Genomic DNA, 53737 nt, shown 5'->3' with positions numbered 1-53737 from the left:
GCTCAAGGAGCAGCTGCTGTCGCTGCGCAAGGAAGCCTTCAACCTGCGCTTCCAGAAGGCCAGCGGCCAGCTTGAGAACACCGCGCGCGCTCGCCTGGTCCGGCGGGACATCGCGCGCATCAAGACCGTGCTGCGCCAGAAGACGCAGCCCGCCGTTCAGGAGTCGTGAGCCGATGCCGCGTCGTATTCTCCAAGGGGTCGTGGTCAGCAACAAGGCTGACAAGACCGTCAGCGTCCAGGTGACGCGGCGCGTCATGCACCCGCTGTACAAGAAGTTCATCCGCCGCTCGAAGAAGTACCACGCCCACGATGGCGAGAACGCCTGCAAGATCGGCGACGTGGTGCGGATTCGCGAGTGCCGGCCGATCTCCAAGACCAAGTGCTGGGAGGTGGTGACCGACGAGGCCGCCGCCGGCGCCCAGAACGCCGCCGGCTAAGGATAGCGCGTCATGATCCAGATGCAGTCCAATCTCGAGGTCGCCGACAACTCCGGCGCGCGGCGTGTCCAGTGCATCAAGGTGCTGGGCGGCTCGAAGCGCCGCTTTGCCGGCATCGGCGACGTCATCGTCGTCTCCGTGAAGGAGGCGATTCCGCGGGGCCGGGTGAAGAAGGGCGACGTGCTGCGCGCCGTGATCGTGCGCACCGCCAAGGACATCCGCCGCAACGACGGCACGTCGATCCGCTTCGACGGCAATGCCGCCGTCCTGATCAACAAGCAGGGCGAGCCGATCGGGACCCGTATCTTCGGCCCGGTGACCCGCGAGCTGCGCGCCAAGAAGTTCATGAAGATCATCTCCTTGGCGCCCGAGGTGCTGTGATGAAGAAGTTCAAGATCCGCAAGGGCGACCGCGTGGTCGTCACGACCGGCAAGGACCGGGGCAAGGCCGGCGACGTGCTGCGCGTGCTGCGCAAGGACGAGCGCGTGCTCGTCCAGGGCGTCAACCTGGTCAAGAAGCACCAGCGTCAGTCCGCCCGGCAGGAGGGCGGCATCGTCGAGATCGAGGCGCCGGTCCATATTTCCAACGTGGCCCACGTCGATCCGAACGACGGCAAGGCGACTCGCGTCGGCTGGAAGGTGCTGGAGGACGGCCGCAAGGTCCGCTTCTCGCGCCGGACCGGCGAGACGATCGACCGCTGAGGGTGAGGACGAGGACGAGAACGATGGCGGCCCGTTTGAAGGAACACTACGAGACGGTCGTGAAGCCGAAGCTCAAGAAGGAGCAGAGCTACGCGAACGATCTGCAGGTGCCGCGCCTGGAGAAGATCGTCATCAACATGGGCGTCGGCGAGGCAGTCGCCGACTCCAAGAAGCTGACGACCGCTGTGGGCGAGCTGACGCTGATCGCCGGCCAGAAGCCGGTGACCACGCGCGCCAAGAACTCGATCGCCGGCTTCAAGCTGCGCGAGGGCATGGCGATCGGCTGCAAGGTGACGCTGCGGCGCGAGCGCATGTACGAGTTCCTGGACCGGCTGGTGAACATCGCCCTGCCGCGCGTCCGAGACTTTCGGGGGCTCAACGGCAAGTCCTTCGACGGCCACGGCAACTATGCCATGGGCCTGAAGGAGCAGCTGGTGTTCCCCGAGATCGAGTACGACAAGATCGAGGACGTCCGCGGCATGGACATCATCATCTGCACCACGGCCAAGACCGACGCAGAAGCGAAGGCCTTGCTGACCGAGTTCGAGCTGCCGTTCCGGATCTGAGCGGCGAAGGGAAAGAGAGCCGATGGCGAAGAAGTCTTCAGTCGAGCGCAACAAGAAGCGCATCAGGATGGCCAAGCGCGATTCCGCCAAGCGGGCGCAGCTGAAGGAGACGGTGCGCGACCGCACGCTGTCTCCGGAGGAGCGCTTCCAGGCGGTGATCTCGCTGGCCGACCTGCCGCGCAACGGCGCGGCGAACCGCGTGCGCAACCGCTGCGAAGTCACCGGTCGCTCCCGGGGCTACTATCGGAAACTCAAGATGTCTCGCATCTCGCTGCGCGATCTGGCTTCCAAGGGCCAGATCCCCGGGATGACGAAGTCGAGCTGGTAAGAGGAGCGGCCCCATGGCGCTTACCGATCCCTTGGGCGATATGCTGACCCGCATCAGAAACGGACAGCAGGCGCGCAAGTCCAAGATCCAGGCCCCTTTCTCGAGGCTTCGCTGCAACGTGCTCGAGGTGCTTCAGCGTGAGGGCTACATCCGTGCCTGGCGCGAGTCCCTCAACGAGCGCGGGCATCCCGTAATCGAGATCGAGCTGAAGTATCACGAGGGCGAGCCCGTGATCCGCGAGATCGCGCGTGTGTCCAAACCGGGCCGCCGCGTCTACTCGCAGATCAAGGAGCTGCCGCGTGTCTACAACGGACTCGGCATCACGATTCTCTCGACCCCGCGTGGGGTGATGGCAGACCACGAGGCCCGCGCCGCCAACGTCGGCGGCGAGATCCTCTGCCAGGTGTTCTAGGGAGCTTCAGGTATGTCGCGCGTAGGTAAGAACCCGGTCGTGGTGCCGAGCGGCGTCGATGTCCAGATCGCCGCCAATCTGGTCACCGCCAAGGGCAAGCTCGGCGAGCTCAGGTTCCAGGCGACCGACGACGTCTCGGTCGAGATGAAGGAAGGCAAGGTCTGGGTGACGCCGAAGGACGACGGCAAGCGGGCCCGCTCGATGTGGGGCACGGCGCGCGCGCAGATCCAGAACCTGGTCAGCGGCGTCTCCGAGGGCTTCACCCGGCGGCTCGAGATCACCGGCGTCGGCTATCGAGCCGCGGTCCAGGGCCAGAACCTGAGCCTGCAGCTAGGCTTCAGCCACGACGTCAACTATCCGATCCCCGAGGGGATCAAGGTGGTCTGCGAGCGCCCGACCTCGATCTCCATCTCCGGCGCCGACAAGCAGGTCGTCGGGCAGATGGCTGCCGAGATCCGCGGCTATCGGCCGCCCGAGCCCTACAAGGGCAAGGGCATCCGCTATTCGGACGAGCAGATCCTGCGCAAGGAAGGTAAGAAGAAGTAATGGCGACGTCTCATCGCGAACTGCGGCTGAAGCGGGCCTACCGGACTCGCGCCAGCCTGCGCAAGAGGGCGGGCGGACGCCTGCGTCTCAGCGTCTTCCGCTCCTCGAAGCACATCTACGCCCAGGTCATCGACGACACCCGCGGCGTCACCCTGGTGACCGCCTCGACCGTCGACAAGGAGTTGAAGGGCAAGCTGAAATCGGGTGCCGACATCGGCGCGGCCGCCGAAGTCGGCAAGCTGGTCGCCGCGCGCGCCAAGCAGCAGGGCGTCGATACGGTGTTCTTCGACCGCGGCGGCTATCTCTATCACGGCCGGGTGCGCGCACTCGCCGACGCCGCCCGTGAGGGCGGCCTGCAGTTCTGATCGGAAGGTAGACAAAGATGGCACGAGGCCAGAGAGACGATCGCGGCGGTGGCCGGGATCGCGAAGACAGCGAGTTCGTCGACAAGCTCGTCGGCATCAACCGCGTCGCCAAGGTGGTGAAGGGCGGTCGGCGCTTCGGCTTCGCCGCTCTGGTCATCGTCGGCGACCAGCGCGGCCGGGTCGGCTTCGGACACGGCAAGGCGCGCGAGGTGCCGGAGGCGATCCGCAAGGCGACCGAGGAGGCCAAGAAGAAGATGGTCCGCGTGCCGCTGCGCGAGGGCCGGACGCTGCACCACGACGTGCGCGGCCACTTCGGCGCCGGCAAGGTCATCCTGCGCATGGCGCCGGTCGGCACCGGCATCATCGCCGGCGGCCCGATGCGGGCGATCTTCGAGTGCCTGGGCATCCACGACGTGGTCGCCAAGTCGCTCGGCACGCAGAATCCCTACAACATGATCCGCGCGACCTTCGACGCCCTGGTGTCGATGCAGAGCCCGCGCGTGGTCGCCCAGCGCCGCGGCAAGAAGGTCTCGGACATCATCGGCAAGCGCGAAGAAGCGCAGCCGGCGACGATGTGATCGGCTGAGGCGAGGAACAGCAGATGGCCGCCAAGAAGAAGGACGCCGGCAAGTCCGGCTCCCAGACCGTGACGGTGCGGCAGATCGCCAGCCCGATCGGTCGCCAGCAGGACCAGCACCAGACCCTCAAGGGCCTGGGCCTGGGCAAGATGAACCGGACCCGCACCCTGGAGGACACGCCTTCGGTGCGCGGCATGATCAACAAGATCCGACACCTGGTCACGGTCGTCGAGGCCTGAGGGCCGGACGATCGACGGGCCAGGGACCGGGCAACGGGGCCTTCGCGGCGCCGGCGGCCCGCACAGCAGCTTTCAAGGACGTGGGACGATGAAGCTCAACGAGATTCGCGACAACCCGGGGGCCCGCAAGGTCGGCAAGCGGCTCGGCCGCGGCATCGGCTCCGGGCTCGGCAAGACCTCGGGCAGCGGCCACAAGGGCCAGAAGGCCCGCTCCGGCGTTGCGGTCAAGGGCTTCGAGGGCGGCCAGATGCCGCTCCACCGTCGCCTGCCGAAGCGCGGCTTCACCAACATCTTCCGCCGCGACTACGTCGAGGTGAATCTCGGCCGTCTGCAGCAGGCCGTCGATGCCGGCAAGCTCGACGCCGGCAAGCCGGTCGATGCCGCCGCGCTGAGGGCCGCCGGCCTGTTCAAATCTTCGCGCGACGGCGTGCGCCTGCTTGCGCAGGGCGAGCTCAAGGCCAAGCTTGAGATCACAGTCTCCGGCGCTTCCAAGGCTGCCGTCGCGGCGGTCGAGAAGGCGGGCGGCAGCGTCACCCTGATCCAGCGGCCCGCCGGGAAGCAGGACAAGACCGAAACAGCCGCCGAAGCCTGATCGGGGCCGGCCGGGAAACGGAGAGCCATGGCCTCAGCCGCCGAGCAGCTAGCCGCAAACTTCAACTTCGGCGCCATCGCCAAGGCGACGGAGCTGAAGCAGCGAATCTGGTTCACCCTGGGTGCGCTCATCGTCTATCGCCTCGGGACCTACATTCCGGTCCCGGGGATCGACGCGCAGATTCTCCAGGACATCTTCCAAAGCCAGGCCGGCGGGATCCTGGGCGTGTTCGACATGTTCTCGGGCGGCAGTCTGGGGCGCATGACGATCTTCGCGCTCTCGATCATGCCGTACATCTCGGCGGCCATCATCATGCAGCTGATGACCGCGGTGTCGCCGACCCTCGCCCAGCTCAAGAAGGAAGGCGAGTCGGGCCGCAAGAAGATCAACCAGTACACCCGCTACGGCACGGTCGTCCTGGCCGCCTTCCAGGCCTACGGCATGGCGGTCGGCCTCGAGCGCATGAACACCTCCGCCGGCGTCTCGGCGGTCATCGATCCGGGCGTGTTCTTCCGGCTGGTCACCGTGATCACGCTGACCGGCGGCACGATGTTCCTGATGTGGCTGGGCGAGCAGATCACCCAGCGCGGCGTCGGCAACGGCATCTCGCTGATCATCTTCGCCGGCATCGTCGCGAACCTGCCGCTCGCCATGGCTCAGCTGTTCGAACTCAGCCGGGTCGGCGAGATCTCCTGGGCCGTGCTGCTGCTGTTCCTGGGCATGGCGATCGCCGTCATCGCCTTCATCGTCTTCATGGAGCGGGCGCAGCGCCGGCTGCTCGTGCAGTACCCCAAGCGCCAGGTCGGCAACCGCATGTTCGGTGGCGAGTCGACGCACCTGCCGCTGAAGCTGAACCCCGCCGGCGTGATCCCGCCGATCTTCGCCTCCTCGCTGCTGCTGATGCCGCTGACCGTGGCAGGCTTCGCCAATAGCGGCGCCGGGCAGCCGGGCTGGCTGTCCTGGGTCACGACCAATCTCGCGCACGGCCAGCCGCTCTACATGGTCGCCTACGTCGCGCTGATCATCTTCTTCGCCTTCTTCTATACCTCGATCGTGTTCAATCCGGTCGACACGGCCGACAACCTGAAGAAGCACGGCGGCTTCATCCCCGGCATCCGTCCGGGCAAGAACACCGCGGACTACATCAACTACGTGCTGATGCGCCTGGTGACGGTGGGCGCGCTCTACCTGGCGCTGGTGTGCCTGCTGCCGGAGTTCCTGATCGCCCAGTACGCGGTGCCCTTCTACTTCGGCGGCACCAGCCTGCTGATCGTGGTCAGCGTGACCATGGACACCGTGGCGCAGGTCCACAGCCACCTGCTGGCGCACCAGTACGAAGGCCTCATCAAGAAGGCCAAGCTGAAGGGGAGAAGGGGATGAACATGATCCTGCTGGGCCCGCCGGGGGCGGGGAAGGGGACGCAGGCCTCGATTCTCGAGGAGCGGCACGGCCTGAAACAGCTCTCGACCGGCGACATGCTGCGCAGCGCGGTCGCCTCGGGCAGCGAGCTGGGCCGCCAGGCCAAGCAGATCATGGAAGACGGGCAGCTGATGCCCGACGACCTGATGATCGAGATGATCTCGCGGCGCATCGACGAGCCCGACTGCCGCAAGGGCTTCATCCTCGACGGCTTTCCCCGCACCGTGCCGCAGGCCGAGTCGCTCGACGAGCTGCTCGAGCAGAAGGGCCTGGCGCTGGAGGCGGTGATCGAGATCAAGGTGCCGGACGAGGCGCTGGTTCGACGCATCGAGACGCGCCGCGCCGAGAGCGCGCGCAACGGCAGCGCGGCGCGCAGCGACGACACGGTCGAGACCCTGAACAAGCGGCTCGCCGTCTATCACGGGCAGACGGCGCCGATCCTGCCCTACTACGAGCGTACCGGCCGGCTGAAGCAGGTCGACGGGCTGGCGCCGATCGAGGAGGTCACCGCGCAGATCGAGGAGGTCCTCGGCGTTGCGGTGAAAGGCTGACGAGACACCGGCCGCGGGGCTTGACGCAGACTTGCGCAACCCTATAATCCGCGCTCCCTGGCGCGGAGGTTGCGGGCCGGGTGGATCGCTGTTGCCTCTATGCAAGATTTGGTAAGCGGATAGGAGACCACGGACGTGGCGCGTATCGCTGGTGTGAACATTCCGACGGGCAAGCGCGTGCCGATTGCGCTGACCTACATCCACGGCATCGGCCCGGCGAAAGCCAAGGAGATCTGCGGCAAGGTCGGGATTCCGGACGGCCGCCGCGTCCACGAGCTGACCGACGACGAGGTCGTGCGCATCCGCGAGACCATCGACCGCGACTACTCGGTCGAAGGCGACCTGCGTCGAGAGGTCGCGATGAACATCAAGCGCCTGATGGACCTCGGCTGCTACCGCGGCCTGCGGCACCGCAAGGGGCTGCCGGTGCGTGGGCAGCGCACCCATACGAACTCGCGGACTCGCAAGGGCAAGGCCGTGCCGATCGCCGGCAAGAAGAAGGCGACGCGCTAGTCGCCGACCGCTCAACCGTCAAAGAACGAGAACGCTAGGATCATGGCCAAGCCGCAGACGCGCATTCGCCGCCGCGAGCGCAAGAACATCACGAGCGCGATCGCGCACGTGAACTCCTCCTTCAACAACACGGTGATCACGATCACCGACGTGCAGGGCAATGCGATCTCCTGGTCGTCGGCTGGCAGCCAGGGCTTCAAGGGCTCGCGCAAGTCGACGCCCTATGCCGCCCAGCTCGCCGCCGAATCGGCGGGCCGCAAGGCCCAGGAGCACGGCGTGCGTACCCTCGAGGTCCAGGTCAAGGGGCCGGGCTCGGGCCGCGAGTCGGCGCTGCGCGCGCTGCAGTCAGTCGGCTTCCAGATCACCGCGATCAAGGACGTCACGCCGATCCCGCACAACGGCTGCCGTCCGCCGAAGCGCCGCCGGGTCTGATCCCAGGCGCCCGACCTTAAGTCACCGCGCCCCGACCGCTGCATGGGGACCGGCGCGTGAGCAACGCCGGTTCCGGGACAGGACGGGGCGCTTGAAGCCGACAGGGGCGGCGGCCGTGGTAGGCCGCCGGCCCATCGTCGTTTCATGAACCCGCTCGACAAGCGTGAGGCCACCCCCGTGCTACAGAAGAATTGGACCGACCTGATCAAGCCGAACAAGCTCGACATCCAGGAAGGTGACGATCCCAAGCGCTTCGCCAAGGTCGTCGCCGAGCCGCTCGAGCGCGGCTTCGGCCTGACCCTCGGCAACGCGCTGCGCCGCGTGCTGCTGTCGTCCCTGCAGGGTGCGGCGATCACCGCCATCCAGATCGACGGCGTGCTGCACGAGTTCTCCTCGATCCCCGGCGTGCGCGAGGACGTCACCGACGTCGTCCTCAACGTCAAGTCGATCGCTCTGCGCATGCACGGCGACGGTCCGAAGCGGATGCGCCTGCGCGCCTTCGGTCCGGGCGAGGTGACGGCGGCACAGATCGAGACCGGCCCGGACATCGAGGTCATGAACCAGGACCTGGTGATCTGCACCCTCGACGACGGCGCGCGCATCGACATGGAGCTGACCGTCGCCACCGGCAAGGGCTACGTGCCCGGCTCGCAGAACCGCCCGGAGGACGCGCCGATCGGCCTGATCCCGGTCGACTCCCTGTTCAGCCCGGTGCGCCGCGTCGCCTACAAGGTCGAGAACACCCGTGTCGGCCAGGTCACCGACTACGACAAGCTGACCATGGACATCGAGACCAACGGCGCGATCACCCCGGACGACTCGGTCGCGCTGGCCGCGCGCATCCTGCAGGACCAGCTGCAGCTCTTCATCAACTTCGAGGAGCCGACGGTCCGCGAGAGCGCCGAGGAACGCGCCGAGCCGCCGTTCAACAAGAACCTGCTGCGCAAGGTCGACGAGCTCGAGCTTTCCGTGCGCTCGGCCAACTGCCTGAAGAACGACAACATCGTCTACATCGGCGATCTCGTGCAGAAGACCGAGGCCGAGATGCTGCGGACCCCGAACTTCGGCCGCAAGTCCCTGAACGAGATCAAGGACGTGCTGCAGCAGATGGGCCTGCACCTGGGCATGGAGATCAGCAACTGGCCGCCCGAGAACATCGAGGAGCTGGCCAAGAAGCTGGAAGAGCCCTACTGAGGCTGAGTTGCGGGGGGCGCCGGCGGCGCCTCCCTTCCGATCTGGGCCATACGGGCCCGTCCCGGCCGTTCCGGACAAAGGGCGGCGGGCTGGACAATCGGTCTCGGGCTCCGAGGCCAGGATGAACAGGAGACAGGCGCCATGCGTCACGGCAACGGCCACCGCAAGCTCAACCGCACACCGGCTCACCGCAAGTCGTTGCTGGCCAACATGGCGACGTCGCTGATCGAGCACGAGCAGATCGTCACGACGCTGCCGAAGGCCAAGGAGCTGCGCCGCGTCGTCGATCGCCTGATCACCCTGGGCAAGAGCGGCTCGCTGCACAACCGGCGCCAGGCCGCCATCTCGGTGCGCAACAACGTGATGGTCCAGAAGCTGTTCGGCGAGCTGGCCGAGCGCTACAAGGAGCGCAACGGCGGCTACACGCGCGTGCTCAAGGCCGGCTTCCGCCACGGCGACATGGCGCCGCTCGCGGTCATCGAGCTGGTCGACCGCAACCCCGAGGCCAAGGGCGCCGCCGACAAGGCGCGCCACGAGGCCGAGCGGGCCGAGGTTGGCGAGACCGAGGAGTAGGCTCCCGCCGCTTCCCCAGGCGCGTCCGAAGGCCCCGCTCCGGCGGGGCCTTCCGCGTTTCGGGCCCGCGGTCGGCGGGGCCGGGCTTCCGGGTCGCCCGGTCGTCATCCCGGGCGCGAGAGAGCGCGGGCGTGGGCCCGCTGGCGTTGCCGCCACGGCGCTTGCGTGGTTCGACAGGCTCACCACGAAGCGAGGGCAAGGCCGGGTCGGTGTCGGGCCGCACCGGGCGCCGGGTCGCGCTTCATGGTGAGCCTGTCGAGCCATGGGGCGCGAGAGAGCGGGCGTGGACCCGCTGGCGTCGCCGCCACGGCGCTTGCGTGGTTCGACAGGCTCACCACGAAGCGACGGGGAAGGCCGGGACGGCGTCACGTCGCTCTAGGAAACCTTCACCGTGATCTCGCCGACGCCCTCGACGGTGGCGACCATGACGTCGCCCGGCACGACCGGGCCGACGCCCGCCGGCGTGCCGGTGAAGATCAGGTCGCCCGGCTTCAGCTCGAACAGCGCCGAGAGGTGCTCGATGGTCTCGGGAACCGACCAGATCAGCTCCGAGAGGTCGCCGGTCTGGCGGGCCTCGCCGTTGACCGTGAGCGAGATCCTGCCGCTCTTAGGGTGGCCGATCCGGGCCGCTGGCTGCAGCTCGCCGCAGGGCGCGGAGGCGTCGAAGGCCTTGCCGGCCTCCCAGGGGCGGCCCGCCTTCTTCATCGCGCCCTGCAGGTCCCGGCGGGTCATGTCGAGGCCGACGGCATAACCGTAGATCAGGTCCAGCGCCCGGTCCTTCGCGACCTCCTTGCCGCCCTTGCCGAGCGCCACCACCAGCTCGACCTCGTGATGCACGTTCTCCGACTGCGTCGGGTAGGGGAAGCCCTCGGCCTCGCTGCGCAGCGCGTCGGCGGGCTTCATGAAGAAGAAGGGCGGCTCGCGGTCGGGGTCGAAGCCCATCTCGCGGGCGTGCTCGGCGTAGTTCCGGCCGACGCAGAAGATCCGCCGGACGGGAAAGCGGTCGCCGCTGTCGGCGACGGCGAGCGACGGCTGTTCCCAGGTGGCGATGACGGTACCCATTGGCTGACTTCCTCCGCTTGATCCAGAGCCTCCGGCCGGTGGGGGCCGCGGGCCCCTCTGGTAGCCGCTGGCTCCGGCCGCGACAAGAGCCGCGTCCTGCAAGAGGGTGCGCGGCGGTGGACAGCACCCGCGATACGGATAAAGCAATATCAGTAATCGCGGCGATCTGTTGAATTTTACATTTATTGTTTATTGCAATTTCTGGACGCATGAGAATACAACGCAAAATATAATAAGGAACCATTGAAACGCGTTAACACTTTCACAAGTCGCGGATGATAGAACAGCTATGTGGCGAGCTCCGGAGTCCGGAGGCGCCGAACCAGACCAATGGGAGCGGGCATGGCGTCGGACAGCAGGAAGTCTTTCTCGAACATCAGGGTGACGCAGCCGATCCTCGACCGCCTGGCGGAGCTCCACAGCCGCTTCCTCAGGGGCCAGCGCAACGGCGTGCGCTGCATGCTCTACGACTGCGATCTCTCCGGGCTCAACTTCGCCGGCCTCAACCTCACCGACAGCGAGATGACCGGCTGCAACTTCACCGGCGCCCGCCTGGTCGACGCCAAGTTCGGCCAGGCCCGCCTGTTCGGCGCCCGCTTCGACGACGCCGACATGACCCGCACCGACTTCGAGCGCGCCGACCTGCGCGGCTCGACCTTCGAGCGGGCCGACCTGTCGGGCGCACTGCTGACCGGCGCCGACCTGCGGGACAACGCCGTCCTCGACGAGAATGGCGGGCGCGAGCAGTCCTCGACCTTCAAGCGCGCCGTGCTGCGCGGGACCAACATGAAGCAGGCGCGCCTGAAGAACGCCGACTTCTCCAGCGCCGTGCTCGACCGCGTCGACCTGACCGGCGCCGACCTGCGCGAGGCGGCCTTCAACGGAGCCGAGTTCCGCAACACCACGATGGAGGGCGCGCGCCTGGAGCAGACCGACCTGCGCGGCGCCTCCTTCGAGGGCATGGACAAGAGCCTGTTCGAGAACTCCCTGGCGATCACCGCGAACGCCACGCGAGCGACCCCAGAGTTCCTGGCCAAGGCGCTGGGCGAGCATAAGCAGTGGGTGCTGAGCGGCGGTCGGGAAGGGCGCAAGGCCGACTTCAAGGGGCTCGATCTGGCCGAGCGCGACCTTTCCGGCAGCTTCCTGGCGGCGGCCGACCTGTCGTTCTGCCTGCTGAGCGGGGCGAAGTTGCGCGGCGCCGTGCTGGCCGCCGCCGACCTGCGCAGCGCCAATCTGCTGCGCGCCGACCTCTCCGGCGCCGACCTGCGGGGCGCCGACCTGCGCGAGACCAACCTGCGCGATGCCGACCTCAGGGACACCAGGACCGGCCAGCTCGACAACGTCAACCTCTTCACCCGGCTCGCCGAGGCGGAAGCCGTCGACGCCTGAGGCACGCTGCGGGGCAGCGGCCTTTCGGCGCGCCGGCGCCAGGCGGCTTGATCCGCGGGGCGCCGAGGGTCATCTTGCCGGCATGTCCCGCCTCGCCGTCCGTCTCGCCTTCGGCTTCCTGCTCGCCGGCGCCATCCAGCCGGCTGCCGCGGTCGAGCGCGTGGTGCCGCAGAGCCAGGGCCAGCTCCAGCTGTCCTTCGCGCCGGTCGTGCGCCAGACGGCGCCGGCCGTGGTCAACATCTACGCCCAGCGGATGGTCCGCCAGCCGGTCTCGCCGCTGTTCAACGACCCCTTCTTCAAGCGCTTCTTCGGCGACACCTTCGGCGGCGGGCCGACCCGGCAGCGCCAGCAGCAGTCGCTGGGCTCGGGCGTGATCGTCGACCCCGACGGGCTGGTCGTGACCAATCACCACGTCGTCGCCGGCGCGGACGAGATCCGCGTCGTGCTGAACGACCGGCGCGAGCTCGACGCCACCGTGCTGCTCAGCGATGAGCGCACGGACCTGGCGGTGCTCAAGCTCGAGGGCCAGTACAGCGCCTTGCCCTTCCTCGAGACCAGCCCCTCGGAGCGCCTCGAGGTCGGCGACCTGGTGCTGGCGATCGGCAATCCCTTCGGCGTCGGCCAGACCGTGACCAGCGGCATCGTCTCGGCCCTGGCGCGCACCGGGATCGGGCCGACTGACTTCCGCTCCTTCATCCAGACCGACGCGGCGATCAACCCCGGCAACTCGGGCGGCGCCCTGGTCGGCCTCGACGGCAAGCTGGTCGGCATCAACTCCGCGATCTACACCCGCACCGGCGGCTCCGTCGGCATTGGCTTCGCGATTCCTTCGGAGATGGTCGAGACGGTGATCCACGCCGCTCTCAACGGCGGCACCATCGAGCGGCCCTGGATCGGCTTTCGGACCCAGGAGCTGACGCCTGATCTGGCGCGCGGCTTCGGCCTGGACTCGCCGCGCGGCGTGCTGGTCACCGACGTCTATCCGGGCAGCCCGCCGGCCAACGCCGGCCTCGAGCAGGGCGACCTCATCGTCGCCATGGACGGCCGCGAGATCGACGATCCCGAGGCGCTGACCTTCCGCATCGCGACGCGGCCGATCGGCAGCCCGGCCGAGTTCGAGATCCAGCGCGGCGGCCGGCCGCTGAACCTGCGTTGGCCGATGGAGGTGGCGCCCGAGAACCCGCCCCGCAACGAGACCGTGCTCGATGGACGCCATCCGCTGGCCGGTAGCAAGGTCGTCAACCTCTCGCCGGCGGTGTCCGAGGAGCTCGGCGTCAGTGCCTGGCGCGGCGTCGCGCTCTCGGCCGTGGCGCGCAACGGCGCGGCGCGACGCTACGGCCTGCAGACCGGCGACGTGCTGATCTCGGTCAACGGCCAGCGTGTCGAGAGCGTCGAGGGCCTCGACCGGCTGCTGGCCGGCCAGCAGCGCTGGTCGCTGCTGATCAGCCGGGGCGGCAAACAGCGCCGCCTGGAGATCCTCGGCTAGCATGCCGGACCCAGCGCCCGGCACCGCCCGCCGCCGGCCGAAGGTCACCGCCTGATGTCCAGCGGCGAGCTGTTCGAGGCCCAGGCGCCGCGGCCCCTGGCCGACCGCTTGCGGCCGCGGAGCCTCGAGGAGGTGCTCGGTCAGGACCACCTGATCGGCAAGGAGGGGCCGATCGGGCGCATGGCCGCCCAGCACCGGGTCAGCTCGAGCGTGCTTTGGGGGCCGCCGGGCACCGGCAAGACGACCGTCGCGCGGCTGCTCGCCGAGGTCAGCGACCTCGCCTTCGAGCCGTTGTCGGCGGTTTTCTCCGGCGTCGCCGACCTGCGCAAGGTCTTCGAGCGCGCCAAGGAGCGGCGCCGCACGGGGCGCGGCACCCTGCTGTTCGTCGACGAGATCCATCGCTTCAACCGCGCCCAGCAGGACGGCTTCCTACCCTACGTCGAGGACGGCACGGTCGTGCTGGTCGGGGCGACCACCGAGAATCCCTCCTTCGAGCTCAACGCGGCGCTGCTGTCGCGCTGCCAGGTCCTGGTCCTCAAGCGCCTGGACGAGGCGGCGCTCGAAAAGCTGCTGGAGCGCGCCGAGGCAGAGGTCGGGCGGCAGCTGCCGCTCGCCGGGGAGGCGCGCGCCTCGCTCTGCGCGCTGGCCGACGGCGACGGCCGCTACCTGCTGAACCTAGTCGAAGAGATCTTCAGCCTGCCCCGGGCGGCGGACGACCCGCCGCTCGACACCGCCGCCCTGGCCGAGGTCGTGCAGCGCCGCATGCCGCTCTACGACAAGAGCCAGGAGGGCCACTACAACCTCATCTCGGCGCTGCACAAGTCGCTGCGCGGCTCCGACACCGACGCCGCGCTCTACTGGTTCGCGCGCATGCTGGCCGGCGGCGAGGATCCCGAGTACATCGCGCGGCGCCTGCTGCGCTTCGTTGTCGAGGACATCGGCTTGGCCGACCCGCAGGCGCTGACCCAGGCGATCGCCGCCTGGAACGCCTACGAGCGCCTCGGAAGCCCGGAGGGCGAGCTGGCCCTGGCCCAGCTGGTCGTCTACCTGGGCACCGCGCCGAAGTCGAATGCCGCCTACAAGGCCTACGGGGCGGCGACTCGCTCGGCACGGGAGACCGGCTCGCTGATGCCGCCGATGCACATCCTCAACGCCCCGACCAAGCTGATGAAGCAGCTCGGCTACGGAACGGGCTATGCCTACGACCACGACGCGCCCGAAGCCTTCTCGGGGCAGAGCTACTTCCCCGAGACGATGGCGCGCCAGCGTTTCTACCGGCCGGTCGAGCGCGGCTTCGAGCGCGAGATCGCCAAGCGTCTGGACTACTGGGAACGGCTGCGCCGGGAGCGCGCCGAGGGGGGGAAGGATGAGAGCGATTGACGGGTGGGCAGCCTTGCGCGTCCCGCGACGCGGTCATGCAGGAGCGCCTGTTGTGCCGGCCGGAGTGCCTCGTATTGTCTTGATGACAATGTCCGGCGAAACCCGGGTCTGCCCTCTCCACAGAGCGAGATACTAGCCCCATGGTCGAGCTCAACGTCCCCAAGCGGGATTCCGTCGCGCTCATCACCGTGGACATGCAGAACGACTTCCTGCGCAGCGACTCGCCGGTCATGGCGAGCGGCGTGAAGACCGCGCTGCCCCAGATCGGGCGTCTGGTCCACGGCTTCAGAGAGCACCGCAAGCCGATCTTCCATTCGGTCCGGCTCTACCGGCCCGACGGCAGCAACGTCGACCTGTTCCGGCGCACCGCGGTCGAGGAGGGCATGCGCGTGCTGATGCCCGGCACGCGCGGCGCCGACCTCGCGGCCGAGGTCTCGCCCTGCAAGGCACGCCTGATGCCCGACGCCCTTCTCGAGGGCGAGTTCCAGGAGCTGGCGCGCAACGAGCACGCCTTCTACAAGCCGCGCTGGGGCGCCTTCTTCGGCACCGACCTGGATGCGCGGCTGCACCAGCTCGGCATCACGACGATCCTGGTCTGCGGCGTCAACTTCCCGACCGGCGGGCGGGCCACGGTCTACGAGGGCGCGGCGCGCGACTACCGGGTGATCGTCGCCAGCGACGCCTTCGGCGACGCCAGCGAGGACAGCCTGCGCGAGCTCGGGCGCCTGGGCGCCTATCAGAAGACGGCGGCCGCCTGCCTGGACTGGCTTGAGGGCGGCCAGCGCTCCAGCGCGGCCTGACGCCGCAAGCCTTACCTGCGGCGCCGCTTTCCGCTACAAGCCGCCTATGAAGATGACGATGCTCCTCGCGGTCGCCTCCGGCGGCGCCCTCGGCGCGCTCGGCCGCCACTACCTGGCCGGTCAGGCGATGCGCCTGCTCGGCCACGGCTTTCCCTGGGGCACGCTTCTGGTCAACGTGCTCGGCTGCTTCGCCATGGGCCTGCTGGTCGAGCTCTTCGCCCGCCATTTCAGCCCGACCCAGGAGCTGCGCGCCTTCCTGACCGTGGGCCTGCTCGGCGCCTTCACGACCTTCTCGGCCTTCTCGCTCGAGGTCGGGCTGCTGCAGGGCCGCGGCGAGCTCGGCCTGGCCGGGCTCTACGTCGCGCTCAGCGTCGGACTGTCGATCGGCGCGCTGTTCCTCGGCATGGGGCTGGTCCGGGGGCTGCCGTCATGAGCGGCGTCGAGCTGCGCACGGTCGGGGCCGGCGAGGGCGAGCAGCGCCTCGACCGCTGGTTCAGGAAGCACTATCCCGAGCTCAGCTTCGGGCGGCTCGCCAAGCTGCTGCGCACCGGCCAGGTCCGGGTCGACGGCAAGCGCGCCGAGACCTCGACCCGGCTGGTCGAGGGCCAGGCGATCCGCGTGCCGCCGCTCGAGGGGCACGGCAGGACCGGGTCGCAGCCGGCCGAGCGGCGCCCGGCGCCGCCGCTCTCGGAGGCCGAGGCCGAGGCGCTGCGCGCGCGCATCCTGTTCAAGGACGACTGGCTGATCGCGATCGACAAGCCGGCGGGGCTGGCCGTGCAGGGCGGCAGCGGCCAGACCCAGCATCTCGACGCCATGCTCGACGCCCTGATGTTCGAGGCCGTCGAGCGGCCGCGCCTGGTCCACCGGCTCGACCGCGACACCGCCGGCGTGCTGGTCCTGGCGCGCACCGCCGAGGCGGCACGGCAGCTCGGAGAGGCCTTCCAGCGCGAGGGCGGCGGCGACGGTGCGCGCAAGATCTACTGGGCGCTGGTCGCCGGCGTGCCGCCGAAGCGGCGCAGCGAGCTCGACCTGCCGCTCGGCAAGGCCGGCGCGCCGGGCCGCGAGAAGGTCCGCACCGACGTCGCCGACGCCAAGTCTGCGCGCACCCGCTACCACGTCATCGACAGCCACGCCCGCAAGGCCAGCTTCGTCATGCTGCGCCCGCTGACCGGCCGCACCCACCAGCTGCGCGTCCACATGGCGGCGCTCGGCTGCCCGATCCTCGGCGACGGCAAGTACGGCGGCCGGCAGTCCTTCCTGGAGCGGCCGGCCCTGCCCAAGCAGCTGATGCTGCTGGCCCGCGAGCTCGCGGTGCCGCACCCCGAGGACGGCACCACGGTGCGCTTCACGGCGCCCGTGCCGCCGCACTTCGCCGAGGCGATGGCGGCGCTGCGCTTCGACCCCAGCGGGCCGGCCCTGGAGCGCGCCGCGGAATGGCTGGAAGGGTGACCCCCCGCGCGCCCATGCCGCCCGCCACCCTGCCGCCCACCCTCATGCCGCCCGCCCACTCCTTCAAGCTGATCGTCTTCGACTTCGACGGCACCCTGGTCGACAGCCAGGCCGGCATCGTGCGCTGCATGGCCGCGGCCTTCGTCGCCCTCGGCCTGCCGGCGCCCGAGGCAGCCGCGGTGCGCCGTGTCGTCGGGCTGTCGCTGGAGCTGGCGATCGCGCGCCTGCTGCCCGACGAGGCCCAGGATGCCGTCGTCGAGGCCGCGGCCGCCTACCGCGGCGCCTTCCTGACCTGGCGCGCCGATCCGGCCTTCCACGAGCCGCTGTTCGAGGGCGTGAGCGAGACCCTGGCGCGGCTCGATGCGCCGGAGGTGCTGCTCGGTATCGCGACCGGCAAGAACCTGCGCGGCCTCTCCGCTGCCCTGGAGCGCCACGGCCTGGCCGGCCGCTTCGCCACCCTCCAGACTCCGGACCACTCGCCCTCCAAGCCGCATCCTGGCATGCTGAGGCGTGCCATGGACGAGGTCGGCTGCAACCCTTGCGAGACGGTATTGATCGGCGATACGACTTTCGACATTGAAATGGCACAGAACGCCGGCACGCTCTCGCTCGGCGTCTCCTGGGGCTACCACGCGCCCGAGGAGCTGCTGGCGGCCGGCGCGAGCGCGGTGCTCGGCTCGATGGCCGAGCTGCCGGACAACCTGACGAGTCTGGCGGGAGGGCAGCGATGAAAGTGGTCAAGTGGATCGCGATCGGCCTGGTCGTCCTGGTCGCGGCCGTCGCCGCCACCTTCTATGCGATCCTGAATACCCTCGACACCGAGGAGCTGCGCGGCTTGATCGAGGCCCAGGCCGAGAAGGCGACCGGCCGCAAGCTGCGCCTCGCCGGGCCGATCGACCTGTCGCTGTCCCTGACTCCGGCCGTCGTGCTGCAGAAGGTCACCTTCGACAACGCCGACTGGGGCAGCCGCCCGGCGCTGCTCGACGTCGGCCGGGTCGAGGCCCAGGTCGCGCTGCTGCCGCTGCTCGAGGGCCGCTACGTGATCCAGCGCGTCGTCGTGTCGGACGCCGACATCCTGCTCGAGACCGACCCCCAGGGCGAGGGCAACTGGGCTCTCCCGGCGATGGCCGACGGAACGGGGACCGAGGCTGCGGGCAGCGCGGGCGAGGGCCAGGAGCAGACCGTCTCCGGCAAGCCGGTGATTCCCGAGATCGGCTCGATCGTCGTGCGCAACAGTCGGCTGGTGTACCGCGACGGGGCGACCGGCAGGAGTTTGCTGCTGGGCATCGATTCCCTGGAGCTGACGCCCGAGGGCGACCTGATGGGCGTCGCCGCCGACGGCAGCTACCAGGAGGTGCCCTTCGAGATCGACGGCCGGATCGGCGGCCTGCCGGTGCTGACGGCGGGCGGCGACCTGCCGGTCGACCTCTCGGGCCGGATCGCCGGGGCCGCGGTCTCCGTGGAGGGTCGGATCGACGACCTGAAGGGCTCGGCGACCCCGGACCTGCGAGTCGCGCTGGAGGCCAAGAGCCTCTCGCAGTTCGACAAGCTGGCCGGACTCGCCCTGCCGGCCCTCGGACCGCTCGCCTTGGGCGCCAGGGTCGGCCTCGACGCCGGGCTGGTGACGCTCGACGACCTGGCCCTGACGCTCGGCGGCTCCGACCTCGCCGGCAGCCTCACGGCCAGCCTGGCGGGCGAGCGCCCCTCGATTCTGGCCGATCTCACCGGCGCCCGGGTCGATCTCTCCGACTTCGCGAGCGCCGCCGCCGAGCAGGAGGCCGTCTCGACCGCCCCCGGCGACCGGCCGGCCGACGGTTCCGCGGACCAGCCGGCCGGCCAGCCCGAGCCCGCCACCTCTGATCGCGAGGCCGCCGGCGCCTCGCCCTTCGTCATCCCCGACACGCCCTTGCCTCTGGCGGCGCTGCAGGCGGTCGACGCCGAGGTCGCCCTGACGCTCGGCGAGCTGGTCGTCGATCCCCAGACCACACTGTCGGACGTGGCGCTGGCTCTGCGCCTCGAGAACGGCCGACTCGAGGTCTCCCGGCTGCAGGCAGCCGCCTTCGAGGGGCGGCTCGACGCGACGCTCAGCCTGGACGCCGGCCAGATGCCGCCGGCGCTGGCCACCAGGATCGACGTCGAGGGCCTCTCGCTCGGCAAGGTGACGCGCGCCTATGCCGGCACGCGGGACCTGGAGAGCTCGCTCGACCTGGCGCTCGACCTCCAGGGGCGGGGCGACTCGCCGCGTGCCCTCGCCGCCAGCCTAAACGGCAGCAGCGAGATCGTCGGCGGCGAGGGCGTCGTCACCAACCGCATCCTGGCGATCTTCGCGAGCGGCCTCGACGAGATCCTGGGCCCGCTGTTCGGCGGCCGCCAGGAGACCCGGTTGAACTGCCTGGTGAGCCGCTTCCGCTTCGAGGACGGCCGGGCGATCAGCCAGGCCCAACTGGTCGACAGCAGCACCTTCTCCCTGGCCGGCACCGGCACCATCGACCTGCGCGACGAGCGGCTCGACCTGAAGTTCGACACCAGGACGCGCGAGGCGGCGCTGGTCAGCCTGGCCGTGCCCTTCGTCGTCACCGGCACGCTGGCGGATCCGCGGCCGGCACCCGACGTCCTGGGCAGCGCGATGCAGGTCGCCGACTTCATCAAGGGCGGCAGCAACCCGCTCGCAGCCCTCGAGCAGGTCGTCGCCGGCGCCGCCGGCGCGGCCCCGGCGGCGGGGGCCAACCGCTGCCTCGCCGCGCTCGAGCAGACCGCCGACGTTCCGGCAAGCGAGACGCCGCTGGGCACGCTCCGGCAAGGCCTCGACCGGGCGCTCCAGGGCGAGGACCCGAGAAAGGCGCTCGAGGATGCCGCCCGGGACGCGCTGGGCGAGGACGCGCTGGGCGAGGACTCGCCGGCCGGCGACGCCCTGAGGCAGGGCCTCGACAGCCTGTTCAAGCGCGATTGACGCCGGCGAGCCGGATGTCCTCCCAGGCCAGGAAGCGCTTCTACCAGACGGTCACGGTCGCCCGCGAGGCGGCCGGCCACCTCGTCCAGCTCGACGGGCGGCCGGTGCGCACGCCCCTGCGCGCGCCGCTGCTGCTTCCCCATCCCACGCTTGCCGAGGCGGTCGCCGAGGAGTGGCGCCGCCAGGGCGAGAGCATCGATCCCAACGGCATGCCGCTGACCGCCCTGGCCTGCAGCGCCCTCGACCTGATCCCGGCCCAGCGCCCGGCCGTGGTCGAGGAGCTGGCCGGCTTCGCCGAGCACGAGCTGCTGTGCTACCGCGCCGACCACCCGGCCGCCCTGGTCGAGCGCCAGAAGGCGACCTGGCAGCCGCTGCTCGACTGGGCCGCCTTGGCCCAGGACGCGCCCCTGGTCGTCACCGCGGGTCTGGCCAGCGTGCCGCAGCCGCCCGACTCCCTGGCCGCCCTGCGGCGCGCCCTGGAGCGGCGCGACGACTGGCGGCTGGCCGGCCTGGCCCTGGCCGTGCGGGTGGCGGGCTCGCTGGTCGTCGGCCTGGCGCTCGCCGAGGGCCGGCTCGACGCCGCCGGCGCCTTCGAGGCCGCCGAGCTCGACGAATCCTTCGGGCTGGAGCGCTGGGGCGCGGACGAGGAGGCCGCCAGGCGCCGCGCCGGCCTGCGGGCCGAGCTGGAGGCCGCCGAAGGCTTCCTGCGCCTGCTCGACGCGCCCTCCGTCTAGCGCCCGGCCGGCTGCCGCGCGCCCGCGCCCGCCCCTCGCCTTGCCGGAGGCGGCGCGCCCATGCTATCGGCGGAGCGGCCTGCCCCCCGGGGCGGGCCGGCCCAGGCGGCAGGACAGGGAACGACGCGCCGATGAAGGAGATCCTCGAGGAGCTGGAACGGCGGCGCGCCCAGGCCCGGCTCGGCGGCGGCGAGAAGCGCATCGCGGCCCAGCACGGCAAGGGCAAGCTGACCGCCCGCGAGCGCCTCGAGGTGCTGCTCGATCCCGGCTCCTTCGAGGAGTGGGACATGTTCGTCGAGCACCGCAGCGTCGACTTCGGCATGGCCGAGCAGCGCGTGCCCGGCGACGGCGTGATCACCGGCCACGGCCGGGTCGGCGGTCGCCCGGTCATGGTCTTCAGCCAGGACTTCACGGTCTTCGGCGGCTCGCTGTCCGAGACCCACGCCCAGAAGATCTGCAAGGTCATGGACCAGGCGATGCGCCTCGGCGTGCCGGTCGTCGGGATCAACGATTCCGGCGGCGCGCGTATCCAGGAGGGCGTCGACTCCCTGGCCGGCTACGCCGAGGTCTTCCTGCGCAACGCCGTCGCCTCGGGCGTCGTGCCGCAGATCTCGATGATCATGGGGCCCTGCGCCGGCGGCGCGGTCTACTCGCCGGCGATGACCGACTTCATCTTCATGGTCAAGGACAGCTCCTACATGTTCGTGACCGGTCCCGACGTGGTCAAGACCGTGACCCACGAGACCGTGACCCACGAGGAGCTGGGCGGCGCCATTACCCACACGACCCGGTCCGGGGTCGCGGACCTCGCCTACGAGAACGACGTCGAGGCGCTGCTCGAGCTGCGGCGCTTCCTGTCGTTCCTGCCGCTCAACAACCGCGAGGCGCCGCCCAGGCGCGCGACCCTGGACCCGGCCGAGCGCGACGACTTCTCTCTCGACACCCTGGTGCCGCCGAGCGCCAACAAGCCCTACGACATCAAGGAGCTGATCGGGAAGGTCGTCGACGAGGGCGAGTTCTTCGAGCTGCAGCCCGCCTATGCCGGCAACATCGTCATCGGCCTCGCCCGCATGGACGGCCGGCCGGTCGGCATCGTCGCCAACCAGCCGATGGTCCTGGCGGGCTGCCTGGACATCGCCAGCGCGATCAAGGGCGCGCGCTTCGTGCGCTTCTGCGACTGCTTCAACATCCCGCTCGTCACCTTCGTCGACGTGCCCGGCTTCCTGCCCGGCACCGCGCAGGAGTACAACGGCATCATCAAGCACGGCGCCAAGCTGCTCTTCGCCTACGCCCAGGCGACGGTGCCCAAGGTCACGGTGATCACCCGCAAGGCCTATGGCGGCGCTTACGACGTGATGAGCTCGAAGCACCTGCGCGGCGACGTCAACTACGCCTGGCCCTCGGCCGAGATCGCGGTGATGGGCCCGAAGGGCGCGGTCGAGATCATCTTCCGCGCAGACGCCGCCGACCAGGACAAGATCGAGCAGCGCACCGAGGAGTACCGGCGGCTCTTCGCCAACCCCTTCGTTGCCGCCAGCCGCGGCTTCATCGACGACGTCATCATGCCGCACGGCACCCGCCGGCGGATCTGCCACGCGCTCGGGCTGCTCGAGAAGAAGAAGCTCGAGGATCCCTGGCGCAAGCATGACAACCTGCCGCTGTGACCCACGCCATTTCGCCCCTTCGACAGGCTCAGGGTGAAGCGCGACCCTTCCGCCCGCGCCGGGCGTCGCCGTCGCTTCATGGTGAGCCTGTCGAACCATGCAAGCGCCGGGAGCCGCCGCGAGCGGGGGAGCTGAGATGTTCAAGAAGATCCTGATCGCCAATCGCGGCGAGATCGCCGTCCGGGTGATCCAGAGCTGCCGGCGGCTCGGCATCGCCACGGTCGCGGTCTATTCCGAGGCCGACCGGGATTCGCTGCACGTCGAGCTGGCCGACGAGGCGGTGGCGATCGGCCCGGCGGCCTCCTCCGAGAGCTATCTCTCGATCGAGAAGATCGTGGCGGCGGCCAAGGCGACCGGTGCCGAGGCGATCCATCCGGGCTTCGGCTTCCTGTCCGAGAAGGCCGCCTTCGTCGAGGCGCTCGAGAAGGCCGGCCTCGTCTTCATCGGGCCGCCGGCGGCCGCGATCGCGGCGATGGGCGACAAGATCGAGTCGAAGAAACTGGCGGCGGCGGCCGGCGTCAGCACCGTGCCCGGCTACATCGGCGAGATCGCCGACGCCGCCGAGGCCGTGAAGATCGCCGGCGAGATCGGCTACCCGGTGATGATCAAGGCCTCGGCCGGCGGCGGCGGCAAGGGCATGCGCATCGCGCGCAGCGAGGCCGAGGTCGCCGAGGGTTTCCGGGCGGCGCGCAGCGAGGCCAAGAGCTCCTTCGGCGACGAGCGCATCTTCATCGAGAAGTACGTCGAGGAGCCGCGCCACATCGAAATCCAGGTGCTGGCCGACGCTGAGCGCTGCCTCTACCTCTGGGAGCGCGAGTGCTCGATCCAGCGGCGCCACCAGAAGGTCGTCGAGGAGGCGCCCTCGCCCTTCCTCGACGAGGCGACCCGCAAGGCCATGGGCGAGCAGGCCGTGGCGCTGGCCCGGGCCGTCGACTACCGCTCGGCGGGCACCGTCGAGTTCATCGTCGACCGGGAGCGCAACTTCTACTTCCTGGAGATGAACACCCGCCTGCAGGTCGAGCACCCGGTGACCGAGATGATCACCGGCCTCGACCTGGTCGAATGGATGATCCGGATCGCCGCCGGCGAGACCCTGCCCTTCGGCCAGCACCAGGTGAAGCGCGACGGCTGGGCGATCGAGACTCGGGTCTACGCCGAGGACCCGGCGCGCGGCTTCCTGCCCTCGATCGGGCGGCTGGTCCAGTACGCCGAGCCCCGCCTCGTCGAGGGCGTGCGCGTCGATTCCGGGGTGCGCGCCGGCGCCGAGATCTCGATGTTCTACGACCCCATGATAGCCAAGCTGGTGACCCACGGCCCCGACCGCGAAACCGCGATTCAGCGCATGCGCACGGCGCTCGACGCCTTCCACATCCGCGGCATCCGGCACAACATCGGCTTCCTGTCGGCGGTCGTCGGACATCCGCGCTTCCGCGAAGGGCGCCTCTCGACCAACTTCATCGCCGAGGAGTTTCCCGACGGTTTCTCCGGCGTCGCGCCGGGCCCTGACGACCTGCACCGCCTGGTCGCCGTCGCCGCCTTCGTCGGCTGGCGCCGCGAGTTCCGCGCGTCGCCGCCGGCGGCGCCGGTCGAGCGGGTCGTCTTCCTGGACCGCGTGCCGCATCCGGTGACGATCGAGGGCACGACCGTGGACGTCGTGGTCCGTGGCCAGGGCTTCGAGCGCGAGCTGCGCGGCACCTGGGAGCCGGGCGCGCCGCTGTTCCGGGGCGCCGTCGGCAGCCGCTCGCTGGTCGTCCAGGTCGACGCCGAGGAGCCGGGCTTCCGCCTGTCCTTCGAGGGCGCCGAGCTGCTCGCCCTGGTCGTTGCGCCGCCGGTCGCCGCGCTGCTCGAGCTGATGCCGGTGAAGCAGCCGCCGGACCTCTCCAAGTTCCTGCTCTCGCCGATGCCGGGCCTGCTGGTCTCGCTGGCCGTCGAGCAGGGCCAGGAGGTCAAGGCGGGCGAGGAGCTGGCGGTGGTCGAGGCCATGAAGATGGAGAACGTGCTGCGCGCCACCGCAGACGGCAGGGTCTCGGCGATCAAGGCCAGCCCTGGGGATTCCCTGGCCGTCGACCAGGCGATCCTGGAGTTCGAGTAGCCGCCGGGCCGCCCGGCGCCGCAGAAAAAGCTTGTCGAGCCGGCCCGGTCCGTCGGATTATTGGACCGTCATTCTGTCCGGACGGCCGACTCTCGTGCCTTAGTGGCTACGGAAACGCTGCCAATCCATGCCACAGTTTGACGCGCCGGACCGACCCGTGGGAAGGGTCGGGGGCGCGACCGACGCACAGAGGAGATCTGCGATGCCCGTCGGCACAGTCAAATGGTTCAACGCCACCAAGGGTTACGGCTTCATCCAGCCGGATTCGGGCGGCCCGGACGTCTTCGTCCACGTCTCGGCCGTCGAGCGCGCCGGAATGGGCAGCCTGAACGAAGGCCAGAAGGTTTCCTACGAGGTCCAGGTCGACCCTCGTCGTGGCAAGAGTTCCGCGGAGAACCTGAAGGCGGTCTGACGCCGGGGTTTCATCCGAGTTCGCGAGGAGGGCACCGGTCTCCGGTGCCCTTTTCCTTTTTTGAAGTATCGCCCGAGCGGCGAGGAGAGGGGGGCATGGCCTTCAAGCCGAACTACAACCAGCAGCGCGCCGAGCGCAACCGGAACAAGCTGCAGAAGAAGCAGGAAAAGCTGCAGAAGAAGGAAGAGGAGGTCGCGCGCCGCAAGGCGGAGCGGGGCGAGGGCGATCCCGAGCCCGAGGGCGACCAGCCGGAAGCCGCCGAGGGCGAGCTGCCGCCGGCCTCCGAGACCGACCGGCCGCAGGGGTAGCCGGCGGAGAGCTAAGCGGCTCCGGGCGCCAGCCCGACGCCCTTAGCGCCTGGCACGGGCCAGCTTCTCGATCGTCTCGTGCAGCGCCTGCAGGAACTGCGAGCGGTCGCGCGCCGAGAAGGGGCGCGGGCCTCCGGTGACCGCGCCGGCCTCGCGCAGATCCTGCATCAGGTTGCGTGTCGCCAGTGCCATGCCGACGGAATCCTCGGTGAAGGCGCGGCCGTTTGGGCCGAGCACGGCGGCGCCGGCCTTGACGCAGCGCGAGGCCAGCGGCACGTCGCTGGTCACCACGATGTCCCCCGGGCCGACCCGCTCGGCGATCCAGTCGTCGGCGGCGTCGAAGGCGGGCCCGGCGACGACCGGCCTGATGCGCGGCTCGCGCGGTACGCCCATGACGTCGGCAGCGACGACGTAGACCGTCAGGCCGTGGCGCTGCGCGACCCTGTAGACCTCCGTCTTGACCGGGCAGGCGTCGGCGTCGATGTAGATGCTGCCCACGCTCAGCCGCGCATGCGCGCGCCGCTCGGGTCGTAGGGCGGCTCGGCCAGCACCGTCGCGGTCACGGCGCTGCCCAGGCTGTCGGTGACGAAGCGCCGGCCCGGCTCGGCCAGCGCGGCCGGCAGGTAGCCCAGCGCCAGGCTCTTGCCGACGCTGTGGCCGTAGGCGCCGGAGGTCACGAAGCCGACGCAGCGGCCCTCTTCGAGCAGCGGCTCGTCGCCCCAGAGGTCGGCGTCGGTCGCGGCGATCTCGAACAGCGAGAGCTTGCGCGCCGGCCCGGCCTGCCGCTCGGCGGCGGCCGCCGCGCGGCCGATGAACTCGCCCTTGTCGAGCTTGACGAAGCGGCCGAGGCCGGCCTCGAAAGGCAGGTGTGCCGGGCTGTACTCGCGGGTCCAGCCGCCGAAGCCCTTCTCGACGCGCAGCGACTGCAGGGCGCGGATGCCGATCGGGCGGGCATCGACCGCCTTGCCGGCCTCGAGCAGCATCTCGAGCAGGGTGTTCTGGTATTCGGGCGCCACGTAGATCTCGAAGCCGAGCTCGCCGGTGAAGGAGATCCGGCCGACCCGCGCCGGCACCAGGCCGAGCGCCATCTCGCGCACCGCCAGGAAGGGGAAGGCGTTGCCGCCGAGGTCCTCGTCGGTCAGGGACTGCAGCACCTGGCGGGCCTGCGGGCCGGCGAGGTTGAAGCCGACCCACTGGCGCGTGACCGCCCGGCAGGTCACGCCGGTCTCCGGCAGGTGCCGGTGGAACCAGCGCTGGTGATAGACCTCGGCGCCGCCCGAGCCGACCAGGAAGAAGCGGTCCTCGGCGAGACGGGCGACGGTCAGGTCGCCGACGAGCCGGCCCTTCTCGCTGAGCATCGGCGTCAGCGCGATGCGCCCGACCTCGGGCAGGCGGTTGGCGAACAGGCGGTCGAGGAAGGCGGCGGCGCCGGGCCCCGAAACCTCGTGCTTGCCGTAGGCCGAGATCTCCAGGATGCCGGCGCGCTCGCGCACCGCCCGGCACTCCTCGGCGACCGGCTGGAAGGCGTTGGAACGGCGGAAGGAGGGGGTCTCGACCGGGGCCGTGCCGGCCGGCGCGTACCACAGCGGGTACTCGGTGCCGAACTGCGCGCCCATGACCGCACCGAGCTGCTTCAGGCGCGGGTAGGCCGGCGTCGTGCGCAGCGGCCGCGCCGCCGGCAGCTCCTCGTTCGGGAAGGTGATCGAGAAGCGCCGCCCGTAGTTCTCCTTGACCTTCAGCATGGTGAAGCGGCGGTTGGCGAAGTCGCCGTAGCGCGCCACGTCCATGGCCAGGGTGTTGGTCTCGGCCTCGCCGTCGATCATCCACTGGGCCAGCGACAGGCCGACGCCGCCGCCCTGGCTGAAGCCGGCCATGACGCCGGCGGCGATCCAATAGTTGCGGTAGCCGGGCACCGGCCCGAGCAGCGGGTTGCCGTCGCCGGCGAAGGCGAAGGGGCCGTTGACGATCTTCTTGATGCCGGCCTCCGCCAGGCAGGGGTAGCGCCTGTAGGCGGTCTCCATGCGGTCGATGATCCGGTCGAGGTCGCTCGGCAGCAGCTCGTGGCCGAAGTCGCGCGGCGTGCCGTTCAGCGACCAGGGCGTGCCCTCGGCCTCGTAGGTGCCGAGCAGCAGGCCCTTGCCCTCCTGGCGCATGTAGCTCTCGCCCTTGAAGTCGACGGCGTGGATGATCTCGCTCGGCGAGCTCGCGACCTCCGGGATCTCGTCGGTCAGGATGTACTGGTGCTCCATCGGCAGGATCGGCACCGAGTGGCCGACCAGGGCGCCGACCTCGCGCGCCCACAGGCCGCCGCAGTTGACGACGTGCTCGGCGACCACCGTGCCGTTCGGCGTGACCACGTTCCAGGAGCCGTCGGCGTTCTGGGTCAGCTCCTCGACCGGCGTATGGCGGTAGACCTCGGCGCCGAAGGAGCGCGCCGCCTTGGCATAGGCGTTGGTCACGCCCGAGGGGTCGACGTGGCCGTCGAGCGGGTCGTAGAGCGCGCCCAGGATGTCGCCGACCTCGGCGATCGGCAGCCGGCGCTTGACCTCGGCGGCGTCGACCAGCTCCAGCTCCAGGCCCAGCACCTTGCCCTTGGCGTGGACCGCGCGGATGTAGTCGAGGCGGGCTGGATCGCTGGCCAGCAGCAGGCCGCCGGTCTGGTGGATGCCGCAGGACTGGCCGCTCTCCTGCTCCAGGGTGCGATAGAGGTTGATCGTGTAGCCCTGCAGCTTGGCGACGTAGGGGTCGGCGTTCATGGTGTGCATGCCGCCGGCGGCGTGCCAAGTCGAGCCGGCGGTCAGCTCCGAGCGCTCGAACAGCCCGACCTCGCGCCAGCCCAGCTTGGCGAGGTGGTAGAGCACGCTGGCGCCGACCACGCCGCCGCCGATCACGGCGGCCTGCAGATGCGACTTCATCGGGACGAATCCTCCGGGGCTTTCGAGCGAGTGTCGTGCGCGACGACAGCATGGCCGCCGGCCGGAATCTAGCGCAAAGCCGACAGGCCGTGACGCGAACGTTGCGCCGCTGCGGGCGGGCTGGCGCGAATGTCTCAGAGTGCTGCCGGGGCTCGGGACCTTGCTCGAAACCTGGCTCGGAACCTCACGGAGAGATCCAGGGAGAACGCCCTGGACCCGGGGTACGGCTGCCGTGCCTGCGTCGTTGGAGACCCGGCCGAAAGAGAGGAGGGCGCTTGTCCCGGGTTCCGACCTGTTCCGCGCGAGCATCTCCTGCGACCGGTGAGTGAGCGTATGGCCAGCGCCTGGGCAACTAAAAATTGTAGTAATCGTTAAGAATCTTCAGAAAATATTAAATCGAATTACGCAGGATGAGAAGAAGTGCTCCTGGTGGAATGCATTCAGAAGTTCAGGAGCCGGCAATAACCTTGGAAGGAGACCCCTCATGAACAGATCTACTTTTCTCGCCCTCGTCGGTGTTGCGGTCCTGGCAGCGGCTCCCGGCGCGACGACGGCCTCCGAGCCGCACGTCGAGCCGATCACCGCCTTCGCGGACTCCGTCGTGAGGGGCTGGATCGCCGAGCCGGTGCTGGTCGAGGCGGTGAAGGCGCAGAACGCGGAGACCGGCGGCTACGATCAGGCCAAGATCGACGCGCTGGACCAGCAGTGGCGTGCCGAGACCGCCGCTGCGGCTTCGCCCATGATCGACGACGTCCTCGCCAACGCGCTGTCGCAGTGGCTGGACAGCGCCAAGGAGCAGCAGGGCGGCCTGGTCACCGAGATCTTCGTAATGGATGCCAAGGGCCTGAATGTCGGCCAGTCCGACGTCACTTCCGACTACTGGCAGGGCGACGAGGCGAAGTTCCAGAAGACCTTCGACGTCGGTCCCGATGCGGTCTTCGTCGACGGAGTCGAGCGCGACGAGTCGACCCAGATGTTCCAGTCCCAGGTCAGCGTGACCGTCGTCGATCCGGCGAGCGGCGCTTCGATCGGCGCGATCACCGTCGGCATCAACGTCGACGCCCTCTAGGGTCGTTACGCTCCAGGGATTCCGATCGAGACGCCGACGACCCGCGCGGCGCGCCGTCTTTGAGACGAGGAGGAAGGTCATGAGCAGTACAGAAACGCCCGGTCCGGCGACCGGCGCGACGCATCGCCGGCCCCGACTGACTGTCGCCCGCAAGCTGACCCTCGCCGTCGCGCTTGCTGTGGTGCTCGGCTTCGCGGCGGTCGCCGCGGTCGGCCTGCTGCGCACCCAGCAGACGCTCTTTCAGCTGGGTGAGGAGAAGTTCCTGACGGTGACCCAGCTGGTCGCCGGCAACGTCGCCGGCGGCATCCGCTGGAACAAGCCGGAGGCCATCGAGGAGGTCTACCGCCCCTTGACCGGGCAGCCTGAGTCGGCGATCGCCTCGCTCTGGACCTTCGACGCCGCCGGTGCGCTGGTCTCCCGCTACGATTCCGACCGCCTGCCGTCCTTCGACTTGGCCGAGGCCGCCAAGCGGTCCGCCGAGGCCGACGGCGGCGTCTGGCTCGCCGAGACGGGCTCGCACATCGCCATCGCCGTGCCGGCCGGCGCCGACAAGGACGGCGGCCGGATGGGCACCCTGGCCATCGCCTGGAGCACCGACGCGCTAGACGGGGCGGTCGCCGCCGCGGCCTGGCAGAGCGTGCTCGTCTCGCTGGCTGGGGTCGGCCTGCTGCTCGCCCTGCTTACGGTGATGGCGGGACGCCTGATCGGCCGACCGCTGAACCGCATCACCGGCGCCATGTCGGGCCTCGCCGACGGCAGGCTCGACATCGAGGTGCCGGAGCGCAGGCGCGGCGACGACGTCGGCGAGATGGCCCGCGCGGTCCAGGTCTTCAAGGACAACGCCCTCGAGATGCAGGCGCTCCGGCGGCGCCAGGAGGAGGAGGAGGCGCGCAGCGCCGAGACGCAGCGTGCCGGCCTGCTGGCCATGGCCGAGGAGCTGGAAGGCAGCGTCAAGGCGGTGCTCGACGGCCTGACCGGCGCAACCGAGACCATGCAGAGTCATGCCCATCAGATCACCGAGGCGATCGAGGGCAGCGCGCGCCAGATCGCGGCGGCCGGATCGGCTTCCGAGGAGGCCTCCGCCAACGTCCAGGCGGTTGCCGGTGCCGCCGAGGAGCTCACCGCCTCGATCGCCGAGATCGGCAGGCAGACCCAGGATTCCCTGCGCATGACCGAAGAGGCGGTGACCACGACCAAGGGCACCAACGACCAGATTCAATCCCTGGCACGCGCGGCCGAGCGGATCGGCGAGGTGGTCAGCCTGATCTCGGACATCGCGGAGCAGACCAACCTGCTGGCGCTCAATGCGACGATCGAGGCGGCGCGCGCCGGCGAGGCCGGCAAGGGCTTCGCGGTCGTCGCCTCCGAGGTCAAGAACCTGGCGACCCAGACCGCCAAGGCGACCGACGAGATCGGCCAGCAGATCGCCTCGATCCAGTCGGAGACCAGCCAGTCGGTCACGGCCATCGCCACGGTTACCGGAATCGTCGGGAAGGTCAGCGAGATCGCGGGCCACATCTCGGGCTCCGTCGACGAGCAGAACTCGGCGACACAGGAGATCGTGCGCAACATCGGCGAGGCCGCGATCGGCACCGCCGAAGTGTCGCGCAATGTCGTGGGGGCCGGGCAGGTCGCGACGGAAACCGGCACCGCGGCTCAGGAGATGCGCGTGGCATCGGAGCGCGTCGCCGAGCAGTCGCTGGCTCTCGACCAGGCGCTGGGGCGCTTTCTGTCCAAGCTGCGGGCCGCCTGAGGGGCGGCAGCGCGGGGAGCGGATCGCGAGGAGCAGTGGCGGGCGGCACCGGCTCGAGGAACCGAGGGCGGGGCGCGTTGGGGGCCGCGCCCCGCCGTTCCGGTTCGTCCTCCGGCCGGCTTCGCCGGCACGCAGGACATCGCCGTAACCCATGACTCGCACAGGAGTTCCTGCCCGGCGGCGCTATTCTGCACGGCCCGGTAGGTCCTGCAGGGTGCCGTGCTCCTCCGCTGGGCGATGGGCGGACCTCAGACCAGCGCGTCCGGCGGCTCCCGTCCGGCGAAGAGGGCGTCGAGGTTGTCCAGGCACTTGAAGCCCATGGCGTCGCGGGTCTCGACCGTGGCGCTGCCCATGTGGGGCAGCAGGAAGGCGTTGGGCAGCTCGCGGTAGCGCGGATCGAGCCTCGGCTCGCCGCGGTAGACGTCGAGCCCCGCGGCGGCCAGCTTCCCGGACTTGAGGGCCGCGATCAGCGCGTCGTCGTCGATCACGGTGCCGCGCGCCGAGTTCACCACGACGGCGCCGTCCGGCAGCTTGGCGATGCGCTCGGCATTGAGAAAGTTCTCGGTCTCGGGGCTGGCGGGGAAGTTGAGCGAGACGAAATCGCAGATGCCGAGCAGCGCGTCGGCGTCTGCCTGGTAGGTGGCACCCTCTTCCTGGTCGGCCGGCAGGCGCCGGCGGTTGTGGTAGTGCACCTCCATGTCGAAGCCGCGGGCGCGGCGGGCCACGGCGCGTCCGATCCTGCCCATGCCGAAGATGCCGAGGCGCTTGCCGGTGACGTGGACGCCGAGCAGCTGGGTCGTCGACCAGCCGACCCACTCGCCGGCACGCAGCATCGACTCGCCCTCCCAGGCGCGCCGCGCCGCGCCGAGCAGGCAGAGGAAGGCGATGTCGGCCGTCGAGTCCGTGAGCACGTCGGGGGTGTTGGTGACGCGGATTCCGCGCGCCTTCGCCGCCGTCGTGTCGATGTGCTCGTAGCCGACCGAGAAGGTCGCCAGCGCGCGCACCGACTCGGGCAGGCGGGCGATCACCTCGGCGGAGAACTTCTCCGAGCTGCAGCACAGGATCGCCTCGCAACCCTCGGCCTGAGCGACCAGACGATCGGAGTCGTAGACTTCGTCCGTCTCGTTGAGCCTCGCCCGGTAGTCGCGCTGCAGCCGCTCGGTCACGGCGGGCGGCATCCTGCGCGTCACGAGCAGGAGGGGACGGTCGGTCATGGCATTCTCCCTGTTGTTGCCGGTCGCCGCCGCGCCTTGTCACGGCGCTGCCGCAAGCCTAGTAGTTGTAGCGAGGGCTGTGGAGCTCAATGAAGGACGAATGCGATGCGAGGCCTCCTAGCCGCGAGTCTGACCGCGCTCGCCATGTTCGGCGCGCTGGCCGCGACGGGGGTTGCCGCTCCGGTCGGCCCCGGACCGGCCGATCCGGTGATCGCGGCGGTCATCGACCGTTTCGAGCCGCATCGCGCCTCCTACTCCCTTAGCCTCGACCGCGCGCGCAGCGGCGACGTCTCCTCGGCGAGCGGCCGCCTCAGCTTCGAGTGGCGCGATGTCTGCGACGGCTGGAGCGTGCGCCAGCTGACCCGCGTCGAGGTCTCGCGGGGCGAGGGACCGGGTCTCGACTTCGGCTGGAGCTTCGATTCCTGGGAGGCCAAGGACGGGCGCGCCTACCGCTTCTTCATCGACCGCTACGACCACGGAAGCAAGAGCGAGACGATCTCGGGCCGGGCCAACCTGGAGGCGGTCGGCGCCGGCGGTACCGCGCAGTTCGCCCGGCCGGTCGAGCGCGAGGTGACGCTGCCCGCCGGCACCGTGTTCCCGACCTGGCACTCCTACGAGATGATCGCCATGGCCGAGCGCAAGCAGCCGCAGATGTGGCGGACGGTCTTCGACGGCTCCGCGGAGGACGACGGCCTGACCGGAGTCTCCGCGGTGATGGCGGACAGCGAGGCCCATCCGGTCCTGCCGAAGGTCGGGGTCGAGCTGCTCGCCGGCCTGGGCGCGCACCGCGTCCACCTGGCCTACTACTCGATGAGCGAGGACGAGGCTGCGCCGGTCCACGAGCAGGAAGTGCTGATCTACAGCAACGGCGTCGCCGACGACTTCGTCTTCGACTACGGCGATTTCGCGCTGCGCGCCCGCCTGACAGACCTCAAGGCCCTGCCGGCGCCCGACTGTTGAGCCGCTGGCGGCTTGGCGCGCCGCTTTCATACCGCTGAGTTCGCGAGCGAATCGCCGAATCGGAAGCCGGCCGGGGCCCGCCTTCCGGCCGCGCGCGAGTGCCGGTTGCGCCCTGCAAACGATTCTGCCATGTTCCGCGCGCCTCATTCCGGGGATTCCAGCCTTTTGGAGTAGCTAAAGGTTCCTTTGGCCGCCGCGGCCGGTCGCGGCGTCTGTCCGAGGGAACGGGGGAAGGATCGAATGTCGTCTAGCCTTTCGCTGATCATTGCCATCGCCTGTGGCGCGCTGGCCGTCGTCTACGGTGCGATCACCGCCAAGTCGGTGCTGTCGGCGGATGCCGGCAGCGCGCGCATGAAGGAGATCGCCGCCGCCATCCAGGAGGGCGCCAGCGCCTACCTCAACCGCCAGTACATGACCATCGCCGCCGTCGGCGTCGTCATCCTGGTTCTGGTCGCTGTGCTGCTGGGCTTCGTCGCCGCCGGCGGCTTCGTGATCGGCTCGGTGCTCTCGGGTCTGGCCGGCTACATCGGCATGTACGTGTCGGTGCGCGCCAACGTCCGCACGACCCAGGCCTCGGCCACCGGCGGCATCGCCGGCGGCCTCGACGTCGCCTTCAAGTCGGGCGCCGTGACCGGCATGCTCGTCGCCGGCCTCGCGCTGCTCGGCCTCGCCGGCTACTACGGCTTCATGCAGCTGATCGGCTACGGCCTCGAGGATCGCGAGACCGCGGTCGCCCTGGTCGCCCTGGCCTTCGGCGCCTCGCTGATCTCGATCTTCGCGCGTCTCGGCGGCGGCATCTTCACCAAGGGCGCCGACGTCGGCGCCGACCTGGTCGGCAAGGTCGAGGCGGGCATCCCCGAGGACGACCCCCGCAACCCGGGCGTCATCGCGGACAACGTCGGCGACAACGTCGGCGACTGCGCCGGCATGGCCGCGGACCTGTTCGAGACCTACGTGGTGACGGTCGGCGCGACCATGGTGCTGGCCTCGATCCTCTTCGCCGGCGAGGCCTTCCTGTCCGACATGATGGTCTATCCGCTGCTGATCGGCGGCGCCTGCATCATCACCTCGATCATCGGCACCTACTTCGTGAAGCTGGGTGCCAGCAAGAAGATCATGGCGGCGCTCTACAAGGGCTTCGCGGCCTCGGTCGTGCTGTCGGCCCTGGCGCTGATCCCGGTGACGGCCCTGACCATCGGGTTCGGCACGGAGTACACCTACGGCGAGACCTCCTTCACCGGCACCGACCTCTTCTTCTGCGCCCTCGTCGGCCTCGCCGTCACCGGCCTCATCGTGGTCATCACCGAGTACTACACCGGCACCAACTTCCGTCCGGTGAAGTCGGTCGCGGCGGCCTCGGTGACCGGCCACGGCACCAACGTCATCCAGGGCCTCGCCGTCTCCATGGAGGCGACCGCCCTGCCGGCGCTGGTGATCTGCGCCGCGATCTGGGTGACCTACGTGCTGGCCGGCCTGTTCGGCATCGCCATCGCGGTCACCGCCATGCTGGCCCTGGCCGGCATGGTCGTCGCCCTCGACGCCTTCGGTCCCGTCACCGACAACGCCGGCGGCATCGCCGAGATGGCCGACCTGCCGGCCGACGTGCGCGAGACCACCGACGCGCTCGACGCGGTCGGCAACACCACGAAGGCGGTGACCAAGGGCTATGCGATCGGCTCCGCGGGCCTCGGCGCGCTGGTGCTCTTCGCGGCCTACACCGAGGACCTGAAGTACTTCATCGCCGAGGGGTCCGCGGCCTTCCAGGGGGTCGTCGTCGACTTCTCCCTGTCCAACCCCTTCGTGGTCATCGGCCTCTTCGTCGGCGGCCTGCTGCCCTACCTGTTCGGCGCCATGGGCATGATGGCCGTGGGCCGCGCCGGCGGCGCGGTGGTCGAGGAGGTGCGCCGCCAGTTCCGCGAGATCCCGGGCATCATGGAAGGCACGGGCAAGCCGGACTACGGCCGCTGCGTCGACATGCTGACCAAGGCCGCGATCAAGGAGATGATCGTGCCCTCGATGCTGCCGTTGCTCTCGCCGATCGCGCTGTTCATGATCGTCTGGGCGCTGGCCGACAAGTCGGCGGCCTTCTCGGCCCTCGGCGCGATGTTGCTCGGCGTCATCGTCACCGGCCTCTTCGTGGCGATCTCCATGACCGCCGGCGGCGGCGCCTGGGACAACGCCAAGAAGTACATCGAGGACGGCCACCACGGCGGCAAGGGCTCCGAGGCCCACAAGGCCGCGGTGACCGGCGACACGGTCGGCGATCCCTACAAGGACACCGCCGGCCCGGCCGTCAACCCGATGATCAAGATCACCAACATCGTGGCGCTGCTGCTGCTCGCGGTGATGGCGCACTGATCGCCGGAGCGCGATCCGAGGAGGCCGAAGGGCCCCGGGGCGACCCGGGGCCCTTCGTCGTTCCGCAAGGCGGCGCGGCGGGCCTCGGGCGGAACGGCAGGCCGACAGGCGGCGTTTGCGCCTGGGACTCCCGATCGGGAAAGGCAAGCGCGTGAACGATCGCACCGTCAGGATCGTCGCCCGCGTCGGCTACGGCGCGCGCGGCGTGGTCTACCTCATCGTCGGCGGCTTCGCGGTGACGGCCGCGCTGGTCGGCGGCCAGACGACCGACGCCAAGGGCGCCCTGCGCGAGCTCTGGCAGCAGCCCTTCGGCCTGGCCCTGCTGGCGCTGGTCGCGGCGGGCCTCCTGGCCCATGCCACCTGGCGCCTGCTGCAGGCGCTGCTCGACGCCGACGACCACGGCCTCGGCGCCAAGGGCCTGGTGGTGCGGGCCAGCCTGCTGGTCAGCGGCTTGGTCCATGCGGGTCTCGCCGTCTCGGCCGTGCGGCTGGCGCTGGGGGCCGGCTCGGGCGGCGGCGACTCCGAGCAGAGCCTGGCCGGCTCGCTGCTCGCGCAGCCCTTCGGCCCCTACCTGGTCGCCGCCGTCGGGCTGGCGGTGATCGCGGGCGGCCTCGGCCAGACGGGACGGGCCCTGAGCGGCCGCTTCCGCCGCACGCTGCGGCTCGAGGCCTGCGGGCTCCAGCGCCTGGGCCCGCTGTGCGCGGCCGGCCTCGCGGCGCGCGGCCTGCTGCTGGCGATCGTCGGGCTGCTGTTCCTGCTGGCGGCGCTCGAGCTGGATCCGGAGCAGGCCGGCGGGCTGACCGACGCGCTCGCATGGCTGCGCGGCCAGCCCTACGGCGGGGTGCTGTTCCTGGCGATGGCTCTCGGGCTCTTCGCCTTCGGCTGCTACAGCCTGGTCCAGGCACGCTGCCGCATCGTCCGCAACGTCGAGCTCGGCGTCCGCTGAGCGCGGCCGCTGGCGGGGCGCCTCAGCTGCCCGGCCGCTTGATGCCTTCGGTGCCGCCGAAGCGGCCGATGTTGCCGATCAGCTGCTGCAGCACCGTCAGCTCCTTGCCCTCGGTCGGCGTGGTCCGGTCGACCATCGCGATCTCCTGGGCGTCCTCCACGGTGAAGAGCTGCGTGTCGTCGACCAGGCCGGCGTCGTTGAAGGTGACGACCAGCACGCTGCGCTCGATCACCTCGGGCTCGAAGAAGGCGACCTGCTCGGTGCGCTCGCCGATGTAGTACCAGGTGTCGTCCTGGAAGGTCGACAGGGTCGAGGGCGAGCCGAGGATGCGCTGGACGTCGTCGCGACGGCTTTCGCCCGGCATGACCTCGACCACCTCCTCGGGATCCGGCAGGTTGCCGCGCACGGCGACGCGCGACGAGCAGGCGCTCAGCGCCCCGATCAGCAGGGGGGCTGCGAGAAGCAGGGCGGCGGCTCGACGCGAGGGACTGTTCATGACGCTTGATTACCGCTGCAGAGCCGGCCATTTCAAGCCCGCCATGACAATCATCGAACGCCTGCGCGCCCGCTTCTTCGCCCCGGTCTTTCCCGGCAACCCCCACGAGCCGGCGGCGCGGAGGCTCTACGAGTCCCTCGTCGCCCAGGCGCGCGAGCCGGCCTTCTACAGGGACTGCGCCGTTCCGGACAGCGTCGACGGCCGCTTCGACCTGCTGGTGCTGCACGCCTGGCTGGTCATGCGCCGCCTCAAGGACGCGCCGCCGCCGGCCGCCGAGCTGAGCCAGACGCTGTTCGACCTGCTGTTCTTCGACCTCGACCAGTCGGTCCGCGTCAGCGGCGTCGGCGACCTCAAGGTCGGGCCCAAGATCGCGGCCATGGGCCGGGCCTTCTACGGTCGCATCGCAGCCTACGACGTGGCCCTGGCCGAAGCCGAGGCGGCCGGCCGCTCCGAGGCCCTCGCCGCGGCGCTGCGGCGCAATCTCTACCGCGGCGCCGAGGTGCCGGCGGCGGTGCCGCCGGCGATGGCGGGCTACCTGCAGCGTCAGCTGGACGCCCTGGCCGTCCAGGGCGACGCCGAGCTGCTGGCCGGGCGGCTGACCTTCACCGCGCCGCCGGCCGTAGAAGCCGCGGTCTGAACTGGAAGGCGCCGCGCCCGCCGCACGCCTGCATCGCCGCTTGACCCGGGCGGGCGCTTTCACTAATTTCCGCGGCTCTCCGGCACGCGAGAGTAGGTTGCGATGAGTCAGGGCGACGCGGCTTCCGGGTCGGGTGTCAAGTTTTCCCGGCCCTTCAATCTGCGCGAGCTCGGCGAGCGGCCGGTGCGCCGGAGCGTCGAGGCGGACGCGGGCGAGCGCGCGGCCCTGGCCGAGCGCTTCGGGCTACTCGGGCTGGAGCGCCTGACCGCCGATCTGACGCTGCGCCGGTTGCGCGGCGGCAGTGTGGTCCGCGTCGCCGGGCAGCTCTCGGCAGCCGCGACGCAGCGCTGCATCGTGACCCTCGGTCCGGTGCCGGCGACGCTGGACGAGGCGTTCGAGCTGGATTTCCAGCCCGCCGTCGAGGAGGAGGCGACCGAGGTCGTGCTCGATGCGGAAGTCGAGGAGCCGGAGCCGCTGACAGGCGACAGGCTGGATCTCGGCGAGCTGGTCGCCCAGCAGGCTGCGTTGGCCCTCGACCCCTATCCGCGTGCGGCGGGGGCCAGGCTGGCGCAGAGCGACTGGGGCGCCTCCGACGAGGAGGAGGTGCCCAGCGACAACCCTTTCGCGGCGCTCGCGAGCCTGAAGGACCGCGGGCGGCGCTGAGGGAGAGGGAGCGGGGACGGGCAAAGTCCCGCCAGGGCCGTACGACAGGGCGGCCAAGGCGGGCTTGCCCGGCTGTTGCATAATGGCTAAGTAACAGGCGTCGGCGGCCCTGTCGGCGCGGCGCGACTAGAGAGAGAAGACAATGGCGGTACCCAAGAAGAAGGTTTCCAAGTCCCGGCGCAACATGCGCCGCTCGCACCACGCCCTGTCGACTTCGGCGATCGTCGAGGACAAGGACAGCGGCGAGTTGCGCCGTCCGCATCACGTCGACCTGAAGAGCGGGATGTACCGGGGCCGGCAGATTCTGCAGCCGAAGGAAGAGTTCTAGGCCCGACGGCCGTGACTCGGCCGTTCCCCATGATGATGGACGGAGCGCGGTGACCGGGCGCCTGACCATAGCCCTGGATGCCATGGGCGGCGACCACGCCCCGGGTGCGGTGCTGCGCGGGGCGAACCTCGCGTTGCGCCGCCATCCGAACGTGAACTATCTCGTCTATGGCCGTTCCGAGGACGTCGAGCCGCTGCTCCGCAAGCTGAAGCGGCTGCGCCGCGCGGTCGAGTTCGTCCATACCGACGAGGTGGTCGGCAGCGACGTGAAGCCTTCGGTCGCGCTGCGCACCGGGCGCAAGTCCTCGATGCGCCTGGCGATCGAGGCGGTGAAGGGCAACCTCGCCAAGGCCGTCGTCTCCTCGGGCAATACCGGCGCCCTGATGGCGATGGCGAAGCTGGCGTTGCGCACCCTGCCGGGCGTCGATCGGCCCGCGATCGCCTCCTTCTTCCCGACCCAGCGCGGCGAATCGGTGATGCTCGATCTCGGCGCGAACGTCATCTGCGACAGCGACAACCTCGTCCAGTTCTCGGTGATGGGCACCGCCTTCGCCCGTTCCGTGCTTGGCCTGCCGGCGCCCTCCTTCGGTCTGCTCAACGTCGGCACCGAGGAGATGAAGGGCAATGAAGCCCTTCAGGAGGCCGCAGCCATCCTGCGCACCACCAACCTGGCGGGTCAGTTTCACGGCTTCGTCGAGGGCGACGACATCGCCAAGGGCACGGTCGACGTCGTGGTCACCGACGGTTTCACCGGCAACGTCGCGCTGAAGACCGCCGAAGGCACCGTCAAGCTCTACACCGAGTTCCTGCGCGCGACCTTCCGGCACTCGCTGCTGGCCAGCCTCGGCTACCTGCTGGCCAAGCCGGCGATGCGCAAATTGCGCGCGCGGGTCGATCCGCGGCGCTACAACGGCGCCGTCTTCCTGGGTCTCAACGGCATCGCGGTGAAGAGCCACGGCGGCAGCGACGCGCTCGGCTTCGCCCATGCGATCGGCTTGGCGGTCGATCTCGCGCGCCACGGCTTCATCGAAACCATGCGCGAGGACTTCGTCTCGCTGGCGGCGGCACGCGACGGTACGGCGCCCCGTGTGGCGGCATCCTGAGCCGGCCGCCCGGAATGCCAGTCACGCGTTCTCTGGTCATCGGCCATGGTGCCTATCTGCCCGAGAAGATCCTGACCAACGACGATCTCATGAAGATCGTCGATACCGACGACGCCTGGATCCGTCAGCGCACCGGCATCACGCAGCGCCACATCGCCGCCGAGGGCGAGAACACCTCCGACCTCGGGCTGGCGGCCAGCCGGCGGGCGCTCGAGGTGGCCGGGCTGGCGCCCAACGACCTCGATCTGGTCGTCTGCGCGACCTCGACCCCGGACCAGACCTTTCCGGCCACGGCGACGCAGATCCAGGCGCGGCTCGGGATGACCCGCGGCGCCGCCTTCGACGTCCAGGCGGTCTGCTCGGGCTTCGTCTACGGCCTGGCGATCGCCGACAATTTCATCCGCACGGGGCAGGCCAGCACCGCGCTGGTCGTCGGTGCCGAGACCTTCAGCCGGATCCTCGACTGGACCGACCGCACGACCTGCGTGCTGTTCGGCGACGGTGCCGGCGCCGTGGTGCTGCGCGCCGGCCCGGGCGAGGGCGGCGCCGCCGACCGCGGCGTGCTCTCGACCCATATCTATTCGGACGGCACGCACCACGACGCGCTCTACGTCGACGGCGGGCCTTCCTCGACGCGCACCACGGGCCACCTGCGCATGCAGGGCCGCGAGGTCTTCCGCCATGCCGTGGTGCGCATGGCCGAGGCCATCGACACCGCCCTGGAGAGCAACGGCCTGACCCCGGGCGACATCGACTGGATGGTGCCCCATCAGGCCAACGCGCGGATCATCGAGGCGATGGCCAAGCGGCTGAACCTGCCGCTCGACCGGGTCGTGATGACGGTCGACCGCCACGCCAACACCTCCGCGGCCTCGATCCCGCTGGCCCTGGCCGAGGCCGCCGGCGACGGCCGCATCGGCAGCGGCGACCTGGTGCTGCTCGAGGCCATGGGCGGCGGTTTCACCTGGGGCTCCGCCCTGGTCCGCTGGTAGCGCCGGCCGCTGCGGCGGCCGCCCCTCTGGACGGCTTTCCGGTGCCGGCGGAGCCGCTCCGCCTTTCGGGTGATTGACCGCGTGAAGGCCCTGCCTTAAGGTCTTGATAAACCGTAAGGAGGCGGGGCATGACTGGCCAGACTCTCACGCGCGCCGATCTCAGCGAGGCCGTCTATCAGGAAGTCGGCCTCTCCCGGAACGAGTCGGCCGACCTGGTCGAGGCCGTGCTCGGCGAGATGGCCGACGCCCTGGTCGAGGGCCAGATGGTCAAGATTTCCTCCTTCGGCACTTTTTCGGTGCGCGAGAAGGGCGAGCGCGTCGGCCGCAATCCGAAGACCGGCGAAGAGGTCCCGATCCTGCCGCGCCGCGTCCTCGTGTTCCGCGCTTCTCACGTCCTGAAGCAGCGCATCAACAGGGAATAGCCGGTGCATCAGCCTGTGCGCGCCGCTTCCGCCGCCCGCCAGGGCGGCAAGTCGGCTGCAGCCTTCCGAACGATCAGCGAGGTCTCCGAGGAGCTCGACGTGCCGCAGCACGTCCTGCGCTTCTGGGAGACCAAGTTCGCCCAGGTCCGCCCGCTCAAGCGCGGCGGTGGGCGGCGCTACTACCGGCCAGAGGACATCGAGTTGCTGCGCCGGATCCGGCAGCTGCTCTACAGCGAAGGCTACACCATCAAGGGCGTACAGAAGCTGCTGCGCGAGGGCGGCGCCAAGTCGGCCGACGAGGGTGGGGCAGACGGTGAAATTTCGAAGGAACGAAAAGAGTTGAAGGCGATCCTTGACGATCTGGTTCAAGTCAGGGATCTGCTTCGGAAAGGCGTTTCCTGAGCGTTGCGTCATTGCCCCCGGCGGCGCGTCTCGCTATAGAGGAGCGCTTCCGCCCGACGGCCCTGCCGGAGGGCGGCATGACGGAGCGTAGCGCAGCCTGGTAGCGCACTTGACTGGGGGTCAAGGGGTCGTGGGTTCAAATCCCGCCGCTCCGACCAGCGACGACAGCGGCCGGCCGGATCCTCCGGCCGGCCGTTCGCCTTTCGACCCGCGGCATCCGCCCTTGTGCCGGGCCCCAGGGCCGCCAAGATGTGTCTCTTCACCCCTCCTTCGAAACGGGAAGGCGCCATGCCGGGCTACAGCAGGATCGACGAGGGTTTCTACGCGAGCGGCCAGATCGAGCCCGATGACCTGCCGGAGATCGCGGGGCTGGGCGTGCGGACCCTCGTCAACAACCGCCCCGACGGCGAGGGCGGCCCCGACCAGCCGGACTCGCGCACAATGCGGGCCGCCGCGGAGGCCGCCGGGCTCACCTACCACTACCTGCCGATGACGCCCCAGAGCCTAAGCCCTGCGCTCCTGGAGGAATTCCGCAAGGCGGTCGAGGGTAGCGAGGGGCCGGTGCTGGCGCACTGCAAGTCGGGGGCGCGCTCGGCGGCGCTCTGGGCGCTGACCGAGACCTGCCACAACGCCGGCGACGTGGAGCGGACCCTGGAGAAGACCCGCGCCGCCGGCTACGACCTGACCGGCATGCGGCCGATGATCGAGCAGTACGTCGCTTGGCACGAGCAGCAGAAGAAAGCCTGAGGGGCGACGCCGGACTTCCGGCGAAGGCGACCGCCCTCGGCAGGCATTTGTTAGGGGTTTTGCTGTAGACGGGCGAGCCTGCCGCTCGTCCTCGCTCGGATGGGAGGCGTTGCGGAGCGCGTGCCGGACCCGCCGGCCTCCGACGGCTTCAACTCAGGCCCGGCGTGCCGGGACGGTCCAGTAGCACCATGGTAGCCCTTCACGCCTACTCCGCCGCGGGCGACGACACCGCTTCGGCGCTCGAGCGGCTCGCGCTCGAATTTGACACCCGCCCGGTCGGTGCGGCCAGCCTCGCCTTCCTGTTCTACGGCTGCGGGCACGACGACGCGGCGATCCTGGACTTCATGGCGGCGCACCTGCCGGGCACCCCGCTGATCGGCGGTACCTCGAGCGCCGGGCTGCTCTGTTCCGGCCGTCACCGCGACGGACGCTCGATCGGCCTGCTGGTCGTCGAGGACGAGCCCGGCTTCTACGGCGTCGCCGCGGCGAGCCTGGGCGAAGATCCCTCCGCCACCGCGCGGCGGCTCCTGCTGAGCGCCCTCGACAATGCCGGCTGTCCGGGGGAGCTGCCCGATCTCGTCTGGGTCTACCAGTCGCCGGGGCGGGAGGAACAGGTCGTCGCCGGCCTGCGCAGCGTGCTCGAGGACAGCTGCCCGATCATCGGCGGCAGCGCGGCAGACGACACCGTCGCCGGTCAGTGGCGCCTGGCGAGCACGGAGGGACCGCTCGCCGAGGGGCTGGCGGTCGCGGTGCTCTTTCCCTCCGGCGGCATCGCCTACGCCTACCAGAGCGGCTACCGGCCGACCGGGACCGCCGGCGTCGTGACGCGCCTCGCCGCCGCGGCCACGCCGGCGGCGCCGGAGAGCCGGCGGATTCTCGAGATCGACGGCCGGCCGGCCGCCGAGGTCTACAACGAGTGGCTCGCGGGCCTGCTCGACGACCGTATGGCGACGGGCGGCAGCATCCTGGCACAGACGACGATGCATCCCCTGGCCGTCGAGGCCGGGCGGATCAGTGGCATCCCGCAGTACCTGCTGGTGCATCCGGACGCGATCGGGGAAGGCGGCTCGCTGGAGACCTTCGCCGAGGTCGCGCTCGGTGCCCGCCTGGAACTGATGACCGGCAGCGAGGCGCTGCTCATCGAGCGCGCGGGCAAGGTCGCGCTCGACGCCGCCGCGCGCCTGCCGGGCGGTGCCGAGTCCCTGGCCGGCGGCGTGCTGGTCTATTGCGCCGGCTGCAGCATGGCCGTCGGCGACGGCATGCCCGCTGTCGCGAAGGCCATCTCCCGCAGCTTCGAGGCGCGCCCCTATCTCGGCTGCTTCACCTTCGGCGAGCTCGGGCAGATCGTCGGCCGCAACCGCCATGGCAACCTGATGATCTCCGCCATCGCTTTCGGACGCTAGGGAAGAGTAGATGAGGGATCCCGCAGGCGACGAGAGGGAAGAGCTGCTACAGGCTATCGCCTCCTTGAAATGGGAGAACGAGAACCTGCGCGCCGAGGCCCTGCAGTCGCGCCTGCTGCTGCGCGGGATGGAGGCCCTGCTCTCGGTCGAGGACCAGGAGGACCCCTTTCGCAGCGTCTTCTCCTCCCTCTGGTCGACCTTCGCCTTCGCGCAGGCGATGGTGCTGATCGAGACGCGCGAGGAAGAGCTGCGCTGCACCGTCGGCGAGCCCGCCGAGCTGATCGGCTCGCGCTGGCCGATCGGCGCGCTCTTCGAGAAGGTGATGGCCGGCCGGGTCGCCGCCGTCTTCTCCCACCAGGGTGTCGCCGAATGGAGCCGGGCTGAGGGGCTGCCCCTGTCCCGGGACCAGGCCGCGCTCTACCTGCCGCTCAGGATGCGCAAGCGGCGCGGCGTCCTGGTGCTGCTGCGGGCGCCCGGCGAGAAGGGCTTCGACCACTGCGATATCGCGCTCGCGCGCAAGTTCAGCCTGCTGGCCTCGCACGCGCTCGCGGCCCTGACCGCGCGCCAGGCGATCGAGGCGAGCCGGGGGCGGGCGCTGGCCGCCGAGGAGGAGAGCCGCGCCAAGAACATGTTCCTGGCGAACATGAGCCACGAGCTGCGCACGCCGCTCAACGCTATCATCGGCTTTTCGGAGCTGATGGAGCAGGAGGCTTTCGGGCCGATCGGCGTGCCGGCCTACGCGGGCTATGTCCGCGACATCCGCGGCAGCGGCCACCACCTGCTCGGCATCGTCAACAACCTGCTGCTGCTCAGCCGCATCGAGGCCGGGCAGCACCGCACCGACATCGAGCCGATCGCACTGGCCGACGCGCTGGAGGCGGCAGCGCGTCTTCTGGAGATCGATCTCACGCGCTTCGGCGTCCGCCTCGCGATCGATCCGATCGACCCCGGCCTGCGGGTCGCGGCCGACGAGGGCGGGCTGCGCCAGATCCTGGTCAACCTGATCGGCAACGCCGCGAAGTTCTCGCCCGAGGGCGCGGAGATCCGGGTCGGCCTGGCGGCGCCGAAGGGCGGCGAGGGCTATCGGCTGGTCGTCAGCGACCGTGGCTGCGGGGTGCCGCCCGAAACGCTGGCGCAGATCGGCAAGCCCTTCATCCAGGCCGAGAACTCCTATGTCCGCGGCTACCAGGGCACCGGCCTGGGCCTCGCCATCAGCTACCGCCTGGCCCAGAGCATGGGCGGCTCCATCGCCATCGAGAGCGAGGTCGGCCGGGGCACCCGGGCGACCCTGACGCTGCGGGCGGTCGAGGCGGAACAAGCGGTGCCGAAGAGCACCGCCGACGGAGACGGCAAGCCGGCGCTGAAGACGCAGTGGGTCGCCTGATCGCAAGGACAGGCTATCCGAACAGGCCGCGACCCCGCTCGGTCAGCCGGCAGACCAGCCAGTCGGGCTTGAGAGCGTTGTCGAACCAGGGTTCGGCCCAGCCCTTGTCGACACAGGCCCGGATCGTGCGCTCGCTGTAGCGCTGCCCGTGCTCGTCGAACAGCGGCAGCTTGCCTCCGGGCTGGTCCAGCCCGCGCGCCAGCCAGGCCTTCTGTACGACACTTGGCTGGTTCGCCACCGCCATGCCCCCATTGCGGTCTCTCTTGCTCTACGATAACGCGGGGAGGCCTAAGGGCAAGCCGAGGAGGACGAAGGCCGTGGCCACGCCCGCCAGCCTGATCTACATGACCGCCGCCGACGGCGCCGCCGCGAAGGCGCTGGGGCGCGACCTGCTCGGCGCTCGCCTGGTCGCCTGCGCCAATGTCATCGAGGGCATGACGCCGATCTTCCGCTGGGAGGGCGAGGTCGTCGAGGGCTCGGAGGCGGTGCTGATCGTCAAGACGCGCAGCAGCCTGATCGAGGCGGTGACGCGCTTCGTCCAGGAGCGGCACAGCTACGACTGCCCCTGCGTCGTCGCCCTGCCCATCGAGGGCGGCAACCCGGCGTTCCTGGCGTGGATCGCGGAGGAAACCGAGCGCTGAAGGATTGGAAATTTCACCCGGTCCGCAGGCCGGGACGTCTCTGCGTCAGGGGGGCCACCGACGGGAGACAGGCCGGCGCGGACGCGAGGCCCCACTCGGCCTCTCGGTCCAGGCGGGCCGTCAGTGCGGAACAGTCAGCGCAGGCGCGGACCCGAGCCGAGGCGACGCTTGACCTCGTTCCGGTAGTCGACGTCCCAGACGACGCGCTTCAGGTCGATGTCGGCGGCCTCGTCTCGACCGGTCCCGGAACCCGCCTCTGCGGCATCTGCGAAGGAGGCCGGGAAGACCTGGATCGTCGCGTCGTGCGTGTAGACTGCGTAGGGTTCGATCATGCTCATGACGGTAGGATCGATGCGAAAGTGGGCAAGATCGTGACACGACTGGGGCGAGGGTCGGGTCATTTCCACCAAATCTCCTGCAACTTTCGGTAAGGATTGTTCATACTTCCGCGGGACTGCCCTGCAGGCGCCCCGCTTGCCGCGATTCCGGCGCCCGACTAGTCTCGAGCGACTGCAAGCAGCGGACGGATTCCATGTCGGATCGCTCGGCGGGTCTGGCCACCGCCTTCTCGGCCATCGGCCACCTCTACGTCCATCTCTTCACCGCGATCTACGCGGTGATCTTCCTGTCGCTGGAAGAAGTCTGGTCGCTGCCCTACCACGAACTGCTCAAGCTCTGGAGCCTGGGAGCGCTGCTGGTCGGTCTCGCCGCCCTGCCGGCCGGCTGGCTCGGCGACCGCTGGTCGAAGACCGGCATGATGGTCGTCTACTTCCTCGGGTTGGGCAGCGCCTCGATCGTCTGCGGCCTGGTCGACGGCCCGACCGCGTTGCTCGTCGGGCTCGCCGCCATCGGCCTCTTCGCCTCGATCTACCACCCGGTCGGCATCGCCTGGCTGGTGCGCAACGCCAAGAAGCGCGGCAAGGCGCTGGGCTTCAATGGCGTGTTCGGCGGCGTCGGCGTCGCCAGCGCCGGCCTGGTCGCCGGCTCGTTGATCGATTTCTGGTCCTGGCGCGCCGCCTTCATCGTGCCCGGCGTGCTGTGCCTGGCGACGGGCTTGCTGCTGCTCTGGTGCGTCGCCCGGGGCCACGTCACCGAGGGCGACGCGGCGGCCGAGTCGGGGCAGCCCTCGTCGCGGTCCGCGATGCTGCGCGGCTTCCTGATCCTGCTCTGGACCATGATGGTCATCGGCCTGGTGTTCCAGGGCACCCAGGCGGCCCTGCCCAAGGTCTTCGACCTGCGGCTGCGCGAGATCGCCGGCGCGGGCGCCTTCGGCATCGGGGCCATCGTCTCCGTCGTCTACGGCGTCGGCTCCCTGGTGCAGATCCTGGGCGGCCATTTGGCGGACCGCCATTCGCTCAAGCGGGTCTACATCGGCGCCTTCCTGCTCCAGGTCCCGGTGCTCTTCGCGGTGGCCGCCTTCGCCGGCCTGCCGCTGATTGCGGTCGCGACGCTGACGGTGCTGCTGTCGGCCGGCGCGCTTCCGGCCGAGAACATGCTGCTCGCCCGCTACACGCCCGAGCGGCACCGTAGCCTCGCCTACGGCGTCAAGTTCGTGCTGGCCTTCGGCACCGCGCCCCTGGCGATCTGGGTGGCGGCCGAGGTGCAGTCGGTGACCGGCGAGTTCTACTGGCTGTTCGCGGCGATGGCGCTGCTGACCGTCACCGCCTTTGTCGCCGCCCTGTTCCTGCCCGGCGACGGCGACCCCGTGCCGGCCGAGCGACCGCGCGCGCCGCTACCGCAACCGGCCGAGTAGAGCGGCCCCTGGAATCGGCCGAGCCAGCAGGAAAGGCAGGCGAATGGCGATCCGCCTCGAGCGTCTCGACCACCTGGTGCTGACGGCGCGCGACCTGGAGGCGACCTGCGCCTGGTACGAGCGGGTCCTCGGCATGACCCGGGAGAGCTTTGGCGAGGGCCGTGTCGCCCTGCGTTATGGCGACCAGAAGATCAACGTGCATCCCTATCCCAGCCCGGTCTGGCCACTGGTTGCCGACATCGCGATCCCGGGCAGCCTCGACCTCTGCTTCCTGGTCGAGGGCCCGCTCGAGGCCGTGGCCAGCAAGCTCGAGGCGCTGGGGGTGCCGCTCGAGCTCGGCCCGGTCGCCCGGACCGGCGCGCTCGGCGAGCTTCTCTCGGTCTATCTGCGCGATCCCGACCGCAACCTGATCGAGCTGTCGGTCTACCGGTCTTAGACCGCCGGCGGCCTCTTCCCTGGACAAGCCGGCGCGCTTGGCGACAATTGGGCGAGGCGGTGCCCGCTTCGCCCACGTCGGCCCGAGCGGTCCGCATAGAAACAGGGAGAGCCACATGCCGATCGCAACTCTTCGCCGTCCGCTCGCCGCGGTCGCCGTGACCGCCGCAGCGGCCCTCGGCCTCGCCACCCTGGGCCTCGCCCGCGCCGAGACGCCGACCGACACGCTGGTCATCGCCGACAAGATCGACGACATCGTCTCGCTCGATCCCGCGGAAAGCTTCGAGTTCTCGGGCAACGACCTCCTGAACAACGCCTACGACACGCTGGTCGAGCTCGACCCGACGGACCTCGGCCCGCTGGTGCCGGGGCTGGCCGAAAGCTGGTCCGTCGCCGAGGACGGCGTCACCTACACCTTCAGGATCCGCGAGGGCGTGACTTTCCATTCCGGCAACCCGGTGACGGCGGAGGACGCCGCCTGGTCGCTGCACCGCGCGGTCAAGCTGGACAAGACCCCCTCCTTTATCCTGACCCAGTTCGGCTTCACGCCGGACAACGTCGACCAGATGATCCGCGCGACCGGGCCCCACGAGCTGACCATCGTCACCGACCGCAGCTACGCGCCGACCTTCTTCTATAACTGCCTGACGGCGGTCGTCGCCTCGGTCGTCGACAAGGCCGAGGCGCTGTCGCACGAGGTCGAGGGCGACTACGGCTATGAGTGGCTGAAGACCCATACCGCCGGCTCGGGCGCCTACAGCCTGCGCGCCTACAAGCCGAGCGACTCCTATGTCATGGAGGCCAACGAGGACTTCTGGCGCGGTGCGCCGCCGCTGAAGCGGGTCTTCGTGCGCCACGTGCCGGAAGCTTCGACCCAGCGCCTGCTGCTCGAGCGCGGCGACGTCGACATCGCCCGCAAGCTGACGCCGACCGACGTCGAGGGCATCGCCGGCAACGAGGAGGTCGCGGTGACCGACGAGGTGCGCGGCCAGATCCGCTACCTGTCGCTGAACCAGAAGGTCGAGGCGCTCAGCAATCCGAAGGTGGTCGAGGCCTTCAAGTACCTGGTCGACTACGACGGCATGGCCGGCTCCTTCCTCAAGGGCCAGTTCATGGTCCATCAGGCCTTCCTGCCTAAGGGCTTCCTCGGCGCCATCGAGGACCGGCCCTATGGGCTCGACGTCGAGAAGGCCAAGGAGCTGCTGGCCGAGGCCGGGGTCGAGGACCTGCAGGTGCGCATCTTCGTGCGCAACGACCAGGACCGCCTCGAGGTCGCCCAGGCCCTGCAGAACACCTGGGCCCAGGCCGGAATCCAGGCCGAGCTGCGGGTCGGCACCGGCGCCGAGATCCTGACCGACTACCGGGCGCGCAAGCACGACATCTATCTCGGCGACTGGGGCCCGGACTACCCGGACCCCCACACCAACGCCGACACCTTCGCCCGCAACCCCGACAACTCGGACGAGGCGGGGCTGACCGGGATCCTGGCGTGGCGCAACGCCTGGCCGGCCGACGAGGTGGAGGAGATCACCGACATGGCGGTGCTCGAGCGGGATGGCGAGAAGCGCGCTGCCATGTACGGCGAGATCCAGCGCCTGCACCAGACCTTCTCGCCCTTCGTGGTGATGTTCCAGCGCATCGAGCAGGTCGCCAGCCGGCGCAACGTCGCGGGCTTCTCGGCCGGCGGCTCGATCCACTCGGCCTTCTACTGGAACGTCACCAAGGAGTGACCGACCGGCCGAGGATTCCGCCGGGAGCGCAGGCGTGAGCGACCGGGCGGGCGCGGCCGGCCCTGCGGGCCGGCCGCTGCGCGGCGGCCTCATTCCGGGCCTGCTCAAGCGTCGGGCCTGGGCGCTGGCCGGGCTGGTCGCGACCCTGGCCGCGACCTTCCTGGGCCTGCTGCTCGTCACCTTCGTCATCGGGCGGGTGATCCCGATCGACCCGGTCCTGGCCATCGTCGGCGAGCGGGCGACGACGGCGCAGTACGAGGCGGCGCGCAGCGCGCTCGGCCTCGACCGGCCGCTGTTGACGCAGTTCGCGATCTACGTCCGCGACGTCCTCGCCGGCGATCTCGGCACCTCGATCCTGACCGCCCGGCCGGTGCTCCAGGACATCGCCCGGGTGTTCCCGGCGACCCTGGAGCTGGCGACCATCGCGACCCTGGTCGGCGTCCTGCTCGGCGTGCCCATGGGCGTGGTCGCGGCGGTCCGCCAGGGACGCCTGGCCGACCAGGCCATCCGGCTGCTCGGCCTGTTCGGCTACTCCATGCCGGTCTTCTGGCTGGGGCTCATGGGCCTGCTGCTCTTCTACGGCGAGCTCGGCTGGGTCGGCGGCCCGGGGCGGCTCGACACCAGCTACCAGTTCGTCTTCGATCTCGACGTGCCGCAGGTCACCGGCGCGATCCTGGTCGACACCGCCCTGGCCGGCGCCTGGGACGTTTTCCGCAACGCCCTGACCCACATCGTCCTGCCGGCCGGCGTGCTCGGCTACTACTCCCTGGCCTACATCAGCCGGATGACCCGCTCCTTCATGCTGGAGCAGCTGCGCCAGGAGTATGTCGTGACGGCGCGGGTCAAGGGCATGCCGGAGTGGCGTGTCGTCTGGATCCACGCGCTCGGCAACGTCCAGGTGCCGCTGATCACCGTGATCGCGCTGTCCTACGCCCAGCTGCTCGAAGGCTCGGTGCTGACCGAGACGGTCTTCGCCTGGCCCGGGCTCGGCCTCTACATTACCCAGGCGCTCTTCTCCGGCGACCTCGCCGCGGTGATGGGCGGCACCATCGTGGTCGGCGCCGCCTTCATCCTGCTCAACCTGCTCTCCGACCTGCTGTACCGGCTGGTCGACCCCCGGTCCCGCTGATGGCGCTCTCCAGCCCGACCCTGCTGCCCGGCGCCTGGCGCGGCTGGCTGACCACCGCCACCCCCCGGTCGCGCCGCCAGGCCTGGCTCGGGCAGGCCTACCTCGCCTGGCTGGCGCTGCTGCGCAATCCCCTGGCCCTGTTCGGGCTGCTGATCGTGCTGGCGCTGGTGCTGGCCGCCGCCGCGGCGCCGCTGCTGGCGAGCCACGATCCCCTGGCCCAGGATCTCGGCAACCGCCTGCAGCCGCCGGGCAGCCCGGGCCACTGGCTCGGCACCGACGAGTTCGGCCGCGACCTCTGGAGCCGCGTCGTCCACGGCGCCCGGGTGACCCTCTACATCGTCCTGCTGGTCGTGGTGACGGCGCCGGTCTTCGGCCTCGCGGTCGGCACGGCGGCGGGCTACTTCGGCGGGGCCCTCGGCGTCCTGCTGATGCGCCTGACCGACATCTTCCTGGCCTTCCCGCGGCTGATCCTGGCGCTGGCCTTCGTCGCCGCCCTGGGGCCGGGCATCGAGAACGCCGTGCTGGCGATCGCGCTGACCGCCTGGCCGCCCTACGCGCGGGTCGCGCGCGCCGAGACCCTGACGGTGCGCCGCTCCGACTACATCGCGGCCGCCCGCCTGCAGGGCGCCGGCTCCTGGCGCATCGTCACCGGCCACGTCATGCCGATGTGCCTGTCGTCGGTCATCGTGCGCATCACCCTGGACATGGCCGGCATCATTCTGGTCGCCGCCGGCCTCGGCTTCCTCGGCCTCGGCGCCCAGCCGCCGCTGCCGGAGTGGGGCCTGATGATCTCCTCGGGGCGCAAGTTCCTGTTCGACCAGTGGTGGGTCGCGACCGTGCCGGGCCTGGCGATCTTCATCGTCAGCCTCGGCTTCAACCTGCTCGGCGACGGCCTGCGCGACGTGCTCGACCCCCGGAGCGCGGGCCGATGAGCGCGGTCCTATGAGCGCGGGCCGATGAGCGGGCTGCTCGCCGTCGAGGACCTGCGGGTCGCCTTCGACACGCCCGCCGGGCGGGTCGAGGCGGTGCGCGGCATCTCCTTCGGCCTCGGTCGCGAGCGGCTCGGGATCGTCGGCGAGTCGGGCTCGGGCAAGACCATGACCGGCCGCGCGATCCTGCGGCTGGTCGAGCCGCCGGGGCGGGTGACGGCCCGGCGCCTGGACTTCGACGGCCAGGACCTGCTGCGCCTGCCGGAGCGGCAGATGCGGGCGCTGCGCGGCCGCCGCCTGGCGATGGTCATGCAGGACCCGAAGTACTCGCTGAACCCGGTGATGACCGTCGGGCGGCAGCTCACAGAGGGCCTGCGCCGGCGCGAGCGGCTGTCCCGGGGCGAGGCCACGGCGCGCGCCGTCGCCATGCTCGAGGCGGTGCAGATCCGCGATCCGGAACGGGTCCTGCGCGCCTACCCGCACGAGCTGTCGGGCGGCATGGGCCAGCGGGTCATGATCGCCATGATGCTGATCCCCGAGCCCGACCTGCTGATCGCCGACGAGCTGACCTCGGCGCTCGACGTCACGGTGGAGGCCGAGGTGCTGGGCATCCTCGACGCGCTGGTGCGCGAGCGCGGGCTCGGCCTGATCTTCATCAGCCACGACCTGCCGCTGGTCGCGCGCTTCTGCGACCGCGTGCTGGTGATGTACGCCGGCCGCATCGTCGAGGAGCTGGCCGCCGCCGAGCTCGGCCGGGCCAGCCATCCCTACACCCGCGGCCTGCTCGGCTGCCTGCCGTCGGTCGGCGGCCCGCGCCGGCCGCTGCCGACGCTGCGGCGCGACCCGGCCTGGGCGGAGTAGGGCCGGTGGCGCTGATCGAGATCGAGGGCCTTGAGGTCGTCTTCGCCAGCCACGGCGACCGGGTGCGCGCGGTCGACGGCATCGACCTGGCGGTCGAGGCGCGCGAGTCCTTCGGCCTCGTCGGGGAGTCCGGCTCGGGCAAGTCGACGGTGCTGCGCGCGCTCTGCGGCCTGGCCCCGGTCACGGCCGGGCAGGCGAGGATCGCCGGCCTGCCGCCGCCGCGCGGGCACGGCGGCGGGCGGGCCCGCGCCTTCGCCCGCCGCGTCCAGATGGTCTTCCAGGATCCCTTCGGCTCGCTGCACCCGCGCCACAGCGTCGACCGGGTGCTCTCGGAGCCGCTGCTGATCCACCGCCTGGGCGACCGGCGCGAGCGCGACCGGCGCGTCGAGGCGGCGCTGGCCGACGTCGGCCTCGACGCCTCCTACCGCTTCCGCTACCCGCACCAGCTCTCGGGCGGCCAGCGCCAGCGCGTCGCCGTGGCGCGCGCCCTGATGCTGGAGCCCTCGGTGCTGCTGCTCGACGAGCCGACCTCGGCGCTCGACGCCTCGGTCCAGGCCGAGGTGCTGAACCTGCTGAGCCGGCTGCGCGAGGAGCGCGGCCTGACCTTCCTGATGGTCAGCCACGACGTCGCCGTCATCGACCACATGTGCGACCGCCTGGCGGTCATGCAGGGCGGCCGCATCGTCGAGGTCCTCGACCGCGCCGCCCTGGCCGGCGGCGACCTGCGCGAGGCCTACAGCCGCACCCTGCTCGAGTCCAGCCGCGCCCACGCGCCGGCGGGAACTTAGGTAGGCAGGACCGCGCTCACACGCTTCCATGGTTCGACAGGCTCACCATGAAGCGACGGGGACGTGTGCGCCGGCGTCGGCTCTGACGTCATCCCCGCGGAGGCGGGGATCCATAGGGAGCCAGAGTCAGCGCACCAGCTCGTCGTAGAGGTCGCGCCACTCCGGGTTCTCCCGCTCTATGAGCCGGATCTTCCATTCTCGATTCCACTTCTTGAGCTGCTTCTCGCGCAGGATCGCACCCTCCATCGTCTCGTGCCTTTCGAGATAGACGAGCTGTTGGACGCCATAGCGCTTGGTGAAGCCGTCGACGGCGCCGGTCCTATGCTGCCAGGCGCGCGCCTGGAGATTGCTCGTCACGCCGACGTAGAGCGTACCGGCACGGCCGCTGGCGAGGATGTAGACGCAGGGCTCCTTCATCGCCGCAGGATGCCATTTCCCGGGTCCCTATGGATTCCCGCCTTCGCGCACTGGTGTCCGGGATTTGTGATGCGGCCTGAGTGTCATGAGA

The 53737-nt window shown here is 70.3% G+C and carries 62 protein-coding genes and 1 tRNA gene (1 of these 63 cut by a window edge); 55 read left to right on the top strand and 8 right to left on the bottom strand.

The window, feature by feature from the left end:
• From rpmC to rplQ, 18 genes are all read left to right on the top strand, one after another.
• Positions 1-169, top strand: partial view of a 50S ribosomal protein L29 gene (rpmC, locus tag WD341_RS03250; RefSeq protein WP_368423982.1) — the 3' portion only. The gene continues 38 nt to the left of window position 1, outside the view; 169 of the gene's 207 nt are visible here — the last part of the coding sequence; the start codon falls outside the window, past its left edge; it ends in the stop codon at positions 167-169.
• Positions 170-173: 4 nt separating this feature from the next.
• Positions 174-437 carry a 30S ribosomal protein S17 gene (rpsQ, locus tag WD341_RS03245; RefSeq protein WP_368423981.1) on the top strand — a complete coding sequence of 88 codons (264 nt, stop codon included), beginning with the start codon at positions 174-176 and terminating at the stop codon, positions 435-437.
• A gap of 12 nt (positions 438-449) precedes the next feature.
• Positions 450-818, top strand: a complete 369-nt coding sequence (rplN, locus tag WD341_RS03240; protein ID WP_368423980.1) for a 50S ribosomal protein L14 — start codon at positions 450-452, stop codon at positions 816-818.
• Positions 818-1138 (top strand): 50S ribosomal protein L24, encoded by a 321-nt coding sequence (rplX, locus tag WD341_RS03235; RefSeq protein ID WP_368423979.1) that lies wholly within the window; start codon positions 818-820, stop codon positions 1136-1138. Before rplN ends, rplX begins: the two co-directional genes overlap by 1 nt.
• A 23-nt stretch (positions 1139-1161) precedes the next feature.
• Complete coding sequence (gene rplE, locus WD341_RS03230) at positions 1162-1704, top strand: 50S ribosomal protein L5 (protein ID WP_368423978.1); 543 nt, start codon at positions 1162-1164, stop codon at positions 1702-1704.
• Positions 1705-1726: 22 nt separating this feature from the next.
• On the top strand, positions 1727-2032 hold the full coding sequence (rpsN, locus tag WD341_RS03225; RefSeq protein WP_368423977.1) for a 30S ribosomal protein S14: 306 nt from the start codon (positions 1727-1729) through the stop codon (positions 2030-2032).
• A 13-nt stretch (positions 2033-2045) separates the two neighbouring features.
• Positions 2046-2444, top strand: a complete 399-nt coding sequence (rpsH, locus tag WD341_RS03220) for a 30S ribosomal protein S8 (RefSeq protein ID WP_368423976.1) — start codon at positions 2046-2048, stop codon at positions 2442-2444.
• A 12-nt stretch (positions 2445-2456) separates the two neighbouring features.
• Positions 2457-2990: a 50S ribosomal protein L6 gene (rplF, locus tag WD341_RS03215; RefSeq protein ID WP_368423975.1), complete on the top strand. Its 534-nt coding sequence runs from the start codon at positions 2457-2459 to the stop codon at positions 2988-2990.
• Complete coding sequence (gene rplR / locus WD341_RS03210) at positions 2990-3355, top strand: 50S ribosomal protein L18 (protein WP_368423974.1); 366 nt, start codon at positions 2990-2992, stop codon at positions 3353-3355. Before rplF ends, rplR begins: the two co-directional genes overlap by 1 nt.
• A 17-nt stretch (positions 3356-3372) precedes the next feature.
• Positions 3373-3933, top strand: coding sequence for a 30S ribosomal protein S5 (gene rpsE / locus WD341_RS03205; protein WP_368423973.1), 561 nt, complete (start codon positions 3373-3375; stop codon positions 3931-3933).
• Between the two features lie 23 nt (positions 3934-3956).
• Positions 3957-4172, top strand: a complete 216-nt coding sequence (gene rpmD / locus WD341_RS03200) for a 50S ribosomal protein L30 (protein WP_368423972.1) — start codon at positions 3957-3959, stop codon at positions 4170-4172.
• A gap of 88 nt (positions 4173-4260) precedes the next feature.
• A complete protein-coding gene (rplO, locus tag WD341_RS03195) occupies positions 4261-4764 on the top strand; it encodes a 50S ribosomal protein L15 (protein WP_368423971.1) in 504 nt (167 codons plus the stop codon).
• 27 nt (positions 4765-4791) lie between these two features.
• Positions 4792-6144: a preprotein translocase subunit SecY gene (secY, locus tag WD341_RS03190; RefSeq protein ID WP_368423970.1), complete on the top strand. Its 1353-nt coding sequence runs from the start codon at positions 4792-4794 to the stop codon at positions 6142-6144.
• Positions 6141-6734: an adenylate kinase gene (locus WD341_RS03185; protein ID WP_368423969.1), complete on the top strand. Its 594-nt coding sequence runs from the start codon at positions 6141-6143 to the stop codon at positions 6732-6734. Before secY ends, WD341_RS03185 begins: the two co-directional genes overlap by 4 nt.
• 135 nt (positions 6735-6869) lie before the next feature.
• Positions 6870-7247: a 30S ribosomal protein S13 gene (gene rpsM / locus WD341_RS03180; protein ID WP_368423968.1), complete on the top strand. Its 378-nt coding sequence runs from the start codon at positions 6870-6872 to the stop codon at positions 7245-7247.
• Positions 7248-7289: 42 nt separating this feature from the next.
• Complete coding sequence (rpsK, locus tag WD341_RS03175; RefSeq protein ID WP_368423967.1) at positions 7290-7679, top strand: 30S ribosomal protein S11; 390 nt, start codon at positions 7290-7292, stop codon at positions 7677-7679.
• A gap of 177 nt (positions 7680-7856) precedes the next feature.
• Complete coding sequence (locus WD341_RS03170) at positions 7857-8873, top strand: DNA-directed RNA polymerase subunit alpha (RefSeq protein ID WP_368423966.1); 1017 nt, start codon at positions 7857-7859, stop codon at positions 8871-8873.
• Positions 8874-9014: 141 nt separating this feature from the next.
• Positions 9015-9446 carry a 50S ribosomal protein L17 gene (gene rplQ / locus WD341_RS03165; protein ID WP_368423965.1) on the top strand — a complete coding sequence of 144 codons (432 nt, stop codon included), beginning with the start codon at positions 9015-9017 and terminating at the stop codon, positions 9444-9446.
• A 375-nt stretch (positions 9447-9821) separates the two neighbouring features.
• Here rplQ and WD341_RS03160 read toward each other — a convergent pair whose 3' ends face one another.
• Positions 9822-10508: a fumarylacetoacetate hydrolase family protein gene (locus WD341_RS03160; protein WP_368423964.1), complete on the bottom strand. Its 687-nt coding sequence runs from the start codon at positions 10506-10508 to the stop codon at positions 9822-9824.
• A 342-nt stretch (positions 10509-10850) separates the two neighbouring features.
• Between WD341_RS03160 and WD341_RS03155 the strand changes: the two genes are divergently transcribed.
• The 13 genes from WD341_RS03155 (at position 10851) to WD341_RS03095 (ending at position 25172) form a co-directional block, all read left to right on the top strand.
• A complete protein-coding gene (locus WD341_RS03155) occupies positions 10851-11897 on the top strand; it encodes a pentapeptide repeat-containing protein (protein ID WP_368423963.1) in 1047 nt (348 codons plus the stop codon).
• A gap of 82 nt (positions 11898-11979) precedes the next feature.
• The gene (locus tag WD341_RS03150) at positions 11980-13383 is read left to right on the top strand and encodes a DegQ family serine endoprotease (RefSeq protein ID WP_368423962.1); all 1404 of its coding nucleotides are present in this window, start codon (positions 11980-11982) and stop codon (positions 13381-13383) included.
• Between the two features lie 54 nt (positions 13384-13437).
• The gene (locus WD341_RS03145; RefSeq protein ID WP_368423961.1) at positions 13438-14763 is read left to right on the top strand and encodes a replication-associated recombination protein A; all 1326 of its coding nucleotides are present in this window, start codon (positions 13438-13440) and stop codon (positions 14761-14763) included.
• A 140-nt stretch (positions 14764-14903) separates the two neighbouring features.
• Positions 14904-15563 carry a cysteine hydrolase family protein gene (locus WD341_RS03140; protein ID WP_368423960.1) on the top strand — a complete coding sequence of 220 codons (660 nt, stop codon included), beginning with the start codon at positions 14904-14906 and terminating at the stop codon, positions 15561-15563.
• A gap of 52 nt (positions 15564-15615) precedes the next feature.
• Complete coding sequence (gene crcB, locus WD341_RS03135) at positions 15616-15996, top strand: fluoride efflux transporter CrcB (protein WP_368423959.1); 381 nt, start codon at positions 15616-15618, stop codon at positions 15994-15996.
• The gene (locus WD341_RS03130) at positions 15993-17012 is read left to right on the top strand and encodes an RluA family pseudouridine synthase (protein WP_368423958.1); all 1020 of its coding nucleotides are present in this window, start codon (positions 15993-15995) and stop codon (positions 17010-17012) included. The genes crcB and WD341_RS03130 overlap by 4 nt, the downstream gene beginning before the upstream one ends.
• Before the next feature lie 14 nt (positions 17013-17026).
• Complete coding sequence (locus WD341_RS03125; protein WP_368423957.1) at positions 17027-17743, top strand: HAD-IA family hydrolase; 717 nt, start codon at positions 17027-17029, stop codon at positions 17741-17743.
• Complete coding sequence (locus WD341_RS03120; protein WP_368423956.1) at positions 17740-19962, top strand: AsmA family protein; 2223 nt, start codon at positions 17740-17742, stop codon at positions 19960-19962. The genes WD341_RS03125 and WD341_RS03120 overlap by 4 nt, the downstream gene beginning before the upstream one ends.
• 14 nt (positions 19963-19976) lie before the next feature.
• Positions 19977-20696, top strand: coding sequence for an ATP12 family chaperone protein (locus tag WD341_RS03115; protein ID WP_368423955.1), 720 nt, complete (start codon positions 19977-19979; stop codon positions 20694-20696).
• A gap of 131 nt (positions 20697-20827) precedes the next feature.
• Positions 20828-22360: an acyl-CoA carboxylase subunit beta gene (locus WD341_RS03110; RefSeq protein WP_368423954.1), complete on the top strand. Its 1533-nt coding sequence runs from the start codon at positions 20828-20830 to the stop codon at positions 22358-22360.
• 136 nt (positions 22361-22496) lie between these two features.
• A complete protein-coding gene (locus WD341_RS03105; protein ID WP_368423953.1) occupies positions 22497-24452 on the top strand; it encodes an acetyl-CoA carboxylase biotin carboxylase subunit in 1956 nt (651 codons plus the stop codon).
• A 202-nt stretch (positions 24453-24654) separates the two neighbouring features.
• Complete coding sequence (locus tag WD341_RS03100) at positions 24655-24864, top strand: cold-shock protein (protein WP_368423952.1); 210 nt, start codon at positions 24655-24657, stop codon at positions 24862-24864.
• Between the two features lie 95 nt (positions 24865-24959).
• Positions 24960-25172 (top strand): hypothetical protein, encoded by a 213-nt coding sequence (locus WD341_RS03095; RefSeq protein WP_368423951.1) that lies wholly within the window; start codon positions 24960-24962, stop codon positions 25170-25172.
• A gap of 42 nt (positions 25173-25214) precedes the next feature.
• On the opposite strand, the gene WD341_RS03090 is transcribed toward WD341_RS03095, so the two are convergent.
• Positions 25215-25670 (bottom strand): YaiI/YqxD family protein, encoded by a 456-nt coding sequence (locus WD341_RS03090; protein ID WP_368423950.1) that lies wholly within the window; start codon positions 25668-25670, stop codon positions 25215-25217.
• 2 nt (positions 25671-25672) lie between these two features.
• Positions 25673-28087: an FAD-dependent oxidoreductase gene (locus WD341_RS03085; protein ID WP_368423949.1), complete on the bottom strand. Its 2415-nt coding sequence runs from the start codon at positions 28085-28087 to the stop codon at positions 25673-25675.
• Positions 28088-28571: 484 nt separating this feature from the next.
• Between WD341_RS03085 and WD341_RS03080 the strand changes: the two genes are divergently transcribed.
• Together WD341_RS03080 and WD341_RS03075 are read left to right on the top strand one after the other, a co-directional pair.
• Entirely contained in the window at positions 28572-29156 is a 585-nt protein-coding gene (locus WD341_RS03080; protein WP_368423948.1) for a hypothetical protein, read from the top strand.
• A gap of 79 nt (positions 29157-29235) precedes the next feature.
• Positions 29236-30909: a methyl-accepting chemotaxis protein gene (locus WD341_RS03075; protein ID WP_368423947.1), complete on the top strand. Its 1674-nt coding sequence runs from the start codon at positions 29236-29238 to the stop codon at positions 30907-30909.
• A 248-nt stretch (positions 30910-31157) separates the two neighbouring features.
• Here the strand turns inward: WD341_RS03075 and WD341_RS03070 are convergent, their stop codons facing one another.
• Positions 31158-32123 carry a 2-hydroxyacid dehydrogenase gene (locus WD341_RS03070; RefSeq protein WP_368423946.1) on the bottom strand — a complete coding sequence of 322 codons (966 nt, stop codon included), beginning with the start codon at positions 32121-32123 and terminating at the stop codon, positions 31158-31160.
• 105 nt (positions 32124-32228) lie between these two features.
• On the opposite strand from WD341_RS03070, the gene WD341_RS03065 reads away from it, so the two are divergent.
• The 3 genes from WD341_RS03065 (at position 32229) to WD341_RS03055 (ending at position 36387) form a co-directional block, all read left to right on the top strand.
• Positions 32229-33083, top strand: coding sequence for a DUF1849 family protein (locus tag WD341_RS03065; protein WP_368423945.1), 855 nt, complete (start codon positions 32229-32231; stop codon positions 33081-33083).
• Positions 33084-33323: 240 nt separating this feature from the next.
• A complete protein-coding gene (locus WD341_RS03060) occupies positions 33324-35441 on the top strand; it encodes a sodium-translocating pyrophosphatase (RefSeq protein ID WP_368423944.1) in 2118 nt (705 codons plus the stop codon).
• Positions 35442-35592: 151 nt separating this feature from the next.
• Entirely contained in the window at positions 35593-36387 is a 795-nt protein-coding gene (locus WD341_RS03055; protein WP_368423943.1) for a DUF1206 domain-containing protein, read from the top strand.
• A 22-nt stretch (positions 36388-36409) separates the two neighbouring features.
• Here the strand turns inward: WD341_RS03055 and WD341_RS03050 are convergent, their stop codons facing one another.
• Complete coding sequence (locus WD341_RS03050) at positions 36410-36883, bottom strand: outer membrane protein assembly factor BamE (RefSeq protein ID WP_368423942.1); 474 nt, start codon at positions 36881-36883, stop codon at positions 36410-36412.
• 43 nt (positions 36884-36926) lie between these two features.
• On the opposite strand from WD341_RS03050, the gene WD341_RS03045 reads away from it, so the two are divergent.
• From WD341_RS03045 to WD341_RS02995, 11 genes are all read left to right on the top strand, one after another.
• On the top strand, positions 36927-37520 hold the full coding sequence (locus WD341_RS03045; RefSeq protein WP_368423941.1) for a ubiquinol-cytochrome C chaperone family protein: 594 nt from the start codon (positions 36927-36929) through the stop codon (positions 37518-37520).
• 102 nt (positions 37521-37622) lie between these two features.
• Entirely contained in the window at positions 37623-38183 is a 561-nt protein-coding gene (locus tag WD341_RS03040) for a DUF177 domain-containing protein (RefSeq protein WP_368423940.1), read from the top strand.
• 142 nt (positions 38184-38325) lie between these two features.
• Entirely contained in the window at positions 38326-38511 is a 186-nt protein-coding gene (rpmF, locus tag WD341_RS03035; protein ID WP_368423939.1) for a 50S ribosomal protein L32, read from the top strand.
• Positions 38512-38560: 49 nt separating this feature from the next.
• Positions 38561-39613, top strand: a complete 1053-nt coding sequence (gene plsX / locus WD341_RS03030; protein ID WP_368423938.1) for a phosphate acyltransferase PlsX — start codon at positions 38561-38563, stop codon at positions 39611-39613.
• A gap of 14 nt (positions 39614-39627) precedes the next feature.
• The gene (locus WD341_RS03025) at positions 39628-40605 is read left to right on the top strand and encodes a beta-ketoacyl-ACP synthase III (RefSeq protein ID WP_368423937.1); all 978 of its coding nucleotides are present in this window, start codon (positions 39628-39630) and stop codon (positions 40603-40605) included.
• Positions 40606-40733: 128 nt separating this feature from the next.
• A complete protein-coding gene (locus WD341_RS03020; RefSeq protein ID WP_368423936.1) occupies positions 40734-41027 on the top strand; it encodes an integration host factor subunit alpha in 294 nt (97 codons plus the stop codon).
• Between the two features lie 3 nt (positions 41028-41030).
• A complete protein-coding gene (locus WD341_RS03015; RefSeq protein ID WP_368423935.1) occupies positions 41031-41429 on the top strand; it encodes a MerR family transcriptional regulator in 399 nt (132 codons plus the stop codon).
• Between the two features lie 81 nt (positions 41430-41510).
• Positions 41511-41587, top strand: a tRNA-Pro gene (locus WD341_RS03010).
• Positions 41588-41717: 130 nt separating this feature from the next.
• On the top strand, positions 41718-42176 hold the full coding sequence (locus WD341_RS03005) for a TIGR01244 family sulfur transferase (protein ID WP_368423934.1): 459 nt from the start codon (positions 41718-41720) through the stop codon (positions 42174-42176).
• 188 nt (positions 42177-42364) lie between these two features.
• The gene (locus tag WD341_RS03000; protein ID WP_368423933.1) at positions 42365-43579 is read left to right on the top strand and encodes an FIST signal transduction protein; all 1215 of its coding nucleotides are present in this window, start codon (positions 42365-42367) and stop codon (positions 43577-43579) included.
• A 10-nt stretch (positions 43580-43589) separates the two neighbouring features.
• Entirely contained in the window at positions 43590-44963 is a 1374-nt protein-coding gene (locus WD341_RS02995; RefSeq protein ID WP_368423932.1) for a sensor histidine kinase, read from the top strand.
• A 13-nt stretch (positions 44964-44976) separates the two neighbouring features.
• Here WD341_RS02995 and WD341_RS02990 read toward each other — a convergent pair whose 3' ends face one another.
• Positions 44977-45207 (bottom strand): hypothetical protein, encoded by a 231-nt coding sequence (locus tag WD341_RS02990; protein WP_368423931.1) that lies wholly within the window; start codon positions 45205-45207, stop codon positions 44977-44979.
• Between the two features lie 73 nt (positions 45208-45280).
• On the opposite strand from WD341_RS02990, the gene cutA reads away from it, so the two are divergent.
• Positions 45281-45604 (top strand): divalent-cation tolerance protein CutA, encoded by a 324-nt coding sequence (cutA, locus tag WD341_RS02985; protein ID WP_368423930.1) that lies wholly within the window; start codon positions 45281-45283, stop codon positions 45602-45604.
• Between the two features lie 134 nt (positions 45605-45738).
• Here cutA and WD341_RS02980 read toward each other — a convergent pair whose 3' ends face one another.
• On the bottom strand, positions 45739-45942 hold the full coding sequence (locus tag WD341_RS02980; RefSeq protein WP_368423929.1) for a hypothetical protein: 204 nt from the start codon (positions 45940-45942) through the stop codon (positions 45739-45741).
• A gap of 194 nt (positions 45943-46136) precedes the next feature.
• On the opposite strand from WD341_RS02980, the gene WD341_RS02975 reads away from it, so the two are divergent.
• The 7 genes from WD341_RS02975 (at position 46137) to WD341_RS02945 (ending at position 53229) form a co-directional block, all read left to right on the top strand.
• On the top strand, positions 46137-47357 hold the full coding sequence (locus WD341_RS02975) for an MFS transporter (RefSeq protein WP_368423928.1): 1221 nt from the start codon (positions 46137-46139) through the stop codon (positions 47355-47357).
• A 43-nt stretch (positions 47358-47400) separates the two neighbouring features.
• Positions 47401-47793: a VOC family protein gene (locus WD341_RS02970; protein ID WP_368423927.1), complete on the top strand. Its 393-nt coding sequence runs from the start codon at positions 47401-47403 to the stop codon at positions 47791-47793.
• A gap of 115 nt (positions 47794-47908) precedes the next feature.
• Positions 47909-49522, top strand: coding sequence for an ABC transporter substrate-binding protein (locus tag WD341_RS02965; protein WP_368423926.1), 1614 nt, complete (start codon positions 47909-47911; stop codon positions 49520-49522).
• A 91-nt stretch (positions 49523-49613) separates the two neighbouring features.
• On the top strand, positions 49614-50651 hold the full coding sequence (locus WD341_RS02960) for an ABC transporter permease (RefSeq protein WP_368423992.1): 1038 nt from the start codon (positions 49614-49616) through the stop codon (positions 50649-50651).
• Positions 50651-51583 (top strand): ABC transporter permease, encoded by a 933-nt coding sequence (locus WD341_RS02955; protein WP_368423925.1) that lies wholly within the window; start codon positions 50651-50653, stop codon positions 51581-51583. The genes WD341_RS02960 and WD341_RS02955 overlap by 1 nt, the downstream gene beginning before the upstream one ends.
• Positions 51584-51607: 24 nt before the next feature.
• The gene (locus WD341_RS02950) at positions 51608-52441 is read left to right on the top strand and encodes an ABC transporter ATP-binding protein (protein WP_368423924.1); all 834 of its coding nucleotides are present in this window, start codon (positions 51608-51610) and stop codon (positions 52439-52441) included.
• Between the two features lie 11 nt (positions 52442-52452).
• Positions 52453-53229 (top strand): ABC transporter ATP-binding protein, encoded by a 777-nt coding sequence (locus tag WD341_RS02945; protein WP_368423991.1) that lies wholly within the window; start codon positions 52453-52455, stop codon positions 53227-53229.
• A gap of 126 nt (positions 53230-53355) precedes the next feature.
• Here the strand turns inward: WD341_RS02945 and WD341_RS02940 are convergent, their stop codons facing one another.
• Positions 53356-53646 (bottom strand): GIY-YIG nuclease family protein, encoded by a 291-nt coding sequence (locus WD341_RS02940; RefSeq protein ID WP_368423923.1) that lies wholly within the window; start codon positions 53644-53646, stop codon positions 53356-53358.
• Positions 53647-53737 lie beyond the last annotated feature (91 nt).

The sequence above is a fragment of the Tistlia sp. genome, from assembly GCF_040905785.1.
Taxonomy (GTDB): Bacteria; Pseudomonadota; Alphaproteobacteria; order Kiloniellales; family DSM-21159; genus Tistlia.
Note: the sequence above shows the minus strand (reverse complement) of the source record. Positions and strands in the feature narration are given on the sequence as shown.

Coding starts and splice junctions, on each gene's coding strand:
- rpsQ (WP_368423981.1), top strand. CDS start 174: ATGCCGCGTCGTATTCTCCAAGGGGTCGTGGTCAGCAACAAGGCTGAC.
- rplN (WP_368423980.1), top strand. CDS start 450: ATGATCCAGATGCAGTCCAATCTCGAGGTCGCCGACAACTCCGGCGCG.
- rplX (WP_368423979.1), top strand. CDS start 818: ATGAAGAAGTTCAAGATCCGCAAGGGCGACCGCGTGGTCGTCACGACC.
- rplE (WP_368423978.1), top strand. CDS start 1,162: ATGGCGGCCCGTTTGAAGGAACACTACGAGACGGTCGTGAAGCCGAAG.
- rpsN (WP_368423977.1), top strand. CDS start 1,727: ATGGCGAAGAAGTCTTCAGTCGAGCGCAACAAGAAGCGCATCAGGATG.
- rpsH (WP_368423976.1), top strand. CDS start 2,046: ATGGCGCTTACCGATCCCTTGGGCGATATGCTGACCCGCATCAGAAAC.
- rplF (WP_368423975.1), top strand. CDS start 2,457: ATGTCGCGCGTAGGTAAGAACCCGGTCGTGGTGCCGAGCGGCGTCGAT.
- rplR (WP_368423974.1), top strand. CDS start 2,990: ATGGCGACGTCTCATCGCGAACTGCGGCTGAAGCGGGCCTACCGGACT.
- rpsE (WP_368423973.1), top strand. CDS start 3,373: ATGGCACGAGGCCAGAGAGACGATCGCGGCGGTGGCCGGGATCGCGAA.
- rpmD (WP_368423972.1), top strand. CDS start 3,957: ATGGCCGCCAAGAAGAAGGACGCCGGCAAGTCCGGCTCCCAGACCGTG.
- rplO (WP_368423971.1), top strand. CDS start 4,261: ATGAAGCTCAACGAGATTCGCGACAACCCGGGGGCCCGCAAGGTCGGC.
- secY (WP_368423970.1), top strand. CDS start 4,792: ATGGCCTCAGCCGCCGAGCAGCTAGCCGCAAACTTCAACTTCGGCGCC.
- WD341_RS03185 (WP_368423969.1), top strand. CDS start 6,141: ATGAACATGATCCTGCTGGGCCCGCCGGGGGCGGGGAAGGGGACGCAG.
- rpsK (WP_368423967.1), top strand. CDS start 7,290: ATGGCCAAGCCGCAGACGCGCATTCGCCGCCGCGAGCGCAAGAACATC.
- rplQ (WP_368423965.1), top strand. CDS start 9,015: ATGCGTCACGGCAACGGCCACCGCAAGCTCAACCGCACACCGGCTCAC.
- WD341_RS03160 (WP_368423964.1), bottom strand. CDS start 10,508: ATGGGTACCGTCATCGCCACCTGGGAACAGCCGTCGCTCGCCGTCGCC.
- WD341_RS03155 (WP_368423963.1), top strand. CDS start 10,851: ATGGCGTCGGACAGCAGGAAGTCTTTCTCGAACATCAGGGTGACGCAG.
- WD341_RS03150 (WP_368423962.1), top strand. CDS start 11,980: ATGTCCCGCCTCGCCGTCCGTCTCGCCTTCGGCTTCCTGCTCGCCGGC.
- WD341_RS03145 (WP_368423961.1), top strand. CDS start 13,438: ATGTCCAGCGGCGAGCTGTTCGAGGCCCAGGCGCCGCGGCCCCTGGCC.
- WD341_RS03140 (WP_368423960.1), top strand. CDS start 14,904: ATGGTCGAGCTCAACGTCCCCAAGCGGGATTCCGTCGCGCTCATCACC.
- crcB (WP_368423959.1), top strand. CDS start 15,616: ATGACGATGCTCCTCGCGGTCGCCTCCGGCGGCGCCCTCGGCGCGCTC.
- WD341_RS03130 (WP_368423958.1), top strand. CDS start 15,993: ATGAGCGGCGTCGAGCTGCGCACGGTCGGGGCCGGCGAGGGCGAGCAG.
- WD341_RS03125 (WP_368423957.1), top strand. CDS start 17,027: ATGCCGCCCGCCACCCTGCCGCCCACCCTCATGCCGCCCGCCCACTCC.
- WD341_RS03120 (WP_368423956.1), top strand. CDS start 17,740: ATGAAAGTGGTCAAGTGGATCGCGATCGGCCTGGTCGTCCTGGTCGCG.
- WD341_RS03115 (WP_368423955.1), top strand. CDS start 19,977: ATGTCCTCCCAGGCCAGGAAGCGCTTCTACCAGACGGTCACGGTCGCC.
- WD341_RS03110 (WP_368423954.1), top strand. CDS start 20,828: ATGAAGGAGATCCTCGAGGAGCTGGAACGGCGGCGCGCCCAGGCCCGG.
- WD341_RS03105 (WP_368423953.1), top strand. CDS start 22,497: ATGTTCAAGAAGATCCTGATCGCCAATCGCGGCGAGATCGCCGTCCGG.
- WD341_RS03100 (WP_368423952.1), top strand. CDS start 24,655: ATGCCCGTCGGCACAGTCAAATGGTTCAACGCCACCAAGGGTTACGGC.
- WD341_RS03095 (WP_368423951.1), top strand. CDS start 24,960: ATGGCCTTCAAGCCGAACTACAACCAGCAGCGCGCCGAGCGCAACCGG.
- WD341_RS03085 (WP_368423949.1), bottom strand. CDS start 28,087: ATGAAGTCGCATCTGCAGGCCGCCGTGATCGGCGGCGGCGTGGTCGGC.
- WD341_RS03080 (WP_368423948.1), top strand. CDS start 28,572: ATGAACAGATCTACTTTTCTCGCCCTCGTCGGTGTTGCGGTCCTGGCA.
- WD341_RS03075 (WP_368423947.1), top strand. CDS start 29,236: ATGAGCAGTACAGAAACGCCCGGTCCGGCGACCGGCGCGACGCATCGC.
- WD341_RS03070 (WP_368423946.1), bottom strand. CDS start 32,123: ATGACCGACCGTCCCCTCCTGCTCGTGACGCGCAGGATGCCGCCCGCC.
- WD341_RS03065 (WP_368423945.1), top strand. CDS start 32,229: ATGCGAGGCCTCCTAGCCGCGAGTCTGACCGCGCTCGCCATGTTCGGC.
- WD341_RS03060 (WP_368423944.1), top strand. CDS start 33,324: ATGTCGTCTAGCCTTTCGCTGATCATTGCCATCGCCTGTGGCGCGCTG.
- WD341_RS03050 (WP_368423942.1), bottom strand. CDS start 36,883: ATGAACAGTCCCTCGCGTCGAGCCGCCGCCCTGCTTCTCGCAGCCCCC.
- WD341_RS03045 (WP_368423941.1), top strand. CDS start 36,927: ATGACAATCATCGAACGCCTGCGCGCCCGCTTCTTCGCCCCGGTCTTT.
- WD341_RS03040 (WP_368423940.1), top strand. CDS start 37,623: ATGAGTCAGGGCGACGCGGCTTCCGGGTCGGGTGTCAAGTTTTCCCGG.
- rpmF (WP_368423939.1), top strand. CDS start 38,326: ATGGCGGTACCCAAGAAGAAGGTTTCCAAGTCCCGGCGCAACATGCGC.
- WD341_RS03025 (WP_368423937.1), top strand. CDS start 39,628: ATGCCAGTCACGCGTTCTCTGGTCATCGGCCATGGTGCCTATCTGCCC.
- WD341_RS03020 (WP_368423936.1), top strand. CDS start 40,734: ATGACTGGCCAGACTCTCACGCGCGCCGATCTCAGCGAGGCCGTCTAT.
- WD341_RS03005 (WP_368423934.1), top strand. CDS start 41,718: ATGCCGGGCTACAGCAGGATCGACGAGGGTTTCTACGCGAGCGGCCAG.
- WD341_RS03000 (WP_368423933.1), top strand. CDS start 42,365: ATGGTAGCCCTTCACGCCTACTCCGCCGCGGGCGACGACACCGCTTCG.
- WD341_RS02995 (WP_368423932.1), top strand. CDS start 43,590: ATGAGGGATCCCGCAGGCGACGAGAGGGAAGAGCTGCTACAGGCTATC.
- WD341_RS02990 (WP_368423931.1), bottom strand. CDS start 45,207: ATGGCGGTGGCGAACCAGCCAAGTGTCGTACAGAAGGCCTGGCTGGCG.
- WD341_RS02980 (WP_368423929.1), bottom strand. CDS start 45,942: ATGAGCATGATCGAACCCTACGCAGTCTACACGCACGACGCGACGATC.
- WD341_RS02975 (WP_368423928.1), top strand. CDS start 46,137: ATGTCGGATCGCTCGGCGGGTCTGGCCACCGCCTTCTCGGCCATCGGC.
- WD341_RS02970 (WP_368423927.1), top strand. CDS start 47,401: ATGGCGATCCGCCTCGAGCGTCTCGACCACCTGGTGCTGACGGCGCGC.
- WD341_RS02965 (WP_368423926.1), top strand. CDS start 47,909: ATGCCGATCGCAACTCTTCGCCGTCCGCTCGCCGCGGTCGCCGTGACC.
- WD341_RS02955 (WP_368423925.1), top strand. CDS start 50,651: ATGGCGCTCTCCAGCCCGACCCTGCTGCCCGGCGCCTGGCGCGGCTGG.
- WD341_RS02950 (WP_368423924.1), top strand. CDS start 51,608: ATGAGCGGGCTGCTCGCCGTCGAGGACCTGCGGGTCGCCTTCGACACG.
- WD341_RS02940 (WP_368423923.1), bottom strand. CDS start 53,646: ATGAAGGAGCCCTGCGTCTACATCCTCGCCAGCGGCCGTGCCGGTACG.